Source organism: Nonomuraea sp. NPDC049655, from assembly GCF_044465465.1.
GTDB lineage: Bacteria > Actinomycetota > Actinomycetes > Streptosporangiales > Streptosporangiaceae > Nonomuraea.
On record NZ_JBITLS010000006.1, the window covers coordinates 165,666 to 220,176 of the forward strand.

Sequence of the window (54,511 nt, forward strand, 5' to 3'; positions counted from 1 at the left end):
CAGCACGAGGATCTCCCGCTCGCGCTCGGTCAGCGCGTCCAGCACGGGCGGCGCGGGCGCGGCCGGCGGCCTCGACGCGCGGACGAACGTGCCGATCAGCCGGGTCAGCAGCCGCGGCGCGACCGCCGACTCGCCCCGGTGCACCACGCGCACGCCCTCGATCAGCTCCTCCGGGGAGACGTCCTTGGGCAGGAAGCCGCCGGCGCCCGCCCGCAGCGCCGCGAGCACGTTCTCGTCCAGGTCGAAGGTGCTCAGCGCGAGCACCCGCACGCCCGGCAGCTCCGAGGTGATCAGCTCGGTGGCCCGCACGCCGTCGAGCCCCGGCATGTGCAGGTCCATCAGCACCACGTCGGGACGCAGCCGCCGGCTCAGCTCGACGGCCCGCTCGCCGTCGCCGGCCTCGCCCACCACGGACAGGTCGGGCTGCGCGTCGAGCATCAGCCGGAACCCCTTGCGGACCAGCTCGTGGTCGTCGACCAGCAGCACCGTGATCATGTTGCCTCCAAGGGGATGCGGGCGTGCACCCGGAATCCTCCCCCGGGACGCGGGCCGGTCGAAAGCCGGCCGCCGCACAACGCGACCCGCTCGGCCATGCCGCCCAGCCCGAACCCCGGCGCGCCGCCCTGCTGCGGCACGCCGTCGTCGAGCACCTCGACCTCCACCGCCTCGGACCCGTAGGCCAGGCGCACGCTGGCCCTGGCGCCGGCCGCGTGCTTGCGGGTGTTGGTCAGCGCCTCCTGCACGATCCGGTAGACGGCGTGGTCCACGGCCGAGGGCAGCGCCACCGGCTCGCCCGTGACGGTCAGGCTGGCGGGCAGCCCGGCGCTCCTGGCCTCGCCGATGAGCGCGGGCAGGCGGTCGGCCCCCACGCCGGTCGCGGCGTCCGGGCCGTCGTTGCCGTCGGCCCGCAGCACGTGCAGCAGCCGGCGCATCTCCGACATCGCCTGGCGGGCGGTCTGCTGGGCGCTCTCCAGCGCCTCGCGGGTGACCTCCTGCTCGGGCGCGAGCGTCGCCCGCGCGCCGCCGACCAGGGCGTTGATCACTGTGATGTGGTGCGCGACGACGTCGTGCAGTTCCCTGGCGATCCGCCGCCGCTCGGCCTGTACGGCGGCGTCGGCGGCCTCCAGCCTGCTGCGCTCGTTCAACTCGGCCCTGGCCTTGACCAGCGCGCCGATGCCGGCCGGGATCGCGACGACGAAGGCGCCGGCCAGGAACTGCCCGAGGCCCGGCCCCTTGATCTCCATCACCGTGCCGTAGACCACGATCCCCACGACCGTCATGACCAGCGGCGGACGGCCGGAGGAGTGCCGCACCAGGCTGTAGAAGGCGATGCCCTCCGGGATGGTGGCCGACGTCACGAGTCCGGCCGCGATGCCGACCACGTCGAACGCCGTGACGGCCCCGGCCACCAGCACCGGCCTGCTCCGGCGGACCAGCAGCAGCACGCTGGTCAGCAGGAAGTGCGCCGACCCCAGCGCCCCGTCGGCCCCCGTCTGGACGGACGACACGATCACCCCGAGGCTCGCGAACAGGGCGAGCACGACCACGATCGTGGTGTCGAAAACCCGGGGACGTCGGAAGAAATGGAAGATTCTGCGGAAAGGTCGCGCCCAGCGCACCATAAAACACTAAGTCACGAAATTTCTGATGCGACCGAGACCGTCCCCGACGATCACCCGGGCTACAACCGGAACAGGGCGCTGCGGTAACGTCGGCGCAAGGTGAGGGACGCGCGGAGGGCGGGGCATGAGCCGAACGGCACGAGTCATCTGGGACGACGCTCTCACCTCCTACAACTTCGGCCCGAGCCACCCGCTGGCGCCCATCAGGGTCGAGCTGACGATCGCGCTCGCCCGCGCGCTCGGCGTCCTCGACAAGGTCGAGATGGCCGGCTGCGCGCCCGCCGGCGACGACGAGCTGGCCATGGTGCACGACCGCGGCTACATCGAGGCGGTCAAGGGCGTCTCCGTGGCTGGCGTGCCCGACCTGCGGGCGGGGCTCGGCACCACCGACAATCCGGCCTTCAAGGGCGTGCACGAGGCGTCCGCGCTGATCGCGGGGGCGTCCCTGGCGGCGGCGCGCGCGGTCTGGGAGGGCGCGGCCGAGCACGCGGTCAACGTCGCGGGCGGGCTCCACCACGCCATGCCGGCCGCGGCCAGCGGCTTCTGCGTCTACAACGACCCGGCCCTGGCCATCGCCTGGCTGCTGGAGCAGGGGGACACGCGGGTGGCCTACGTCGACGTCGACGTGCACCACGGCGACGGCGTGCAGGCCGTCTTCTACGACGACCCCCGGGTGCTGACGATCAGCCTGCACGAGAGCCCGCGCACGCTGTTCCCGGGCACCGGCTTCCCGCACGAGACCGGCGCGGAGGGCACGGCCGTCAACGTGGCGCTCCCGGCCGGCTGCGGCGACTCCGGCTGGCTGCGCGCCTTCCACGCGGTCGTGCCGCCGCTGCTGCGCGAGTTCGGCCCGGAGATCCTGGTCACCCAGCACGGTTGCGACAGCCACGCGCTCGACCCCCTCGCCAACCTCATGCTCAGCATCGACGGCCAGCGCGCCGCCTACGCGGCCCTGCACGACCTGGCGCACGAGACGGCGGGCGGCCGGTGGATCGCGGTGGGCGGCGGCGGTTACGAGCTCGTCCAGGTCGTGCCGCGCATCTGGACGCACCTCATCGCCGAGGCCGCCGGCCATCCCGTCGATCCGGCCACGCCCACCCCCGACGCCTGGCGCCAGTACGTCAGGGAGCGCACCGGCGAGGCGCCCCCGCTGACCATGACCGACGGACGCAACCCGGAATTTCGCGACATCTCCGGCGGTTATGACCCAGCGGACCCCATCGACCGTGCGGTCATGGCGACCCGGCAGGCGGTGTTCCCTCTGCACGGCCTCGACCCGATGCCCTGACGACCGCCCCGACGACGCTCGACGTCCTCGATGCCCCTGATGAGGAAGACCTGTGCTGAGCCGCGACGAACTCCGCCGACACCTGATCCACAGCCGTATCGCCGGTGACGTCGCGACGTCGCGCGAGAACAACCTCGACCACTACAGCTCGCTGGCCAACCGCGACCCGTACTACATGCTCGGCCTGACGTTCGAGCAGCCGTGGACCTTCCGGGACGTCCTCGACCTGATGGCCAAGTCGGCCGGCGTGGTCGCCGATCCCGGCCACCGCCGCGGCCAGGACACCATCGACCCCGACCTGACGATCGACGCGATCGACGCCATGGCGGCGCGCATCGCGTCGGTGCTGTCGCGGCCGGCCCCGCGGGTGCTGTTCGCCACCGGCCACCCGACCGGGCTGCTCGCCGTCCACCTGCCGCTGGCCAGGTTCGCCGTCGAGCGCGGCGCGACCCTGCTCACCCCGGCCGAGGGCTGGACGTACGCCGGCTCCGGCTTCGGCCGTCCGCGCCGCATCCGCTACCTCCAGGACGTCGCCATGCTCGACGACCGCGGCGGCTTCGTGCACACCCACGACTCGGCCCCGATGCGGCACATGCTCGACGAGCTCGAAGGCGGGCTGCCCGACCTGGTGATCGCCGACCACGGCTGGGCGGGGGCGGCGGGCGAGGCGGGCGTGCCGACGGTGGCCTTCGCCGACAGCAACGACCCCGGCCTGTTCCTCGGCGAGGCCGAGGGAAAGATCGACGTCGTCGTGCCACTCGACGACAATGTGCTACCCCGCTATTACGCTCCGCTGACCGAGCGATTGGTCACTCTGGTCTCACGAGCCCTTTGAGTCGAAAACGGCCCTCCCCATACCGTCTTTTCGCGCCTGCATTCCAAGAGGCTCGCTGTCCCTTTGCCAACTTTTGATGGGGCTTGGGCGACTCTTATGTGTGGCAACTTGGACAGTTCCAAGGTCCAGGCGAGGTGCTCGGCCTGGCTGCTAACCAGCGACTTTACTGGTCCGGCTGACAGGTGGCTCCGCGGACTGAGAAAATAGGGGGTTTGCGCACCCGGAGTCCCGACTTACGCTGACGGCAGTACACGTGCGTGAGCAATGGCACCAGTGGGGATAACCCGGAAACACGTGCGGAAGAGGCGTCCGATGGGTGCAGGCGAAAGACCTCTCAGCGAGGTGAAGTTCCTGACCGTGGCTGAAGTCGCGACGGTCATGAGGGTGTCCAAGATGACGGTGTACCGGCTCGTCCACTCAGGGGAGCTGCCGGCCATCCGAGTTGGCCGGTCGTTCAGAGTGCCCGAGCAGGCGGTCCACGACTATCTGCGGGAGGCCTACATCGAGGCAGGTTGAAGTAGCGGCGCGCCCGAACGCGCCGTGAATTCGGTCGCGGGAGAAGCCCGGCCTGCGCACCACGAGGCCGGGCTTTCACCCCCCAAGGGGCGATCCACCCCCGATCGCCGGTAGTCTGTCACCCGGTGTGCGCTCGCACATCGATTCAGACTTGCTATCAGTACCTGGGGGTCCCGTGGGCTCTGTGATCAAGAAGCGCCGCAAGCGGATGGCCAAGAAGAAGCACCGCAAGCTGCTCAAGAAGACGCGCATCCAGCGGCGTAACAAGAAGTAACCGACGCAGCTGCGAGGCGCTGATGACCCACACCGTGCTTGTCACCGGGGTCTCGCGCCACATAGGCGCCCGGGTGGCGAGCGTTCTCGCGGCTGACCCGGAGATCAGCCGCGTCATCGGAGTGGACACCGTGCCGCCCCTCTCGCTGACGCGGGACGGCGGCATCACTCTGGGCCGGACGGAATTCGTCCGGGTCGATCTGCGCAGCCCCGACATCGCCGAGGTGATCGCGGCCGCGGACATCGACACCGTTGTGCACATGAGCCTGGTCAGCGCCCCGTCCAAGGGCGATGGCAGGGCCGCCATGAAGGAGCACAACGTCATCGGCACCATGCAACTGCTCGGTGCCTGCCAGCGGTCGTCGACCGTGCGGCGCGTGGTGGTGCGCTCCACCACCGCCGTCTACGGCTCGTCCCCGCGCGATCCCGCGGTGTTCACCGAGGACCTGGAGCCGCACGTCGGCCCGGTCCACGGCTACGCCAAGGACGCGGCGGAGGTCGAGGGCTACGTGCGCGGTTTCGCGCGCCGCCGCCCCGACGTGACGGTGTCGCTGCTGCGCTTCGCCAACTTCATGGGTCCGGGCGTCGACTCGCCGCTCACGCGGTACTTCACCCAGCCCGTCCTGCCGACGGTGTTCGGCTTCGACCCGCGGTTGCAGTTCGTCCACGAGGACGACGCGGTCGAGGTGCTGCGCAGGATGGCGAACGAAGACCACCCCGGCACGTTCAACGTGGCCGGGGCAGGCGTGTTGCTGCTGTCGCAGTGCGCGCGCCGGGCCGGGCGGGCGTCGCTGCCGCTGCTCGCGCCCGTCTTCCGCACGCTCGGCAACACCGTGCGCAGGCTCGGCCTCGTCGAGTACTCGCCCGAGCAGCTGCGGCTGATGAGCTACGGCCGGGCGGTCGACACCGCCAGGCTGGAGGCCGAGCTGGGCTGGCGGCCCAAGTACACCACCGCGGCGGCCTTCGACGACTTCGTGCGTTCACGGGGTATGCATCCGTTCGGAGGTGTGCGTCCGTGAGCGTGCCGCACGAGGAGGAAGGCCGGGTGATCCCGATCAGCGCCGCGCCGTCCTACGAGGAGCCCGATCCGCTGGCCCGGCTGCTGGCGTTCGTCCGCCGGCGCATCACCGGCGAGTACGAGGTCGACGAGTTCGGCTACGACCCCGAGCTGACCGACAAGGTGCTCCTTGAGCTGATCAGGCCGCTCTACCACCGCTGGTTCAGGGTCGAGACGGCCGAGCTGAAGAACGTGCCCGCCGAGGGCGGCGCGCTGGTGGTGGCCAACCACTCCGGCACGCTGCCGATCGACGCGCTCATGATGCAGGTCGCCCTGCACGACGAGGCGGGCCGGGCCGTCCGCCTGCTCGGGGCCGACCTGGTCTACCAGCTCCCGCTGCTCGGCCACCTGTCCCGCAAGACCGGCCACACGCTGGCCTGCCCCGAGGACGCCGACCGGCTGCTGCGCAAGGGCGAGCTGGTCGGCGTGTTCCCCGAGGGCTTCAAGGGCGTGGGCAAGCCGTTCTCCGAGCGCTACAAGCTGCAGCGGTTCGGCCGGGGCGGGTTCGTGGCCTCGGCGATCCGCGCGGGCGTGCCGATCGTGCCCACGGCCATCGTGGGGGCTGAGGAGATCTATCCGAAGATCGGCGACCTGAAGTTCCTGGCCCGCATCCTCGGCGTCCCCTACCTGCCGATCACGCCGTTCTTCCCGTTGCTCGGGCCGCTCGGGCTGGTGCCGCTGCCGTCCAAGTGGATGATCGAGTTCGGCGAGCCGATCCGCACCGACGAGTACGAGCCCGCCGCGGCCGACGACCCGATGCTGGTGTTCAACCTGACCGACCACGTGCGCGAGGTCGTCCAGCAGATGCTCAACGAGTTGCGGCTGCGCAGGGGGCCGGCCTTCCCGCCGTTCCTGTGAAGGGTGCAACCGGTCGCGTCCGGCCGGTGTTCCTGCGGGTGCAGTCATTGACACCCGAGAGGAACCTCTTCGATGGATCTCCAGCTTTCCGGCCGTGTGGCCGTCGTCACCGGCGCGTCCAAGGGCATCGGCCTGGCCGTCGCGCGCACCCTGGCGGAGGAGGGCGTGCACGTCGTGGCGGCCTCGCGGACCGCGCCCGACGCCAAGGTGACGCACGTCGCGGTGGACCTGATGGACCCGCAGGCGCCCGCCCGGGTGATCGCCCGAGCCGTCGAGGAGTTCGGCGGGGTGGACATCCTGGTCAACAACGCCGGCGGGCCGCCCCCCGGCGTGACGCTGCCCCGGATCGGGTTCATGGCGCCGGGCGACGACGACTGGCAGGCCATGTTCGAGTTCAACCTGTTCGCGGCCGTACGCATGATCCGCGCGGCCGTGCCCCTCATGGTGGAGCGCGGCGGCGGCTCGATCGTGAACATCTCCTCCGGCTCGGCCCGCCAGCCCGGGGCCATGAACGTGGACTACGGCGCGGCCAAGGCCGCCATGAACCACGTGAGCAAGGCCGTCTCGGAGGAGTACGGCCCGCAGGGCGTCCGGGTGAACACGATCTCGCCCGGCCCGGTGCTGACCGACTGGTGGACCAAGGACGGCGGCGCCGCCGACGTCATCGCCGGGATGGCCGGGGCCTCGAAGGAGGACGTCATCGCCCAGGTCGCCCCCGGCATGATGAAGCTGGCCACCGGACGCCTGGTGAGCCCGCAGGAGATCGCCGACATGGTGGCCCTGCTGGTCTCGCCGCGCTCGGGCAGCACGACCGGCGCCGACATCGCCGTGGACGGCGGGTTCCTGAAGGAGATCTGAACCCTCTTGGCGGGTTGTGGCAAGACATCCGTGACCGATTCTCCACAGAAGGGCGGAGATGATCACGCAACCCGCCACCAGGGGGGCGGACTCGGAGCTCGTGAGCGCCTCCCTGACCGAGCCGGAGGCGTTCGCCGAGCTGTTCGACCGCTACTCCGCCATGCTCTACCGGTACGTCTCCAAACGCCTCGGCCCTGAGCCCGCCGAGGACCTCGTCGGCGAGACGTTCCTCGTCGCGTTCTCCCGCCGCAAGAGCTACGACCTGTCCTGCCCCGACGCCAGGCCGTGGCTCTTCGGCATCCTCACCAAGCTCATCTCCCGCCACCACCGCAAGGAGGCGGCGCGGTACCGGGCGTTCCTGCGGTCCCCCCTCGACCAGGACGTGGAGTCGCCCGCCGACCGCGTCGCCGCGGGGGTCACGGCGCAGGCCGCCCGTCCCCGCCTGGCGGGCGCGCTGGCCGCGCTGCCCGCCAAGGACCGGGACGTCCTGCTGCTGATCGCCTGGGGCGACCTCACCTACGAAGAGGTCGCCCGGGCCCTCGGCATCCCCATCGGAACCGTGCGCTCCCGCCTCAACAGGGGCAGGCGGAAGGTGCGGGCCGCGCTCGGCGACACCAACCCCATGCTGGCGGAGGAGTGACCATGGACGACCTGCGGATGCTCCGCGACCTCGGCGGGGAACTGGAGCACGAGCCGCCCCCGACGCTCGCCCGCCAGCGCGACCGCCTGCTGCGGGAGCGCCCGCGCCGCCGATGGAACGCCTACTGGACGGCCGGCCTGGTCGCCGTGGGCACGGCCGCGGCCGTCGCGGTGCCGACCATGCTGGTCAACGGCAACATCGTGGCCGCTCCGTCGACGGGCGTGCGGCCGGTCGACATCACCGGCGCCCGTAACATCCTGGTGATCGGCTCCGACACGCGCGGCGGGCCGGGCAACGCCAAGTACGGGCCCCACCTGGCCAGGACGCCCGACAAGGGCGGCAGGCGCTCCGACACCATCCTGCTCGTGCACGTGCCCGCCGACCGCGGCCAGGCCGTCGGGGTCAGCGTGCCGCGCGACTCGATCGTGCAGATCCCGTCGTGCGGGTCCGACCCGGCGCGGAAGGACATGATCAACTCGGCGTACAACACCGGGGGAGCGGGCTGTCTGGTCAAGACGCTGGAGAAGCTCACCGACGTCCGCATCGACCACACCGTCGAGGTCGACTTCGCCGGCTTCAAGGGCATGGTGGACGCGCTCGGCGGCGTGCAGATCACGCTCAGGACGCCCGTGGACGACAAGGCGTCGAAGCTGAAACTGCCCGCGGGCAAGGTCATGCTCAACGGCGAGAGCGCCCTCGGCTACGCCCGCCTGCGCCGCTACGGCGACGGCTCGGACGTCCAGCGGATCAAGCGGCAGCAGATCCTGCTGCTGGCGATGCTGAAGAAGGCGAGGAGCACGGCCGCCGACCCGGGCCGGCTGCGCGACTTCGTCGGCGAGGTGCGCAAGTCGGTCAAGACGGACCTGAGCCTGGAGGCCATGGTCGAGCTGGCCAGGGCCACGTCCGCGACGCAGGTGGCGTTCGTCACCGTGCCCTGGAAACCGGCCCAGGACGACCCCAACCGGATCGAGTGGCGGCAGCCGGACGCCCAGAAGCTGTTCGAACGCCTGCGATGACCGGCGCCGGCGCGCGCCCGGCCGTGGACGTCAAGGAGCCGTCCACGCCGCCGGGCCGCGCCGGCGGCCTCGTCCGCGGGCGGTCAGTGGGAGCGGTAGTGCCTGCGCAGGGCGATGCCGGCCGCCACGCCGCCCGCGATCGCGCCGACCCCGGCCGCGATCGGCAGGGCGGTCATGGTGGCCTTGCGGCCGGTGCGGAAGTCTTTGACCGGCCAGTCGTGCTTCCTGGCGTGCTCGCGCAGCTCGCTGTCGGGGTTGATCGCCACCGCGCTGCCGACCAGCGACAACATCGGCAGGTCGTTGGCCGAGTCGCTGTAGGCCGTGCAGCGGGTCAGGTCGAGCCCTTCGCGGCGGGCCAGCGCGCGCACCGCCTCCGCCTTGGCCGGGCCGTGCAGCAGGTCGCCCACCAGGTGGCCGGTGTAGACGCCGCCGGCGGTCTCGGCGACCGTGCCGAGCGCGCCGGTGAGGCCGAGCCGCTGGGCGATGACCCGGGCCAGCTCGACGGGCGTGGCGGTGACGAGCCAGACGCGCTGGCCGGCGTCGAGGTGGCTCTGCGCGAGCGCGCGGGTGCCGCCCCAGATGCGGTCGGCCATGACCTCGTCGTAGATCTCCTCGCCGAGGCGGACGACGTCGTCGACCTTGGCGCCCGCGACGAAGGCGAGCGCGGTCTCCCGGGCGACCGCGATGTGCTCCGGGTTCTCGTTGCCGCGCAGCCGGAACACGGCCTGGCCGACGGCGAACTTCAGCAGATCGGATGTGGTGAACATGCCGCGCGTGGCCAGCCCGCGGGCGAAGTGGTAGATGGACGCGCCGCGCATCATGGTGTTGTCGACGTCGAAGAAGGCCGCCGCCTCCAGGTCCGGCTCGACCGGCTCGGTAGGCGCGACGGTGACCGCCGCCCGCGCCGCGGCCTCGCCGGCGGCCTCGGCCCCAACCTCGTGTCGTCGTCGCATTAGCCGCCACATGCGGTTCAGCTTACCTAGCCGGTGCCACGAGCCCCTCGATGTAGTCGAGGTAGCCGGCGGCCTGTCCCTTCTGTGCCTCGTTGAGGTGGTCCAGCATCGGCTCGACCGTCTCCCGCTGCTTCTGGGCGAACTTCTTGATCTTGGACGAGCGGGGCTGCGTACGCGTCAGCCGGCTGATCCCGGAGCGGGTGGAGTCCTCCATGTCCTTGAGCGTCTGGCCGACCAGCGGGCTGTCGGTGGACGAGCCGAGCAGGCTCGCGACCTCCTTGGCGCGGGTCTCGGCCGAGGCCAGCTCGCGCTCGCCGCGTTGGGCGTCGTCGGTGCTCAGGTGCACGAGGGTGCTCTCCGCGGCCCTCTTGAGCGGGTAGAGCGTGTCGCCCGGGACCGCCTGGTACGTGGCGAAGGACGCCACCATCATGGCCCCCGCCAGGCCGAGCGTGGCGACCTGGGACAGCAGCGGACGGCGTCGGCGGCGTACGGACGGGACGGCCGGGCCCGGCGCGCGCTCCTCGTCGGGGGTCGTCAGCAGCAGGCGGCCGGAGACCAGGTCCGCGCGCAGGCGCTCGCGGAACGCCGGCTCGGGCCCGCCGCCCAGAGACGGGCCGTGCAGCTCCGTGAGACGCTCGATGACGAGCTCCCGCCGCCTGCGCGCCCTACTCATGACAGCTCCCTGAGGGATCCAGCCGTGCCAACTGGCCTAACGAGGTGCGGGTGGGAGAGGTTACGCCAGGTCGTGCTTGAGTGCCCTGGCGAGCGTTCGAATGGCCCGAAACTGCAGCGCTTTGATCGCTCCACTCTTCTTCCCCATGATCAACGCGGTTTCCGCGAGCGAGAGGCCGTGCAGGAAGCGCAGCACCACGCATTCCTGCTGGTCGGGATTGAGATCGCGGACGGCGCGCAGCACCCGGTCGTTCATGATGGCCGTGACCACCGCGTTCTCCGGGATGTGCGCGCCTTCGAGCGGCACGTCGATCAGCTCTCCCGTCGGGATCTCCAGTCGGTAGCGGCCGGACTTGAAGTGGTCGGCCACCAGGTTCCTGGCGATGGTGACGAGCCAGGCGCCGAAGTCGCGGCCCTGCCAGGTGAAGTCGCCGATCCTGCGCAGCGCGCGCAGGAAGGTCTCGCTGGTCAGGTCCTCGGCGAGCTGGTGGGAGCCGACCCGGAAGTAGATGTAGCGGTAGACGAGGTCCACGTAGCGGTCGTAGAGCGTGCCAAAGGAGTCCGTGCATCCGTTCTTGGCGTGCAGCACCAGCGTGCGGATGTCGTCGGGCACTTCTTCGCGCACGCCAAGCTCGCCCGTCCGGGCAGGTCCAGCGACCGCTGGAGCAAGCAGCCCGGCGAACGGCCACGAATCAGGCATCCGGTATCCCTAGGGGTAAGGGGTGCGGCGTGCTCGAATACTCTAGAAATCAACTGGAAATTCCACAATCCGCGCCTGCTGGCCTGGCTACGAGTAATCGCCCTATACCGTATAGGCGCATACCCCACAGCCTGCGGCGAAGCCCCTCATGGAGCGCCTGTTTCCTCTTCGGCTACCGGCCGGGAGGCATCGTCCGGCAGCATTGGAGTCACCATGGAGATCCTCGTTGCTGTCATAGCCCTTGCCGGTGCGCTCCTCGCCGCGGTCGCGACCGGAGCCCTGATCCGCCGGCTGCGCGACGAGCCCGAGGGGTGGTTGATCGCCTGGACCGTTGCAGCTGGAGCCCTGTGCCTGTCGCTGGCCGCGATCGGCGTCGGTTACGTCCTGGGGTTCGGGCCGGTCACGTTCCGCCTCTACCAGGTGACCGGGTCGCTGCTCGCGCCGCTCTGGCTGGCCGTGGGCCTGATCCAGTTGCTGTCCGACAAGGTGCCGCCGAGGTTCCTGGCCTGGCTGTTCGGCATCGCGCTCACCGTCGTCTCCGTCGCGATCCTGACCTTCGACCCGCTCAGGTCCACCGACCTGGGCAAGTCGCTGCCGTCCGGCTCGGCCATGTGGGGGCTCATCCCGGACAAGCTGCTCATCGGCGTGCACACGATCGACGTGCTCGTCCTGCTGGCGTGCGTTGTGGTGGCCGGGCTCAAGTGGCGCGGCGGCGACGAGTACGACACCGACAACCTCCACGCGGTCCTGGTCATCGCGCCGTCGAGCATCGCCCTGGTGGGGGCCATGCGGTTCTCGGTGCCGCCGCTGTTCACCACCGCGCTGCTCGCGGTGGGCGCGGCGGCGATCTGGTACACCGTGCTGCGCCCGCTGGCGCCGTACGAGGACGACGAGGACGACCTGGAGACGCCGCACGACGACGTGGAGCGCCGGCCGGGCCGCAGGGTCGCGCCCGAGCCCGTGCCGGTGCCGGTGCCGGCCGCCGAGCCGCCTCCCGTGGCGCCCCCGCGCCGCTCGCCCGGCCTGGGCGACCTGGTGGCCGAATACCGGGCAGGCGACCAGCAGGTCGACTACGCCGCCCGGATGGGGGCCGCGCCCGACTCGGGCCCCGCGACCGGCTACATCATGAACGGCTCCCCGCCCCCGCGCATGGACACCTCCCCGCGCATGGACGCCCAGCCCTCCCGGCCCGACTACTCGATGCCCGGCACCGGCGTGGCCTACCCGGGCGCCGAGCTGTTCACCCCGTCGCAGCCCCAGCAGGCGGGCGGCAGGCCCTCGCCCAGCATCTACGGCCTGCTCACCGTCTTCACGATCATGGACGGCGCCGGCGACGCGTTCGACCGCCTGGCCGAGGCCACCGTCGAGGCCGTGCGCCGCGGCGAGCCTGACACGCTCGTCTACGCCTGCCACGCCGTCAAGTCGGCGCCCCTGCAGCGCATCGTCTACGAGCTCTACCGCGACGAGGTCGCCTACCGCGACCACCAGCGCCAGCCGCACGTCGAGCGGTTCCTCAACGAGCGTCAGGCGATGGTGCTGGCCACGAACGTCATCGAGCTCAACGTCAACGCCGCGAAGGTGGTGCCGCTGCCCACCGTCATGTTCTGACCGTCGTGTCCTAGGCGAGGGCGGCGCGCAGGCGGGCCTCGTCGACCCGCCAGAAGTCGTGCTGCACGCCGTCGATCAGCGTCACCGGGATCATCTCCCAGTACTTCTCCCTGAGCTCCTCGGAGGAGTCGATGCTGACCTCCTCCCACGGCACGCCCAGCTCTCCGGCCACCCTGGCGATGACCGCGCGGGCGTCGTCACAGAGGTGGCAGCCGGGTTTGCCGAGCAAGGTGATGCGATGCATGTCCCCAACCGTAGCGCCCCTACTTTGTGCATCGGTTCACAAAGGGATTAACCTGAAAGACGGTTCTAATCCGTTCAGCGGTCCCCACCGCCCGTTCCCTGGAGCTCCGGCACGTGAAGAGCACGTCCCAGTCCCGTGACCGCGGCATCCCCGAGGCGACGGTCGCCAGGCTTCCGTTGTACCTGCGGGCGCTGCACGGGATGGCGGAGCGCGGCGTCGCGACCGTGAGCTCGGAGGATCTGGCCGTGGCCGCGGGCGTGAACTCGGCCAAGCTCCGCAAGGATCTTTCGCACCTCGGCTCGTACGGCACCCGCGGCGTAGGCTACGAGGTGGAGTACCTCGTCTACCAGATCTCCCGCGAACTCGGCCTGACCCAGGACTGGGCGGTCGCGATCGTCGGGGTCGGCAACCTCGGCCGCGCCCTGGCGAACTACGGCGGCTTCGTCTCCAGGGGCTTCCGCGTGGCCGCGCTCTTCGACGCCGACCCCGAAGTCGTGGGCGACACCATCGCGGGGTTGAATGTGGAGCACATCGACGAACTGGAAGCCGTCATCAAGCGGCGTGGAGTCTCGATCGTGGTACTGGCGACACCGGCGGCAGCGGCGCAGGAAGTGTGCGATCGTGTTGTCGCCGTGGGCGTGACCAGCATCCTGAACTTCGCCCCAGTCGTTCTCGCCGTTCCGGACACCGTCGACGTCCGGAAGGTCGACCTGTCAATCGAACTGCAGATTCTCGCGTTCCACGAGCAACGCAAGGCTGGGGGGCCACTCATGGCGGTGGACGGTCAATGAGTGTTCTGGCGATCGGACTCAGCCACCGGACCGCTCCGGTGGCGCTTCTCGAACGCGTCTCGGTGACCGGGGACGCGCTGGTCAAGCTGCTGCACGACGTGCAGCAGGACACCAGCGTCGCGGAGGCCATGGTGATCTCGACCTGCAACAGGGTCGAGATCTACGTCACGGTCGACCGCTTCCACGCCGCGGTCACCTCGATCAGCGGGCTGCTGGCCGTCCACTCCGGCGTGCCGGCCGACGAGCTGACCCCGCATCTCTACGTGCACTACGAGGAGCGGGCCGTCGAGCACCTGTTCTCGATGGTGTGCGGCCTCGACTCCATGGCCGTCGGCGAGGGCCAGATCCTGGGCCAGGTCCGCCAGGCGCTCAAGCTCGCCCAGAAGCACGGCACGGTCGGCGCGACCCTCAACGAGCTGACGCAGCAGGCGCTGCGCGTCGGCAAGCGCGCCCACACCGACACCGGCATCGACCAGGCGGGTCCCTCGCTGGTCACGGCGGGCCTCGCGCTCGCCGGCGACCTGGCCGGGCGGCGGGCGCTGGTGGTGGGCGCGGGCTCGATGAGCTCGCTGGCCGCCGTCACGCTGCAGCGCGCCGGGGTCACCGACATCGTCGTGGCCAACCGCACGTACGAGCGGGGCGCGCGGCTGGCCGAGTCGGTCGGCGGCCGGGCCGTCGCGTTCGCCGCCGTGCGCGAGGAACTGGCGGACGCCGACATCGTGATCACCTGTACCGGCGCCGGGCGGCACGTCATCACCCCCGACATGCTGACCGGGGGCGTGTTCCTGCTCGACCTGGCGCTGCCGCACGACATCGACCCGGCCGTGCGCGAGGTGCCCGGCGTCACGCTGGTCGACCTGGAGACGATCCAGGAGTCCGGCGTCGGCTCGCGCGGCGGCGACGCCGTCGAGTCCGTGCGCGCGCTCGTGGCCGAGGAGCTGAACGCCTACCTCGACGCCGCCCGCGCCGCCCGCGTCACCCCGACCGTGGTGGCGCTGCGCAGCAAGGCGGCGGGCGTGGTGGAGTCCGAGCTGGGCCGACTGATGATGCGCATGCCCGATCTCGACGACAAGGCCAGGGACGAAATCGCCATGACCGTGCAGAGGGTCGTTGACAAACTGCTTCACGAGCCGACTGTGCGTGTCAAGCAGCTCGCCGCCGGTCCAGGGGGCGATCATTATGCGGAAGCCCTGCGTGAGTTGTTCAATCTCGATCCGAAGATGCCCGCGGCCGTGAGGGAGGTGGAGCTGTGAACCTGCGGTTGGGCACCCGCCGCAGCATGCTGGCGACCACGCAGTCCCAGATGGTGGCCGACGCCCTCACCGCGCGCACCGGGCACCCGGTCGAGCTGGTGGGCGTGACGACCTTCGGCGACGTGACCAAGGCGCACCTGGCGCAGCTCGGCGGCACCGGCGTGTTCGTCAGCGCGCTGCGCGACAAGCTGGTCGAGGGCGAGATCGACTTCGCCGTCCACTCGCTGAAGGACCTGCCGACCAAGCAGGACCCGCGCTTCACGCTGGCCGCGCTCCCCGAGCGCCACGACCACCGCGACGCGCTGATCGGCTCGCACAAGTTCGCCGACCTGCCCGCCGGGGCCAGGGTCGGCACGGGCTCGCCGCGCCGCGTCGCCATGCTGAGCGCGCTCCGCCCCGACCTGGAGTACGTCCCGATCCGCGGCAACGCCGACACGCGCATCGGCAAGATCGCCGCGGGCGAGCTCGACGCCGTCGTGCTGGCCAGCGCCGGGCTCACCAGGCTCGGCCGCGGCGGCGAGATCGCGCAGATCTTCGAGGTCGAGGAGCTGCTGCCGGCCCCCGGCCAGGGCGCGCTCGCCGTGGAGTGCCTGGCCGCGCGCACCGACCTGATCGAGACCCTGTCCGTGCTCGACGACCCGCGCACGCGCAGCGCGGTGACCGCCGAACGCGCCGTGCTGTCCGCCCTGGAAGCAGGCTGCGCCGCACCCGTGGGTGCTTTCGCGGCCGATCACGGGCACACTCTGAACCTGACCGCAGTGGTCGTCTCCATCGACGGCCGCGAAGCGGTCCGCAAGTCCGCCGCCGGTTCTCCTTCGGAGGCTGCACAGCTGGGCCGCCTCCTGGCGGCCGAGATGATCGCCGAAGGGGCCGACAGATTGATGGGGGAGCAATCCCATTGAGCTCCGATAGTCCAACCTCCGGTTTCGTCGCCTTCGTGGGGGCGGGTCCCGGTGACCCCAACCTGCTGACGCTCCGCGCCGCCGAACTTCTCGGCAAGGCGGACGCCGTCGTGCTCGACGACGAGCAGTCCGGCCCGCTGCTCAAGCACTGCCGCGAGGGCGTCGAGGTCGCCGAGGGCGACTACGTCCAGCGGGCCAAGGCCGGGCAGCTCGTGGTGCGCCTGTGCGCGGGCGACCCCATGTTGTTCTCCTCGATCGATGACGAGGTCGCGGCCTGCGTGGCGGCGGAGGTGGACTTCGAGATCGTGCCCGGCGTGCCGCCCGCGACCGCGGTGCTCACCTACGCCGGCATCCCGGCGGCCACGGCCGTGCCCGAGTTCCGCGTCGTCGACGCCGCTCAGGAGCAGGACTGGTCGTCCCACGCCGCCACCCGCGGCACGCTGGTGATCTACAACGGCATCACCGAGGCCGTCGCCATCGGCAAGGCGCTGATCGCCGGCGGCAAGCCCGACACCACGCCGGTCGCCGTCAGCAGCGGCGGCACCACCACCGAGCAGTACACCGTCGTGTCCTCGCTCGGCCGGCTGCAGGCCGACCTCAAGCACGCCGGGTTCACCGAGCCCGCGCTGATCGTGGTCGGCGAGGCCGTGGGGCAGCGCGAGCGGCTGTCGTGGTTCGAGACCAAGCCGCTGTTCGGCTGGCGGGTGCTGGTGCCGCGGACGAAGGAGCAGTCCCGCAGCCTGTCCGAGCAGCTCGTGGCCTACGGCGCGGTGCCCGAGGAGGTGCCGACCATCTCGGTCGAGCCGCCGCGCACGCCGCAGCAGATGGACCGCGCCATCAAGGGCCTGGTCACCGGCCGCTACGAGTGGGTGGCCTTCACCAGCGCCAACGCCGTCAAGGCGGTGCGCGAGAAGTTCGAGGAGTACGGGCTCGACGCGCGGGCCTTCGCCGGGCTCAAGGTGGCCGCCGTGGGCGAGGCCACCTCGCGGGCCCTGGTCGAGTTCGGCGTCAAGCCCGACCTGCTGCCCTCGGGCGAGCAGTCCTCCGAAGGGCTCGTGGCCGAGTGGCCGCCCTACGACTCGATGCTCGACCCGATCAACCGGGTGCTGCTGCCCCGGGCCGACATCTCGACCGACACGCTGGTGGCCGGGCTCACCGAGCTGGGCTGGGAGTGCGACGACGTGACGGCGTACCGGACGGTGCGCGCCGCGCCGCCGCCCGCGCCCATCCGCGAGGCGATCAAGGGCGGCGGCTTCGACGCCGTGCTGTTCACCTCGTCCTCCACCGTGCGCAACCTGGTCGGCATCGCGGGCAAGCCGCACAACGTCACCGTGATCGCGGTGATCGGGCCGCAGACGGCCAAGACGGCCGAGGAGTTCGGGCTCCGGGTCGACGTCATGTCCGACAAGCCATCCGCATCAGCCCTGGCCGCAGCGCTGGCCGAGTTCGGTGCCAAGCAGCGCCAGGCGGCCGTGGCCGCGGGTGACAGCCCGCGCAGGCCCTCCCAGAACCGCCGTGGCGCCAGGAGGAGAGCCAAGTGAGCGCCCAGTACCCCGTCGCACGTCCCCGGCGCCTGCGTCGCAGCCAGGCGCTGCGCCGGATGGTGTCGGGCACGCGGCTGCACGCCGCGGACCTGATCCTGCCGCTGTTCGTCAAGGAGGGCATCGACGCGCCGCAGCCGGTGTCGTCCATGCCGGGCGTGTTCCAGCACACCCGCGACTCGCTGCGCAAGGCGGCGCACGACGCGGCCGAGGCGGGCGTGGGCGGCCTGATCCTGTTCGGCATCCCCGCGGTCAAGGACGCGACCGGGTCGGCGGCCGACGACCCCGACGGCATCCTCCAGGTCGCGCTGCGCGAGGTGAGCGCCGAGGTCGGCGACGCCCTCGTGGTCATGGCAGACACCTGCCTCGACGAGTTCACCGACCACGGCCACTGCGGGATCCTGACCGCGTCCGGCGAGGTGGACAACGACGCCACGCTGGAGCGTTACGCCTCCATCGCGCTGGCCCAGGCCGCCGCCGGCTCCCAGATGATCGCGCCGAGCGGCATGATGGACGGCCAGGTCGGCGCCATCCGCGCCGCGCTCGACGGGGCCGGCCACGCCGACGTCCCGATCCTGTCCTACTCCGTCAAGTACGCCTCCGCCTTCTTCGGCCCGTTCCGCGAGGCCGCCGAGTGCGCGCCGCAGTTCGGCGACCGCAGCACCCACCAGCAGGACCCGGCCGGGCCGCTGGAGGAGGCGCTGCGCGAGGTCAGGCTCGACCTGGCGGAGGGCGCCGACGCCGTCATGGTCAAGCCGGCGCTGGCCTACCTCGACGTCATCACCCGGGTGCGCGACGCGGTCGACGTGCCGGTGGCGGCCTACCAGGTGAGCGGCGAGTACGCGATGGTCGAGGCGGCGGCGGCCAACGGCTGGATCGACCGCGACCGGACGATCATGGAGTCACTGGTCGCCATCAAGCGCGCCGGCGCCGACATGATCCTCACGTACTGGGCGACGGAAGTGGCGCGACAGCTCTAACCAAGGGGTTTCCCGTCAACTCCTGAGGCGTGTGCGTTAGAGTGCGATGACAAGTGCTGGTGTGTCCCGGGGTGTGCGAACGGCCCGGAGCCGGGACCTCCTCAGGCGCTGACTCGACGGGAGACACCATGGTGGGGGTACCACTGGCTCGGCGTACCAGAAAGCGGTCGCGGCCGACACGCATCGATTCCGTGCTGGAGTACGCGTCCCTGGGCTGGCCCGTGGTGCCGGGAGCCTTTCCGCTGCGGCACGGCCCGCGCGCGTGTTCGTGCGACCGCGTCGGCTGTCCCGACCCCGGCGCCCATCCGCTCTCGCCCGCCTGGCACATGCAGGCCACGACGGACACGACGCTGCTGACCCGCTGGTGGGAGAGCGAGCCGGAGGCCAACGTGATCCTGCCCACAGGGCGCGTGTTCGACGTGTTCGACGTACCGCTCGCCGCCGGCCTGTCGGCCCTCACCAGGATCGACGCCGCCGGAGCCCACCCAGGCCCGGTCGCCGCTCAAGGCGACCGGGTCTTGTTTTATGTGGCGACCCGCGGCAACCCCGAGGACGAGGACGAGTGGTGGTCCTGCCAGCTCGACTGCGACCCGGCCACCATCGACGACACGCCGGGCCTGCGCTGGCACTGCCGCGACAGCTACGTGCTCGCGCCGCCCTCCATGCTGCCCTCGGGCCAGCCGGTCTCCTGGCTCCGGCCCCCGGACGGCCGTCCGCTGCCCGACCCGCTGCGCATCCTGGAATGGCTCGCCGACTGAGCACGCCCCGCGGCGGGGGCACGGACCTGCGGGACTAACCTGGGTCGGGTGAGCCGTACACAGAACTCCGAAGGTCTTTTCACCCGCGCCAGGGAAGTGGTGCCCGGCGGCGTCAACTCGCCCGTGCGCGCGTTCGGCGCGGTGGGCGGCACGCCGCGTTTCATGGCCTCGGGCCAGGGGCCGTACATCACCGACGTCGACGGCAACCGCTACGTCGACCTGGTCTGCTCCTGGGGCCCGATGATCCTCGGCCACCGGCATCCCGCGGTCGTCGAGGCCGTCTCCGGCGCGGTCGCCCACGGCTTCTCCTACGGCACCGCCACGCCGGGCGAGGTCGAGCTGGCCGAGGAGATCGTCTCCCGGATGGCGCCGGTCGAGAAGGTGCGCCTGGTCAGCTCCGGCACCGAGGCGACGATGAGCGCGGTGCGCCTGGCGCGCGGCTTCACCGGGCGGTCCAAGGTGATCAAGTTCGCCGGCTGCTACCACGGGCACGTCGACGCCCTGCTGGCCTCGGCCGGGTCGGGAGTGGTCACGTTCGGGCTGCCGGACACCCCCGGGGTGACCGGCGCGTCGGCGGCCGACACGATCGTGCTGCCGTACAACGACATCCAGGCGGTGGCGGAGGCGTTCGCGGCCGCCGAGGTGGCCTGCGTGATCACCGAGGCGTGCCCGGCGAACATGGGCGTCGTCCCGCCGCGCGACGGGTTCAACGCCCGGCTGCGCGAGCTGTGCACGGCCAACGGCGCGCTGCTCATCGTGGACGAGGTCCTGACCGGCTTCCGCGTCTCGTCCGCCGGCTGGTACGGCCTCGACCCGGTCGACGCCGACCTGATGACGTTCGGCAAGGTCATGGGCGGCGGCCTGCCCGCGGCGGCGTTCGGCGGCCGGGCCGACGTGATGGCCTTCCTGGCTCCGGAGGGCCCGGTCTACCAGGCGGGCACCCTGTCCGGCAATCCGCTGGCGTGCGCCGCGGGCCTGGCGACCCTGCGCGCCCTCGACGCCGACGCCTACGCGCGCATCGACGCCGCGGCGCTCGCGGTGGGCGACGCGGCGGCCGACGCGCTGGCGAAGGCGGGCGTGCCCCACCGGTTGCAGCGTGCCGGCAGCCTGTTCTCGATCTTCTTCGCCGAGGGCGAGGTGCGCGACTTCGACCAGGCCAGGGCGCAGAACACGGCGGCCTTCACCGCGTTCTTCCACGCGATGCTCGACCAGGGCGTCTACCTGCCGCCGTCGGCGTACGAGGCGTGGTTCCTGTCGGCCTCGCACGACGACGAGGCGCTCAACCGGATCGCCGAGGCCCTGCCGGCAGCGGCGAAGGCGGCCGCGGCGGTTCTGTAGCCCGGCGCGGCCTGGTGCCGGCGTACAGCACGCCGGCGACGATGAGGGCCGCGGCCAGGAGCTCGGTCCAGGAGAGGGGCTCCCCGGCCACCAGCGCGGCCGACGACATGCCGAACACCGGCACCAGCAGCGTGTACGGCGCCACGGTCGAGGCGTCGTACCGGCGCAGCAGCCAGCCCCACACGCCGAACCCGCCGAGCGTCGAGACGAAGGCCACGTAGGCCAGCGACAACCAGCCCTCGGCGGGGGCCGTCAGCACGGGCGGCCCCTCGACCAGCAGCGACAGCAGCAGGAGGGGCGGCGCGGAGAACGCGCTCACCCACACCATGAACCGCAGCGAGTCCGGCGGCGCGGCCCTGCGCTGCACCACGTTGCCGAGCCCCCAGGCCGCGGCGGCGGCCACGCACAGGGCGAAGGCGCCCAGCGGGCCGGACACCCCGAAGTCGAACGCGACCAGGGCCAGGCCGCCGAAGGCGACCGCCAGGCCGAGGACGCGGCGGGCGGTGAGCCGCTCGCCGAGCAGCGTCACCGCGAACAGCACGGTGAACAACGCCTGCATCTGCAGGACGAGAGAGGTCAGTCCGGCCGGCATGCCCGCTCGCATGCCCACCAGCAACAGGCCGAACTGACCCACTCCGAGAGTGGCCGCCACCCCGGCGACCCAGCGCCACGGGACTCCCGGCCGCCCCGCGAGCAGCAGGGCGGGGAACGCCGCCAGGGTGAACCTGATCCCCGCGTACAGCAGGGGCGGGAAGTGCTTCAGGCCGACCTGCATGACGACGAAGTTGAATCCCCACACGGCCGCGAGGCCGACGGCGAGGTGGCGGGGGCTCACGCAGAGCGGGTCTTCTGGTACCGGTTGCGCTGCTCGCGAGCCTGCTCGGCGAGGACCTTCAGGTACGAGGTGGAACGGGTCTCGGGCTTCCTGCTCTTAATGATTCGCATGCATATATTTTCATCTGCTTCAGATACAAGGACAAGCGAGACTTTCTACGCTAAACCCTTTAGTCTGGCTTACATGTTGGACCTGAACCGGCTCAAGGCACTTCACGCCGTGCACGTGTACGGGTCGGTCGGCGCCGCGGCCGACGCGCTCATGGTCACCCCGTCGGCCGTCAGCCAGCAGATCGCCAAGCTGGAGCGGGAGACGGGCGCCCGGCTCATGGAGCGCAGCGGCCGGGGCGTCCGGCTGACCGACGCCGCCGGGCTGCTCGCCGAGCACGCCGAGCGCATCCTGGCCCTGGTCGAGACCGCGGAGGCGGACTTCGAGGCGCTGCGCGGCGAGGTCGTCGGCCGGCTCAGCATCGCCGCCTTCGCCACCGCGACCCGCGGCCTGATGCCCGGCGCGCTCGTCCAGCTCAAGAGGCACCACCCCGACCTGCACGTGCAGCTCTACGAGCGCGAGCCCGAGCGGGTGCTGCGCGAGGTGGCCAGGGGCGAGCTGGACCTGGGCGTGATGCAGGACTGGCTCAACCGGCCCATCGCCATGCCCGAGGGCCTGTCCAGGGCCACGCTGCTCGACGACGTGGCCGACGTCGCCATCCCCGCCGACCATCCGCTGGCCGGGCGCAGGGAGGTGGGGCTGGCCGAGCTGCACGGCGAGCGATGGATCAGCTCGTCGCCCGGCACGGTCTGCCACGACTGGCTGGTCTTCACGTTGCGCAACGCCTCGCTGGAGCCGGAGATCGCCTGTATGGCCGACGAGTACCCCACCCAGCTCGCGCTGGTCGCCGCCGGGCTCGGCTGCGCGATCGTGCCGCGCCTGGGCCGCGACTGCGTGCCCGACGGCGTGCGGCTGGTCCCGATCATGCCGCGGCAGACGCGCCGCATCTACGCGGTGTGGCGCACCGACGCGGCCCGCCGTCCCGCGATCAGGGCCACGGTCGAGGCCCTGATCGGCGTCAGCCGCGAGCAGGAGAACGCCTGGGCGGTCAGCTGAGCACCCGCCCGCGCACCCGGCCGGGCCGCGCTCAGCTGAGCGCGATCGCCACCACGCCGCCGAGGATCACGCCCGCCGCCAGCAGCCGCCGCCGCAGGTCGCCCTCGGCCAGCAGCCGCCCGCCGAGCAGCACCGCGATCAGCACGCTCACCTCGCGCGCCGGCGCCACCACGCTCACCGGCGCCATCGTGAACGCGATCAGGACCAGCAAATACGACAGGAAGATCAGGAACGCCGCCCCCACGATCCGCGACCGGTGCTCCCGCCACACGGACCCGACCAGCCGCCGCCTGGCCCCGGCGACGAACGGCGTGAGCGCCAGCGCCCGCCCGGCCTCCCCGAGGTAGTTGAGCATGATCGGCGCCACCGCGAACGCGCTGACCACCTGCGAGTCCCACACCGTGTACCCGGCGATGAACAGCCCCACGACCAGCCCCGACACCAGCCCCCGCAGGTCGCCCCGCCCGGCCGCGCCGCCGCTCATCATGAACACCCCGACCCCGACGAGCACGATCCCGGCCACGCCGGCCGGCGCCGGGTGCTCGGCCAGGAACAACACGGCGACCAGGCTGGCCAGCATCGGCCCCGTCCCGCGGGCGACGGGGTAGACCAGCGACAGGTCGCCCGCGCCGTAGCCGCGCTGGAGCAGCACGAAGTACCCCAGGTGCAGGGCCGTGCTGCCGCAGATCACCGCCAGGTCGCCCCACGACAGCCGGGCGCCCGTGACCAGCAGGAACCCGGCGAACAGCGGGCTCCACACCACCGTGGCCACGACCCCGACCAGCCAGAGGAAGACGATGCCGTCCGCCTGGGACGCCTTCTTGCTCAGCAGGTTCCAGGTGGCGTGCGCGACGGCGGCGACGAGAATGAGGACCAGCGCCCAAGGGCTCATCCGGGCGACTCCTTCCAGGGGTGACGGAGAGGAGCCTCCAGGCTTTTGTCCCGTCAGCTGTACGGCCCGGCGGGCCGCGGCGCCGCTCGGACCTGTCTTCCGGCCCTGGTTGTGTGACGGGGGAGGCGGACCGGACGCGGAACCCTAGGCGCAGTCGTCCCGACCATACCTCCGCGCGAAATGCCGGACCAGGCAGCCCCTGACTATGACCGGCATCGAAACGGATAGGCTGTGGCACACCATGGCTGAAACCACCGTCGTCCACCTTTTGCGCCACGGTGAGGTGCACAATCCCGGCGGCATCCTGTACGGCAGGCTGCCCGGCTACCACCTGTCCGACACCGGCAGGCTCATGGCCGAGACGGTCGCCAAGGCCGTCGGCGGCCGCGACATCGTCGCCGTCCACAGCTCGCCGCTCGAACGCGCGCTGGAGACCGCGGCCCCGCTCGCCGACAAGCTCGGCCTCGACGTGACCAAGGACGACCGCCTGCTCGAAGCGGCGAACATGCTGCAGGGCCGTCCGGTCGGCCAGGGCCTGGCCATCCTTCGCAACCCGCGCAACTACCGCTATTTCTGGAACCCGCTGCGCCCGTCATGGGGCGAGGCGTACCCGGCGATCGTGGCGCGCATGAAGGCGGCCGTCGACGACGCCAGGGCGGCCGCGCGCGGGCACGAGGCCGTGCTGGTCAGCCACCAGCTCCCGATCTGGACAATCAGGATGGCCGCCGAGGGCCGCCGGCTGTGGCACGACCCGCGCCGCAGGCAGTGCGCGCTGGCCAGCCTCACCACCTTCACCTTCGAGGGCGACCGCCTGGTCAGCGTCGGCTACAGCGAGCCGGCCGGGTCGCTGAGTTCGGGGCCGTCGATACCAGGGGCCTGATGTCCGGGCCATGTCTGCCCGCCGGTAGAGTTGCAAGCTCTACCGGTTGTAGTACAAGGAGATCATCCTCCGTGCGCGCGACGTCCATCTCCCTCGTTCTCCTGGCCGCGCTGGCCGCGGGCTGCGCGGCAAACCAGAGCGGGCAGCCCCAGGTGGGCGACACCCGGTTCGTCGCGGGCGACGGCAAGATGCAGGTCTTCGACGCCGCCGACCGCAAGGCGGCCCCGCCGGTCGAGGGCCCCACGCTCGACGGCGGCACGGCCTCGCTGGCCGCCCACAAGGGCAAGGTCGTGGTGATCAACTTCTGGGCCTCGTGGTGCGGCCCGTGCCGGGCCGAGGCGCCGGTGCTCAAGGAGGTCGCCGCCAAGACCAGGGGCGACGTGCAGTTCCTCGGCATCGACTTCAAGGACCGCCAGGCCGACGCCCTCGCCTTCGAGCGCACCGAGCAGACCGGCTACTCCCACATCTTCGACCAGCCCGGCAAGGTCGCGCTGTCCTTCCAGGGCACCGTGCCGCCCGCGGCGATCCCGTCCACGCTGGTCATCGACAAGCAGGGCCGCATCGCGGCCAGGGCGCTCGGGGCGGTCAAGTACACCGACCTGATGAACACGGTGACCAAGGTGCGCGATGAGTGACGTCGTCGCCTCGGGCTCGTTGCTGCTCGCGGTGCCGATCGCGCTGCTGGCCGGGGTGGTGTCGTTCCTGTCGCCGTGCGTGCTGCCGCTGGTGCCGGGCTATCTGTCGTACGTGACGGGCATGAGCGCCGACCCCAAGCGGGGGCGGCTGGTGCTCGGCACGGTGCTGTTCGTGGCCGGGTTCGCGCTGGTGTTCGTGCTCAGCGGCGCGCTGTTCGGCGGGCTCGGCTCGATCATGCTGGGCAACGCCCAGGTCATCACGCGGGTGCTCGGCGTCCTGACGATCCTGCTCGGGCTGGCCTTCCTCGGCGTGCTGCCCGGCCTGATGCGCGACGTGCGCATCCACAAGCTGCCGGCCGCGGGCCTGGCCGGCGCGCCGCTGCTCGGCGTGGTGTTCGGCCTCGGCTGGACGCCGTGCATCGGCCCCACGCTGGCCGTCGTGCTCACCCTCGGGCTCAACGAGGGCAGCGCCTCGCGCGGCGCGCTGCTGGCCGTGGCCTACGCGCTGGGCCTCGGGCTGCCGTTCGTGGCCGCCGCCCTGGCCTACAGCAAGGCCCTGCGCACGTTCCAGGCCGTGCGCCGGCACACCCGGCTGATCACCAGGATCGGCGGGGGCATGATGGTGGCCGTCGGGCTGCTGCTCGTCACCGGACTGTGGGGTGCGATGATCGCGGCCATGCAGGGGCTCATCGGCGCGTTCGAGCCGGTGATCTGATGAGCGTCGACGAGCTGGTGCGCGAGGAGCGCGAGCCGCGGCAGGCCGGGATGGGGCCGCTCGGCTGGCTCCGGTGGGGCTGGCGCACCCTCACCTCGATGAAGACCGCGCTGATCCTGCTCTTCCTGCTGGCGCTCGGCTCGATCCCGGGCTCGCTGGTGCCCCAGCGCAGCGTCGAACCCGACAAGGTGGCCCAGCTCTACCAGCAGAACCCCACCCTGGCCGAGTGGTACGACCGCTTCCAGCTCTTCGAGGTGTTCACCTCGGTCTGGTTCGCCGCCGTCTACCTGCTGCTGTTCACCTCGCTCGTCGGCTGCATCATCCCGCGCACCGCCACCTACCTGCGCGAGCTGCGCCGCAAGCCGCCCGCCGCGCCCAAGAACCTGTCCCGGCTGCCCCACTCCGACTCCTTCGAGGGCGACCTCACGGTGGAGGAGGCCGCCGGGCGGCTGCGCAAGATGCGCTTCCGCGTCGTCACCGGCGACGGCTGGGTGGCCGCCGAGAAGGGTTACCTGCGCGAGACCGGCAATCTGTTCTTCCACGTCGCGCTGATCGGCATCCTGCTCGCGGTCGGCTTCGGCTCCCTGTACGGCTACCGCGGCAACGTCCTGGTCGTCGAGGGCGACGGCTTCGCCAACACCGTGGCCGCCTACGACAGGTTCATCCCCGGCAGCCGGGTCTCGGCCGAGTCGCTCCAGCCGTTCTCGTTCGAGCTGACCGACTTCAAGGCCACCTACCAGGTCGAGGGCGACAAGAAGGGCCAGGAGCTCGACTACTCCGCCTACCTGAAGGTGCACGACGAGCCCGGCGCGCCCGCCCGCGACTACGAGCTCAAGGTCAACGACCCGCTGGAGGTCGACGGGACGCAGACGTACCTGATCGGCCACGGCTACGCGCCCGTCTTCAAGGTCACCGACGGCAAGGGCCAGGTCGCCTACGAAGGGCCCGTGGCCTGCCTGATCGACCAGAAGGCCACGCTGACCTCGTCGTGCGTCGTCAAGGCGCCCGACGCGCAGCCGTCCCAGCTCGGGTTCCTGCTGCGTTTCCTGCCCACCAGCGTGCCGCTGACCGACGGCAACTACGCCTCGGCCTTCCCCGGCGAGCTCCAGCCGCAGGTGCAGCTCCTCGGCGGTTACGTGGGCGACCTCGGCATGCGGTCGGGCAAGCCGCAGTCGGTCTACAAGATCCTGCCGGACGAGCTCGACGGCAAGGTCGTGCCCGTCGTGCGGGGATCGTTCGCGACCAAGCCGCTGTCGGTGGGGGAGTCCACCGAGCTGCCCGGCGGGGCGGGGAAGCTGGAGTTCACCGGCGTCAAGGAGTGGATCACGCTCCAGACCGCCTACGACCCCGGGCGCGTGCCCGCGCTGATCGCCGCGGCCGTCGCGGTGGTCGCCATCGCGCTGTCGTTGATGATCCGCCGCCGGCGGGTCTGGGTGCGGGTCAGGGAAGGGCGGGTCGACGTGGGCGGCCTGACCCGTACCGAGGGCTCCGCGGCGGGCTTCGCCGAGGAGTTCGCCGAGATCGTCAAGGCTCTATCAGCAGGAGAACAGCATGTCCGCTGAGCAATTGGCCGGGCTGAGCGACAATTTCGTCGTCGGCGCCGTCCTGCTCTACATCATCGCCATGGTGGGCTTCGCGATGGAGCTGGCCTTCGGAAGGGCCGTCCTGGGCAAGGCGGCCGTGAAGCGGGCCGCCCGGCAGCCCGTCACGGTCGGCGCCCCCTCCGAAGGCGACGCCGCGCCCGAGGCCGAGGCGCCCGTCGCCGATCCCGTGCCCGTCATGGCGGGCGGGGCCAGGGCCGGGCGGGTCGCGCTCGTGCTGGCCTGGATCGGGTGGGCCGCCAACCTCGGCGCCATCATCACCCGCGGCCTGGCGGTCGGCCGGTGGCCGTGGGGCAACATGTACGAGTTCGTGGTGGCCATCTGCTTCGCCGCCGTGACCGCGTTCCTGTTCACCCAGGTCCGCCAGAACGTGCGGTTCCTGGGCGCGTTCGTCATGATCGCCGCCACGCTCGGGCTCGGGTTCGCGGTCAAGGTGCTCTACACGGCGGCCGGGCCCGTGGTGCCGGCGCTGAACTCGTACTGGATCGCGATCCACGTCACCGCGGCGATCCTGGCCAGCGGGCTGTTCACGCTGGCCGGCGTGTCGGGCGTGCTGTTCCTGGTGCGCGGCGAGGGGCTGTCGCGCCTGCCCAGCCGCGACGACCTGGAGCGGGTGGCCCACCGCGCGATCGTGCTGGCCTTCCCGCTGTGGACGTTCGCCGTCATCGCCGGCGCGCTCTGGGCCGACCGCGCCTGGGGCCGCTACTGGGGCTGGGACCCCAAGGAGGTCTGGTCGTTCATCACCTGGGTGGCGTACGCGGCCTACCTGCACGCCAGGGTGACGGCCGGCTGGCGGGGCAGGGCCGCCATGATCGTGCAGCTGCTGGCGTTCGGGTGCCTGATCTTCAACCTGGTCGGCGTCAACATCTTCATCTCCGGCCTGCACAGCTACGCCGACGTCAGCGGTTAGTCCTCGCCGCGCATCCGCCGGTCGAGATCTCTCAGGAAGTCGGGGTCGTCGTCCGGGCCCTTCGGCGCGCCCGGGCCCGGCGGCACCGGCCACGGGTCGCGCTCGGCCCTGGGCCGCCCGCGCAGCATCCAGATCACGCCGCCGAGCAGCGGGACCAGCACGACGATGAGCACCCACAGCGCCTTTGGTACGTTCCTGACCTCTTCCTCGGGTGCGGTGATGACGTCGAAGAGCGAGAAGAGCCAGAAGGCCAGCAACGCCAGGCCGATCAGAACACCTGCCATGCCCGAACTGTAAGCCATCCGCGACGTGATCGTGTCGGACGATGTCCCGTTTCGGATGACTCGGGAAGATCGGCGTCGTACCGTGGAACCCGGTTCGCCATGGACGCGGCGTGAAGGGGTGCGATGGCCTTTTCTCACGACAAGGGCCGACATCGGCGCGGCCGTTGGTGGCGCCGCGGGTCGTACCTGTTCTCGCGGCGTGACGAGGCTCCTCCGGACGCGGACCGTTCCTTCTGGTCCCGGCGGAAGGAGAGCCGCCCGGAGGCCCCGAGAGAGCAGCTCAAGGGCGCCGAGCGGCGCAGGGAGCAGCAGCCGGAGCGGTTCGCCCGTCCCGGCGGCCCCCAGCGGCGCGAGGTCACCTGGGACGGCCTCTCGCTGCGCGAGCGCGCGCCACGCCTGCCCGCCGCCGTCGCCGAACGCCCCCGCTACACCTGGTACGACTTCGAGCTCGACGACACGCCGCCGAGGGCCCAGCCCAACAGGCCGGAGGCCCCCTCCATCGGCGACGGACTGCGCCACTGCGGCAAGCTGGAGAAGATCCTCCACCGCCAGTGGGACGCCCGGCACGGCCCGCCCTCCAGGGACGCCGTACGCGCGGTGGAGAGCCTGGCCCGGCTGCCCGACCGGCTGAAGGAGCTGCTGGCCGCCGGCCTCGAAGGCATCTACGTCGGCCCCGGCGGCGTCCCCGACCTCGACGACATGGGCTACTTACGCGGCGCGCCGCTCCCGTCCGGCCGGGCCACCTGGGACATCTGCGCCGGCGCGTACGGCGACCGCAAGATCGTGGTGGGCGACCGCCCCTCACCCACGCCGGACGTGATGATGCACGAGGTCGGCCACGCCATCGACGACCTGGACTCGTTCCACGGCGAATGGGTGTCGGACTCGCCGGAGTTCGTCCGGCTCTACGAGAACGCCTTCCCCAAGCTGGCCTCGACCTTCCACCGCCAGGGCAACGGCCTGGGCCGCAAGGAGTTCTTCGCCGACGCCTTCGCCGCCATCGCCGCCCGCCAGCGCCCGGCCCTGGTCGACATGCTCGGCGGCGACACACGGATGGCGCTCGACGTCATGCTCTTCTTCAACCGGCGCTACGGAATCTAGGTGATCAGCCATGTACGTCATCCGGCTCGCTGACGGGACCCTGCGCGTGCCGCAGAGCCTGACCAGCGAAGACGGGCGTCTGATCGGCAACGCGTACGTGGACGTGCAGCCCGGCGATCCCGACTACGACAAGTGGCTGCCCGAGTCGCTGACCGAGGAGGAGGCGGCCGAGCGCCGCAGTCGCTGGGAAGAGGAGAACGACGACCTCGAACGCGAGTTCCTGGCCTTCAAGGCCAGCCAGGAGGACGCCTGAGAAGGATCGGCGCCAGCCACGGTCGGCGGTTGGCGCCGCCCCGTGCCTGCCGTCGGGAAGTGTGGCCCGCAGGCACGCTCGACCACGGCCTCACGACGTGAGGCGGATTGAGGTCCCGCCAGCGGTGATCCTGGCGGATCTCAGGATCACCGACTAGACGGAACGTCAGACGCGCGGGGACTCACCTGCTGGCCTGTCGGCCGTGAGAACGTCCTCGCCTCGAAGAAGGGCGTGCACTTCCGACTCGCGGAAGCGCCGGTGCCCTCCGGGGGTGCGGATACTGCTGATGCGGCCTGCCGCAGCCCAGCGCGTAACCGTCTTTGGGTCTACCCGGAAGAGGGCGGCAACCTCTCCTGGGGTCAGCAGACGCTCGCTGCTACTCTCCACCAATCTCTCCCCCTCGCATCCCGCTTCCTGCCAGCGGGCGGACAGGTAACCAGTGTGTCGAGCGAAGCCTGATTTATCCGTGGTTTTCGACAAAGATCACGGGTTGTTATCAGCTGACTGCCCGATTGTTATATGATAGAGCCTCTTTGGGGCTCTCGTGGGTGTTTCTTTACGAAACACCCTTACTGGGAACAGTAGCAGCGCTCGCGTCCGATGCGAAGAGCGACCGCTACGCAGGGACGAGTAACCTCGAACCCGTGCATCCCGTTCTCGTTTACACCGCGTCGCGGATCGGCCTGTTTGTCGTGACCCTGGGTGTTCTGTACCTCGTCGGCCTGCAAAACCCGCTGTTCCTGCTCGCAGCCGCTTTCGTGATCAGCGGCATAGCCAGCTACGTGCTGCTGTCGAGGCAGCGTGACGCCGTCAGCGCACGCCTCAGCGGCCGGATCGACCGGCCGGAGCCGCAGGACGACTAGGGCAGGGGGAACATGCCAATCCGGGCATGGTACTCCCGTCCGAGTCGCGTTGTGTCACTACCGACTAGTAGGCCGCTCTTGTGCGCCAGAAATGCCTTCACGCCGATGCCCCGCTCCCGGCCGGGATTCCAGGCGAGCGCCTTTCCCGTACGCGGATGAATGGCGCCGATGCCCTCGCGGGGCACCGCTCCCGGGCCGGCCGAGTCGCGGCCCTGCGGGTTGTCCAGCCAGCGCTGGTGGCCGCCGACATACACGGCTGAGCCGGTGACCGCCACCGCGTAGAGCGAGTCGCCGCCGGTGGCGTTGGTCCAGGTCGGCCTGACGTCCGAGCCTGCGGCGTACGTCTCGAACCGGGCGGCCGTGTCGCACATGCGGCCCTTCGGGCCCCCGGTCGTGACCACCACGAAGGAGCGGCCGTCGGGTGCGAAGTCCAGGCCGCGCACGTAGGAGGGGAACGCCTCCGCGCAGCGCTGGGCGTAGACCTCGGTGCGCCAGTCGGCGACCCTGGCCACGGGCCCGCTGACGTCGATCAGCCCGAGCTGCGGCCGGGACCGCCCGCCCAGCGTGGTGAACGAGCCGTCGACCGCCAGCCGGCCGCCCGACAGGGCGAGGGCCTGGACCTTCACCCTGGGCGTGAGCGGCTCGCCCGGCGTGACGGCGAAGCCGGGGTCGGCCACGCCCGTCGCGGCGTCGAGCCCGGCCAGGGCGACGCGCGGCCGGACGAAGTCGCCGCCGACATAGAGCCTGGAGCCGTTCCTGACCACGGTGGTGACCATGCCCCCGTCGATCCGGGGCATGAAGCCGTCGACGAGCTGCCCGTCGGCGACGTTGATCCGGGCGAGCGCGCGGGCGCCCACGTTGTTGACGCCGGGGAAGGCGCCGCCCACGTAGACCGTGCCGTGGTCGCCGGCGGCCAGCCCGTAGACCGGCCCGGCGACGGACGGCGCGAAGCCGCGCAGGATGCGGCCGGTCGCCAGGTCGTAGGCGAACAGGTTGGCCCGGCGCAGCGTGTACGTGCGCCCGGCGTCGCTGACCTCGCTGAACGAGCCGCCGACGACGACGGTGCCACCGACCAGCGCGATGGCGTTGACGATGCCGTCGAGGACGTGGGGGGTGTTGTCGACCGGGTCGGCCGAGACCACGCGGGAGTGCGCGACGGGGGCCGAGGCGATGATCGCCGCAAGGGCGACACGGGCAAGCATTCACCAACAACTAGCAGACGTTCGGTAGCGGTGCCGCTACTTTGCGTCAATTGCCGTAAGGGCCGGGCTCGCCGGCGGCCCGGTGGTGGCTGGTCAAAGGCCGTAACGCCCGGCGAATACCGCACGGGCCGCCTGAGTACTCTTGTCCGCATGACGCGCGCTCAGTTGGACAAGCAGCCGGACGAGGTCGCCGCGATGTTCGATCGCACCGCCCGGCGCTACGACCTGGTCAACGACGTGGCCTCGCTGTGGCAGGTCAGGCTCTGGCGCAAGGCCGTGGCCGCCGCCGTCGACGCGGGGCCCGGCGAGGTCGTGCTCGACCTGGGGGCCGGCACCGGCACCTCCACCGACAGCTTCACCGGCCTCGGCGCCCGCGCGGTGGCCTCCGACTTCTCCCTCGGCATGTTGCGCACGGGCGTGCAGCGGCACGGCGGCAACGCGCTGAGCGGGCCCGGCATCCCGTTCGTGGCCGGCGACGCGATGCGGCTGCCGTTCGCCGACGACGTCTTCGACGCGGTGACGATCTCGGTGGCGCTGCGCAACGTGCACGACACCTCGCAGGCGCTGCGCGAGATGCTCCGCGTGACCAGGCCGGGCGGCCGGCTGGTGATCCTGGAGTTCTCGCACGTCACGTTCGGGCCGTTCGACCTGGTCTACCGCGAATACCTGATGAGGGCCCTGCCCAAGGTGGCCAAGGTGTTCGGCTCCAACGACGACTCCTACGACTACCTGGCCGAGTCCATCAGGGACTGGCCCGACCAGCGGGCGCTGGCCCGGACGATCAGCGACGCCGGCTGGGAGCGGGTCGCCTGGCGCAACCTGACGATGGGCATCGTCGCCGTCCACCGGGCGTTCAAGCCCGCCTGAGCCGCGGGCGGGCGGCCATGGCGGGAGTTCCTGAAATCGTTTTCCGGCTTTCCGCCCGTTCTCGGTTATGCGGGCCACTCTGCGGATGTGCCGGAGGGAATTCCCGCCGGGATGACGACAGGGCCTCTTTCCGGGACGAAACCAGGGGCGAGGATTGTCATCGCACTTTGTGGGCATATCTCTCGATTTCTCGGAAGGAGCCCCGCCGGCTGCTGACGGAGGAGCCGCCGCTGCGCTGCTCGACCGCGCTCGACGAGGCCGTGCCGCGCCGGCGCTTCGGGACACCGCCATGGACCGCTTCGGGAAACCGCCATGGACGAGGAGGAATCGCGCGAATTCATCGCGTCGTCGGCAGATCAATCGTAACGACATGGTTATCGCGGCGTGTCTTGCAGGTCCGGCCGATCTTCTGTTGGCTACCGTCATTGGTCCAGACCAATGAGACTCGGGAGGTAGTCCGTCCGATGAGCGGCCCCACTGTCTCGCCGGGCGGTCGGCGCAGGAGCAGTCTCGGCGCGGCCGCCGGCGAGTGCGTCGAGTTCGCCCGGAGCGCGACCGGCGACGTGCTGTCGCGTGACTCGAAAGACCCCTCGGGCGGAGTGCGCAACGCCGAGTTCGAAGTCTGACGTTCCCGTGCCCGGCCCTTCGTTGACGACGGAGGGCCTTCTTGTGTCCAGGATCCGTACCCCGACTGCCACTATGTACAGGAAAAGCAGTAGACTGCGGGCCGACAAGTTTGTGAAGGGGTTCACAAAGGAACGAAGGCGCAAGACCCCGAGGCCTTCGAGCGTGTAGGACAGGACAGTCCAGTGACCGTGCCACCAGCCATACAGGCTGACGCCGACGTCATCGTCGTCGGCGCCGGTCCCGCCGGTTCCGCAACCGCCTTTTACCTCGCTCAGGCCGGTCTCGACGTGCTGCTCCTGGAGAAGACCAGGTTCCCCCGCGAGAAGGTCTGCGGCGACGGCCTGACGCCACGTGCCGTCAAGCAGTTGCTCAACATGGGCGTCGACATCGACGCGCCCGGCTGGATCAGGAACAAGGGCCTGCGCGTCGTCGGCGGCGGCCTCCGCTTCGAGCTCGACTGGCCGCAGTTGGAGCGCTTCCCCGACTTCGGCCTGGTCCGCACCCGCAAGGACTTCGACCAGATCGTCGCGGCCAACGCGGTCAAGAACGGCGTGCGCCTCATGGAGGGCGTCACCGTGACCGGGCCGGTGCTCGACGACCGCAGCGGGCACATCGTCGGCGTGCGCACCAAGGACGGCGCGACGTACCGCAGCCGGGTGGTCGTGGCGGCCGACGGCAACAGCACCCGCCTGGCGATCGGCATGGGCCTGCACAAGCGGGAGGACCGGCCCATGGGCGTGGCCGTCCGCACCTACTTCGAGAGCCCCCGCCACGACGACGACTATCTGGAGACCTGGCTGGAGCTGTGGGACGGCGACACCCTGCTGCCCGGCTACGGCTGGGTGTTCGGGGTCGGCGACGGCACCGCCAACGTCGGGCTCGGGCTGCTCAACACCAGCGCCCAGTTCGGCAACATCGACTACCGCGACCTGTTGAAGCGCTGGTGCAGGGCCATGCCGGCCGACTGGGGCTTCACCGAGGAGAACATGACGGCCCCCATCCGCGGCGCCGCTCTCCCGATGGCCTTCAACAGGCAGCCGCACTACACCCGGGGTCTTATCCTCGTGGGTGACTCCGGCGGGTCCATCAACCCGTTCAACGGCGAGGGCATCGCCTACGCCATGGAGACCGGCGAGATCGCCGCCGAGATCATCGCGAAGGCACTCAAGGACACCACTCCCGCACAGCGCGAGCGGATCCTGAGGACCTACCCCCAGGTGATGAAGGACGCCTACGGCGGCTACTTCACACTAGGGAGGTTGTTCGTCGAGGCGATTGGGAAGCCGGGTGTGATGAGCTTCGGGACCAGGCACGGCCTGCCACACCCGAGGCTGATGCGCTTCGCGCTCAAGCTCCTTGGTAATCTCACCGACCGGCGAGGCGATGCGTCCGACATGATCATCAACGCTCTCTCGAAGGTCGCCCCACCAGCATGATTCCCACGACAGACACATCAAGCTGCGCGCCCGCGCGCGCGGCGACTCCAGAGGAGGCGTAGCGATGGACCTTTACGTGCCCATCCTGGTGCTCGCCGTTCTCGCGGGGGGCTTCGCGATCTTCTCGGTCGCCATCGCTCCCTTCACCGGACCCAAGCGCTGGAACCGCGCCAAGCTTGACGCCTATGAATGCGGCATCGAGCCGACGCCCCAGCCGGTCGGTGGCGGACGGTTCCCGCTCAAATACATGATCACCGCGATGCTCTTCATCGTGTTCGACATCGAGATCATCTTCCTCTACCCGTGGGCGGTCTCCTTCGCGCCGCTGAAGAACGACGCGGGCACCGTCATCGCGTCCGGCCTCGGGCTGTTCGCGCTGGTCGAGATGCTGCTGTTCATCGTCACCGTGCTCGTCGCATACGCGTACGTGTGGCGCCGCAAGGGTCTGGACTGGGACTGAAAATGGGACTTGAAGAGAAACTCCCCAGCGGGTTCATCCTCAGCACGGTCGAAGCCGCCGCAGGATGGGCGCGGAAGAGCTCGGTGTGGCCGGCCACGTTCGGCCTCGCATGTTGCGCCATCGAGCTGATGGCCACCGGTGGCCCCCACTACGACCTGGCGCGCTTCGGCATGGAGCGCGCTTCGGCGTCTCCCCGCCAGGCCGACCTCATGATCGTCGCCGGGCGCGTGTCGCAGAAGATGGCGCCCGTCCTGCGGCAGATCTACGACCAGATGGCCGAGCCCAAGTGGGTCATCGCCATGGGCGTGTGCGCCTCCAGCGGCGGCATGTTCAACAACTACGCCATCGTGCAGGGCGTCGACCACGTCGTGCCGGTCGACATCTACCTGCCCGGCTGCCCGCCGCGGCCCGAGATGCTGATCGACGCGATCGTGAAGCTGCACGACAAGATCCAGAACATGAAGTTCGGCGCTCACCGCGCCAAGCAGATCGAGGACCTCGAACTGCGGGCGCTGCGCACGCTGCCGCTGATCGACCAGGGGGCCGGAAAGTGACCTCGCCCGACCACCTTCCCGGGAGCCCGGAGAGCGGGGAGGCCCCCGAGGCCGCCTCGGTCCCGGCCGTCCCCGAGGCGCCCGTCGCCCGGCACGGCATGTTCGGCGCGCACGACTCCGGCGACACCTCCGGCTACGGCGGCCTCGTCGTCCGCCGGGCGCCGCAGATCTCCACGCCCCGCCCGTACGGCGGCTACTTCGACGAGCTGGTCGACGCCCTCGCCCTCGACGACGCCATCGAGCGCGTCGTGGTCGACCGCGGCGAGCTGACCCTGCACGTCCGCCGCGAGCGTCTGGTGGAGGTCGCCCAGAAGCTGCGCGACGATCCGGCCCTGCGTTTCGAGCTGTCGCTCGGCGTCTCCGGGGTGCACTACCCGCACCTGAAGGGCGAGGAGCTGCACGCCGTCTACCACCTGTGCTCGATCACCCACAACAGGCGCGTGCGCCTGGAGGTCAGCGCACCGGACACCGACCCGCACATTCCATCCACCGTGGGCGTTTACCCTGGTCATGACTGGCATGAGCGGGAGACGTACGACTTCTTCGGAATCGTCTTCGACGGCCATCCGTCGCTCACCCGGATCATGATGCCGGATGACTGGGACGGTCACCCGCAGCGCAAGGACTACCCGCTCGGCGGCATCCCGGTCGAGTACCGGGGCGCCACCATCCCCTCGCCGGACCAGAGGAGGTCTTACTCATGAGCACCGCTTATGACGAGGCGACAGAGGGCAAGGTCTACTCGGTCACCGGCGGAGACTGGGACGAGGTCGTCGGCGGCGCGCGCGACACCGAGGAAGAGCGCCTGGTCGTCAACATGGGCCCGCAGCACCCGTCCACGCACGGCGTGCTCCGCCTGGTCCTGACGCTCGACGGTGAGACGGTCACCGAGGCGCGCAGCGTCATCGGCTACCTGCACACCGGCATCGAGAAGAACATGGAGTACCGGACGTGGACCCAGGGGACCACGTTCGTGACCCGCATGGACTACCTCTCGCCGATCTTCAACGAGACCGCGTACTGCATGGGCGTGGAGAAGCTGCTCGGCATCACCGACCGCGTGCCCGAGCGGGCGCAGGCCATCCGCGTGATGATGATGGAGCTCAACCGCATCGCCTCGCACCTGGTCGCGATGGGCACGTTCGGCATGGAGCTGGGCGCGACCACGCCGTTCCTGTTCGGCTACCGCGACCGTGAAATGATCATGGACCTGTTCGAGTACATCACGGGTCTGCGCATGAACCACGCCTACGTCAGGCCGGGCGGCGTCAGCGTCGACCTGCCCGCGGGCGCGGTGGACAAGGTGGGCGAGTTCCTCAAGGAGATGCCCAAGCGGATCAAGGACATCCGCAAGCTCCTCGACGAGAACCCCGTCTACGTGCGCCGCACCAAGGACGTGGGCTACCTCGACCTGACCGGCTGCATGGCGCTGGGCATCACCGGCCCGATCCTGCGCGCCGCCGGGCTGCCCTGGGACCTGCGCAAGTCGCAGCCCTACTCCGGCTACGAGACGTACGAGTTCGAGGTCGCCACCGAGCGCGGCTGCGACGTCTACTCGCGCTACCTCGTGCGCATGCGGGAGATGGAGGAGTCGCTCAAGATCATCGAGCAGGCTCTCGACCGCATCGCGGGCCCGCTCAAGGGCGACCCGGTCATGATCGAGGACAAGAAGATCGGCTGGCCCGCGCAGCTCGCGCTCGGCCCCGACGGCTTCGGCAACTCGCCCGACCACATCGCGCACATCATGGGCAGCTCGATGGAGGCCCTGATCCACCACTTCAAGCTGGTGACCGAGGGCTTCCGGGTCCCGGCCGGCCAGGCGTACGCGAGCATCGAGTCGCCCAAGGGCGAGCTCGGGGCGCACGTCGTCAGCGACGGCGGCACCCGCCCGTACCGCGTGCACTTCCGCGAGCCTTCCTTCTGCAACCTGCAGGGCTTCCCCGCCATGGCGGAGGGCGGCCAGGTCGCCGACGTGATCGCCGCGGTGGCTTCTATCGACCCCGTCATGGGAGGTGTGGACCGGTGACTTATTCACCGGAAGTCCGCGAGCGTCTCGAACAGGACGCCAAGGAGATCATCGGCCGCTACCCCAAGACGCGGTCCGCCCTGCTGCCGCTGCTCCACCTCGTGCAGTCGGCCGACGGCTACGTCTCCGACGACGGCAAGGAGTTCTGCGCCGAGATGCTGGGCCTGAGCAAGGCCGAGGTCACCGGCGTGGCCACCTTCTACACGATGTACAAGCGCAAGCCGGCCGGCGACTACCACGTCGGCGTCTGCATCAACGCGCTGTGCGCCGTCATGGGCGGCGACGAGATCTGGGACGAGCTGTCCGAGCACGTCGGCGTCGGCCACGAGGAGACCACCGGCGACGGCAAGATCTCGCTGGAGCGCCTGGAGTGCAACGCGGCCTGCGACTTCGCCCCGGTCATGATGGTCAACTGGGAGTTCTTCGACAACCAGACCCCCGACTCGGCCAAGCAGCTCGTCGACGACCTGCGTGACGGCAAGGACGTGCGGCCGACCCGCGGACCGAAGAAGCTCTGCACCTTCAAGGAGGCCTCGCGCGTGCTCGCGGGCCTGCCCGACGACCTGGCGGGCGACGGCCCGTCGGCCGCCGGCCCCTCGCTGGAGGGCCTGAAGGTGGCCAAGGCCAACGGATGGAAGGCCCCCGAGGCATGAGCACCACACTGACCCCGGTCCTGACCGCCAACTGGGACCAGGCCGACTCCTTCACCCTCGACGGCTACGGCGGTGACTACAAGGCGGCCAAGAAGGCGCTGGGCATGGACCCCGACGCCGTCATCCAGGCGGTCAAGGACTCCGGCCTGCGCGGCCGCGGCGGCGCGGGCTTCCCCACCGGCATGAAGTGGGGATTCATCCCGCAGGGCGACGGCAAGCCCCACTACCTCGTCGTCAACGCCGACGAGTCGGAGCCGGGCACCTGCAAGGACATCCCGCTGATGATGGCCAACCCGCACTCGCTGGTCGAGGGCGTCATCATCACCGCGTTCGCGATCAGGGCCAACTACGCCTTCATCTACGTGCGCGGCGAGGTGCTGCACGTCATCCGCCGGCTGCACGCGGCCGTGCGCGAGGCGTACGAGAAGGGCTTCCTGGGCGAGGACATCTTCGGCTCCGGGTACAACCTGGAACTCGTCGTGCACAGCGGCGCCGGCGCGTACATCTGCGGCGAGGAGACGGCGCTGCTCGACTCGCTGGAGGGCTTCAGAGGTCAACCGCGACTCAAGCCCCCGTTCCCGGCCGTGGCGGGCCTGTACGCCTCGCCGACTGTCGTGAACAACGTCGAGTCGATCGCCAGTGTTCCCTCGATCATCAGCAACGGCGCCGACTGGTTCGCCTCGATGGGCACCGAGAAGTCCAAGGGCTTCGGCATCTTCTCCCTCAGCGGCCACGTCACCAGGCCCGGCCAGTACGAGGCCCCGCTCGGCATCACGCTGCGCGAGCTGCTCGACATGGCCGGCGGCATCCGCGAGGGGCACCAGATCAAGTTCTGGACCCCGGGCGGCTCGTCCACGCCGATCTTCACCGACGAGCACCTCGACGTGCCGCTCGACTTCGAGGCCGTCGGCGCCAAGGGCTCGATGCTCGGCACCCGCGCGCTGCAGATCTTCGACGAGACCACCTGCGTGGTCCGCACGGTGCTGCGCTGGACCGAGTTCTACGCCCACGAGTCCTGCGGCAAGTGCACGCCGTGCCGCGAGGGCACGTACTGGCTCAAGCAGGTGCTCAAGCGCCTGGAGAAGGGCCAGGGCACCGAGGAGGACCTGTCCACGATCACCGACATCGCGGACAACATCCTCGGCCGCTCGTTCTGCGCCCTCGGCGACGGCGCGACCAGCCCGATCCACTCCTCGGTGAAGTACTTCCGCGAGGAGTACCTCAAGCACTTCGAGATCGGCGGCTGCCCGTTCGACCCGAAGAAGTCCACTCTCTGGGGTGAGCAGTGACCGTCGTAGAAACAGAAACCACCCTGGTGACCCTCACCATCGACGGGTTCCAGGTCAGTGTCCCCAAGGGCACCCTGATCATCAGGGCCGCCGAGCTGCTGGGCATCCAGATCCCCCGGTTCTGCGACCACCCGCTGCTCGACCCGGCGGCCAACTGCCGCCAGTGCCTCGTCGACATCCCCGACGCGGGCAACGGCCGCGGCTTCCCCAAGCCGCAGCCGTCCTGCGCGATCGAGGTCGCCGAGGGCATGGTCGTGCAGACCCAGCTCACCTCGCCGGTCGCCGAGAAGGCGCAGCGCGGGGCCATGGAGCTGCTGCTGATGAACCACCCGCTCGACTGCCCGGTCTGCGACAAGGGCGGCGAGTGCCCCCTGCAGAACCAGGCCATGTCGAACGGCCAGGGCGAGTCGCGGTTCCAGGAGCAGAAGCGCACGTTCCCCAAGCCGCTGCCGCTGTCCACGCAGGTGCTGCTCGACCGTGAGCGCTGCGTCCAGTGCGCCCGCTGCATCCGCTTCTCCGACCAGATCGCCGGCGACCCGCTCATCGAGTTCTTCGAGCGCGGCGCCAAGGAGCAGGTCCGGGTCGCCGACGGCAAGCCGTTCAACTCCTACTTCTCCGGCAACACGGTGCAGATCTGCCCGGTCGGCGCGCTCACCGGCGCGGCCTACCGGTTCCGGGCGCGCCCGTTCGACCTGGTCTCCACGCCGAGCGCGTGCGAGCACTGCGCGTCGGGCTGCTCCCTGCGCACCGACCACCGGCGCGGCCGGGTGACCCGCCGCCTGGCGGGCAACGACCCGCAGGTGAACGAGGAGTGGAACTGCGACAAGGGCCGCTGGGCCTTCTCCTACGCCACCCAGCCCGACCGGCTCAAGACGCCTCTGGTGCGCAACGAGGAAGGCGTGCTCGTGCCCGCCTCGTGGCCGGAGGCGCTGGCGGTCGCCGCCGAGGGGCTGGCCGCCGCCCGCGGCAGGGCCGGCGTGCTGGTCGGCGGCCGGGTCACGGTCGAGGACGCCTACGCCTACAGCAAGTTCGCCCGGGTCGCGCTGGGCAGCAACGACATCGACTTCCGCGCCCGTCCGCACTCCGCCGAGGAGGCGCAGTTCCTTGCGCACGCGGTCGCCGGCAAGGGCATCGAGATCAGCTACACCGACCTTGAGAAGGCTCCGGCCGTGCTGCTCGTCGGGTTCGAGCCCGAGGAGGAGTCGCCGATCGTCTTCCTGCGCCTGCGCAAGGCGTGGCAGAAGAAGGGCCTGAAGGTCACCGCGATCGCGCCGTTCGCCTCCGCCGGGCTGGCCAAGATGGGCGGCACGCTCATCGCCACCGCCCCGGGCGCCGAGGCCGACGCGATCGGCGACCTGGTGGGCACGCTGGCCGAGGGCACGATCGTGCTGGCCGGCGAGCGGCTGGCCACCGTGCCGGGCGCACTGTCGGCCCTGGTCCGCCTCGGCGCCGGCTCCGGCGTCCGGCTGGCCTGGGTGCCGCGCAGGGCCGGTGAGCGCGGCGCGCTCGAAGCCGGCGCGCTGCCCAACCTGCTGCCGATCGGCCGTCCCGTGGACGACGAGGCCGCCAGGACCGAGGTCGCCAGGGTCTGGAACGTGGGCTCGCTGCCCGCCCTGCCCGGCCGCGACACCGACGGCATCATCGCCGCCGCCCGCGCCGGCGAGATCGACGCGCTGGTCGTGGCCGGCGTCGACCCGCACGACCTGGCCGACCCGGCCGCCGCGCTGGAGGCGCTGGAGAACACGCCGTTCATCGTCAGCCTGGAGATCCGCGCCAGCCCCGTCACCGACCGCGCCGACGTGGTGCTGCCGGTCGCGGCGGTGCAGGAGAAGAGCGGCACGTTCGTCAACTGGGAGGGCAGGGGCCGCTCGTTCGAGGCGCCGCTGCGCGTGCCCGGCCTCCAGAGCGACCTGGCCGTCATCGGCAACCTCGCCGACCGCATGGACGTGCACCTCGGCCTGCCGGACGCCAAGGCCGTCCGGCGCGAGCTGGCCAGCCTCGGCGCCTGGCGCGGGGTCCGCGTCGCCGCGCCGAGCACCGCCACCCGCGCCCAGGCCGCCCCGGCGGCCGGCGAGGCGCTGCTGGCGACCTGGCACCTGCTGCTCGACGAGGGCAGGCTCCAGGACGGCGAGCCGTACCTGGCCGGCACCGCCCGCGCCACCGAGGCGCTGGTGTCGGCGGCCACGGCGGCCGAGATCGGCGTCATCGACGGCGACAAGCTCGTCGTCGGCGGCCCCGGCCCCAACGCGGTCACGCTGCCGGTCCGCGTCGCCGACCTGCCCGACCGGGTGGTCTGGGTGCCGGCGAACTCCGGCGGCTGCTCGGTCACGCGCGACCTGCGCGCGCTGGCCGGCGACATCGTCACGATCGGGAGCGCATCATGACCCACGTTCTCGCGGCCGATCCCACCCTCGCCGACTTCGGCAAGGACCCGCTGTGGATCACCATCATCAAGGCCGTGATGCTGTTCGCCTTCCTGATGCTGGGCATCCTGTTCGGCGTCTGGTACGAGCGCAAGCTGATCTCGCGGATGCAGCACCGCTACGGCCCCAACCGGGCCGGCAAGTTCGGTCTGCTCCAGTCGGTGGCCGACGGCATCAAGATGGGTCTGAAGGAGGACATCTTCCCGCGGACCGTGGACAAGGTGCTCTACCTGCTGGCCCCCGTGATCATGGTCGTGCCGGCGTTCCTGGCCTTCTCGATCGTGCCGTTCGCGCCGATGGTCAACCTGTTCGGCGTCCAGACGCCGCTGCAGCTCGTCGACCTGCCGGTGGCGGTGCTGTTCATGCTGGCCATGGGCGCCATCTCGGTCTACGGCGTGGTGCTGGCCGGCTGGTCGTCGCGCTCGCCGTACGCGCTGCTGGGCGGTCTGCGGTCGGCGGCGCAGGTGGTCTCGTACGAGATCGCGATGGGCCTGTCGTTCGTGGCGATCTTCCTGTTCGCCGGGACGCTGTCCACCTCCGAGATCGTCAAGGCGCAGGGCGAGCAGGGCTGGTTCGTCTTCCTGCTGATCCCGTCGTTCGTGATCTACGTGATCTGCATGTTCGGCGAGGCCGCCCGAATCCCGTTCGACCTCCCCGAGGGCGAGGGTGAGCTGGTCGGCGGCTTCCAGACCGAGTACTCCTCGTCCCTGAAGTTCGCCCTCATCATGATGGGCGAGTACCTGCACACCTTCACCGCCTCGGGCATCGCGGTCACCCTGTTCCTGGGCGGCTGGCGGGCCCCGTGGCCGATCTCCCTGTGGGACGGCGCCAACACGGGCTGGTGGCCGGTGCTGTGGTTCTTCATCAAGTTCGTGCTGACCTTCAGCTTCATCGTGTGGGTGCGTGCCTCGCTGCCGCGCGTGCGCTACGACCAGCTCATGTCCCTGGGCTGGAAGGTGCTGATCCCGGTGAACCTGGCCTGGATCCTGCTCGTCGCCGCGGCTCGCAACGTGGTCGTCAACGAGGGCAACAAGACGGTCGGCATCGTGATCGGCGCGGTCATCGTGGTCGGCGCGCTGGCCATCTGGATGCGGTTCGACACCGTCAACCAGCGGCGCAAGGAGGCGCGCAAGGCCGAGGTGGAGGCCGAGTTCGAGCAACTGTCCGACGAGCCGACGGCCGGCGGCTTCCCTGTGCCGCCGCTCGATCTGCCGCACTACCACGGGGTGCAGCACAAGGAGATTCCCAGTGGGACTAACTGATTGGCTGAACCCCGTCAAGGGCTTCGGGGTCACCTTCCACACGATGTTCAAGAAGCCCGTCACGACCAACTACCCGGAGGTCAAGAAGCCGACGGCTCCTCGCTTCCACGGTCGTCACCAGCTCAACCGCTGGCCGGACGGGCTGGAGAAGTGCGTCGGGTGCGAGCTGTGCGCGTGGGCGTGTCCGGCGGACGCGATCTACGTCGAGGGCGCGGACAACACCGACGAGGAGCGCTTCTCGCCGGGTGAGCGTTACGGGCGCACGTACCAGATCAACTATCTGCGGTGCATCCTGTGCGGCCTGTGCATCGAGGCCTGCCCGACCCGCGCGCTCACCATGACCAACGAGTACGAGCTCGCCGACAGCAGCCGCGAGAGCCTCATCTACACCAAGGAGATGCTCCTCGCGGACCTGACGCCGGGCATGGAGCAGCCGCCCCACCCGATGCGTCTCGGCGAGACCGAAGAGGACTACTACCGGCTGGGACGAACCAATGGGTGAGACCATCACATTCTGGGTTCTCGCCGTCGTATCCGTCGGCGCGGCGCTCGGCATGGTCTTCAACAGGAAGGCCGTCTACTCAGCGCTGATGCTCGGCACCGTGATGCTCTGCCTCGCGGTGCTCTACGCCGTCCAGGACGCGCCCTTCCTCGCCGCGGTGCAGATCATCGTCTACACCGGCGCCATCATGATGCTGTTCCTGTTCGTGCTCATGCTGGTGGGCGTGGACTCCTCCGACTCCTTCGTGGAGACGCTGAGGGGCCAGCGCTTCTGGGGCGCCCTCGCGGCCCTCGGCTTCGCCGTCCTGATCATCCTGGCGGTGGGCAACGCGATCTTCTCCGGTGAGGCGGGCCTGGCGCAGGCCACGGCGCAGGGCGGCTACGTCCGCTCGATCGCGCTGCTGCTGTTCACCAAGTACGTCTTCGCGTTCGAGGTCACCTCGGCCCTGCTGATCACCGCCGCCCTGGGCGCGATGGTCCTGGCGCACCGGGAGAAGTTCACCGAGAAGGTCACGCAGAAGGACCTCTCGCGCGCCCGGTTCCTCGGCGAGCGTCCCTCGCCGCTGCCCGGCCCCGGCACCTACGCCAGGAACAACGCCATCGACATGCCGGCGCTGCTGCCCGACGGCTCGGTCGCCGAGTCGTCGGTCAACCGCTACATCGCCCGCTACGACGTCGAGCACGGCCACCTCCCCGAGGACCCGAAGCTCGCCGAGGCCATCAAGCACACGGCCGAGGATGACGCCGAGGAGACGACCAACGAGGTGACCAAGTGACGACCCACTACCTGATCCTGTCGGGTGTGCTGTTCGCGATCGGCGCGCTCGGCGTGCTGATCAGGCGCAACGCGATCGTGGTGTTCATGTGCGTCGAGCTCATGCTCAACGCCTGCAACCTCGCGTTCGTCACCTTCGCCAGGCAGAACGGCAACCTGGAGGGCCAGATCATCGCGTTCTTCGTGATGGTGGTGGCCGCGGCCGAGGTCGTCGTCGGCCTGGCCATCATCGTGACGATCTTCCGAACCCGCAGGTCCGCGTCCGTCGACGACGCCAACCTGCTGAAGTACTAAGAGGTGACTGGTGGAATCTCCTGCTGAGATCGTCCAGCACACCGCCGGTGGCGCGATCGGGGTCTCCTGGTTGATGATCGCTCTCCCCTTGTTGGGGGCGTTCATCCTCCTGGTGTTCAACCGGTTCACCAACCGGTGGGGCCACCTGCTGGGCGTGGCCATGTCCCTCGCCTCGTTCGTCGTGGCTGTGCTGGCGTTCTTCGAAATCCTCGGACTCGGGGACGATCAGCGTCGCCAGGCCGTGCATCTGTACGAGTTCATCCCCGGCATGGTCGACATGGGGCTGCTCATCGACCCGCTGTCGATCAGCTTCGCCCTTCTGATCACCGGTGTCGGATCGCTGATCCACATCTACTCGATCGGCTACATGTCGCACGACGAGCACCGGCGCAGGTTCTTCGCGTACCTGAACCTGTTCGTCGCCGCGATGCTCCTGCTGGTGCTGTCCGACAACTACGTCGGGTTGTTCATCGGCTGGGAGGGCGTGGGTCTCGCGTCCTATCTGCTGATCGGGTTCTGGCAGTTCAAGCCCTCGGCGGCGGTCGCGGCGAAGAAGGCGTTCGTCGTCAACCGCGTCGGTGACTTCGGCCTGCTGGTCGGCATGTTCATCATCTGGACCACGTTCGGCACGCTGAGCTTCGGCAAGCTGACGCACGCGGTCGTCTCAGGTCAGGGCGACGGCACGCTCACGGCGATCGGACTGCTGCTGCTCCTCGGCGCGTGCGGCAAGTCGGCGCAGCTCCCGCTGCAGTCCTGGCTCCTCGACGCCATGGAGGGCCCGACCCCGGTCTCGGCCCTGATCCACGCGGCGACCATGGTCACCGCCGGCGTCTACCTGGTCGTGCGATCCGGCGCGTTCTTCGAGGCGTCCGACGTCGCCTCGCTGGTCGTGACGATCGTCGGTGTGGCCACGCTGCTCGCCGGTGCGATCATCGGTTGCGCGAAGGACGACATCAAGAAGGGCCTGGCCGGCTCGACGATGTCGCAGATCGGCTACATGATGCTCGGCGCGGGCCTCGGCCCGGCGGGCTACGCCTTCGCCATCGCGCACCTCATCGCCCACGGCTTCTTCAAGGCCGACATGTTCCTCGGCGCCGGATCGGTCATGCACGGCATGAACGACGAGGTGAACATGAGGAAGTACGGCGGCCTGCGCAAGTTCATGCCGATCACGTTCGTCACGTTCATGGTGGGCTACCTCGCCATCATCGGCTTCCCGTTCCTGTCCGGCTTCTACACCAAGGACGGGATCATCGAGACGGCCATGGAGCACGGCGCCTGGATGGGCTGGCTGGCCGTCCTGGGCGCGGGCATCACCGGCTTCTACATGTCGCGCATGATCTTCATGACGTTCTTCGGCGAGAAGCGCTGGGACAAGGAAGCACACCCGCACGAGTCGCCCGCGGTGATGACCCTGCCGCTGATCCTGCTGTCGGTCGGCTCGGTCGTCCTCGGCTACTTCCTCATCAACGACAACCGCCTGATGAAGTTCCTCTCGCCGGCCGTCGGCCTGCCCGAGGAGCTGCCGTCGTTCCACGTGTTCAGCACCACGACGGTGGGTCTGGCCACGCTCGTGCTCGTGGCCGTCGGCGCGGCCTACGCGTGGATGCGCTACGGCCGCGCGCAGGTGCCGGTGGTGCAGCCGCGCGGCTCCTTCCTCACCACGTTCGCCCGCCGTGACCTGTACGGCGACGCCCTCAACGAGTCCCTGTTCATGCGTCCCGGCCAGTGGCTGACCCGCATCGCGGTGTTCTTCGACAACCGCGGCGTCGACGGGCTGGTCAACGGTCTGGCGGCAGGCATCGGCGGGAGCTCGGGTCGCCTGCGCAGGCTCCAGACGGGCTTCGCGCGAACGTACGCGCTGTCCATCCTGATCGGTGCCGCCCTGCTGACCGGCGCCCTGCTCCTCGTTGGGAACATCTGATGTCACCCTGGCTCCCGATACTCATGGCGGTGCCCGTTGTGGGCGCCATCGTGGTGGCCCTGCTTCCCAAGGGCGGCGACAAGCTGGCCAAGCAGGTCACGCTGGCGGTCTCGCTGCTGACGATGGTGCTGACGGGCGTCATGGCCGCCGGGTTCAAGCCCGGTGGCGAGCGCTTCCAGTTCAAGGCGGAGTACGACTGGATCCCGAGCTTCGGCGTGAAGTTCGGGGTCGGCGTCGACGGCGTCGCCCTGGTGCTGATCGCCCTGTCGGTCGTGCTGGTGCCGATCGTCGTCCTGGCCTCCTGGCACGACGCCGACGGCGTCAGGACCTCGGACGGCACGCTGATCACGCCCAAGCGGTCGGTCAAGACGTACTTCTCGCTGCTGCTCGTCCTTGAGACGATGATGATCGGCGTCTTCGCGGCGACCGACGTCTTCCTCTTCTACGTGTTCTTCGAAGCCATGCTGATCCCGATGTACTTCATGATCGGGTCGTACGGCGGCGCCCAGCGGTCGTACGCGGCCGTCAAGTTCCTGCTGTACTCGCTCTTCGGCGGCCTGCTCATGCTGGTCGCGGTCATCGGCCTGTACGTGCTGGCGAACAAGGGCACGTTCATGTTCGAGCCGCTCGTCGGGGCCATCAAGGACCCGACGACGCAGAAGTGGCTGTTCGGCGGCTTCTTCATCGCCTTCGCCATCAAGGCGCCGCTCTGGCCGGTGCACACCTGGCTGCCCGACGCGGCCGCCCAGGCCCCGGCCGGCGCCGCCGTGCTGCTCGTGGGCGTGCTCGACAAGGTCGGCACGTTCGGCATGCTCCGCTTCTGCCTGGAGCTGTTCCCCGACGCGGCCAAGGCGTTCACGATGCCGATCGTCGTCCTGGCGGTCATCAGCATCATCTACGGCGCGATCGTGGCCATCGGCCAGACCGACATGAAGCGGCTCATCGCCTACACGTCGATCTCGCACTTCGGCTTCATCGTGCTCGGCGTCTTCGCCATGTCGTCGGTCGCCCAGTCCGGCGCGGCCCTCTACATGGTCAACCACGGCTTCGCCACGGGCGCGCTGTTCCTCGCCGCCGGGTTCCTCATCGCCCGGCGCGGCTCGCCGTTCATCGCCGACTACGGCGGCGTCCAGAAGGTCGCCCCGGTGCTCGCCGGCTTCTTCCTGGTCGCCGGTCTGGCCGGTCTCTCGCTGCCCGGACTGTCGTCCTTCGTCAGCGAGTTCATGGTGATGATCGGCACGTACTCCAGCGAGGCGCACGGCTCCGGCGCGCTGACGGTAGCCGCGATCATCTCCGCGGTGGCCGTGATCCTGGCCGCCGTCTACATCCTGTGGATGGTCCAGCGCACCCTGAACGGTCCGACCGCCGAGCCGGTCAAGGCGTTCAAGGACCTCAACGCCCGGGAGATCTGGGTGCTGGCGCCGCTGGTCGCGCTGATCATCGGGTTCGGCTTCTTCCCCAAGCCGCTGCTCGACGTGATCAACCCGTCCGTGCAGCAGACGCTGACCAACGTGCACGTGCCCACTGCCACCATCGCTGAGAAGGGGACAGGTCAGTGAACGACGTCATCCCAGCGCCGACGATCGAGTACGGCACGCTGGCGCCGTTGCTGATCATCTTCGGCGCTGCCTGCATCGGCGTGCTCGTCGAGGCGTTCGCGCCCCGCTACCTGCGCAAGTCCATCCACGTCCCGCTCACGCTGCTCAGCCTGATCGGCGCGTTCGCGCTGGTCATCCTGCAGGTCATGCGCGGCGTGCCCACCCAGGCCGCCGCCATGGGCGCGGTCGCGGTGGACGGTCCCGCCCTGTTCATCTGGGGCGTGATCATCGTCCTGTCGTTCGTGTCGGTGCTGCTGATCAACGACGAGGGCCACTTCGTGGCCTCGGCGGCGGCCGTGCCGGGCAGCGCGGACGAGGAGGAGGCCGAGGCGGCCGACAACGGCGCCGGGCAGACCGAGGTCTACCCGCTGGTGCTGTTCGCGGTCGGCGGCATGCTGCTCTTCCCGGCCTCGCACGACCTGCTGACGATGTTCGTGGCCCTTGAGGTCATGTCGCTGCCGCTGTACCTGCTGTGCGGCCTGGCCCGCCGGCGCCGCCTGCTGTCGCAGGAGGCTTCGATGAAGTACTTCCTGCTCGGCGCGTTCTCCTCGGCGTTCTTCCTGTACGGCACCGCCATGATCTACGGCTACGCGGGCACCGTCTCGCTGCCCGGGATCAACGCCGCCCTGGCCAAGGGCGCGCTGCTCGACCCGCTGCTCATGGCCGGGCTCGCGCTGCTCGGCGTCGGCCTGCTGTTCAAGATCGGCGCCGCGCCCTTCCAGGCGTGGAAGCCCGACGTCTACCAGGGCGCCCCGACCCCCATCACCGCTCTCATGGCCTCCGGCACGCTCGTCGCGGCCGTCGGCGCCCTGCTGCGGGTGTTCTGGGTCGGTCTGGGCAACCTGGACTGGAACTGGCGGCCGGTCATGTGGGCCGTCGCGGCCCTGACGATGATCGTCGGCTCGATCCTGGCGATCACGCAGACCGACATCAAGCGCATGCTGGCCTACTCCTCCATCGCGCACGCGGGCTTCCTGCTCGTCGGCGTGATGGCGACGTTCGGCTCGGCCGGGCAGAACGCCCAGTCGCTCAAGTCGATCCTGTTCTACCTGGCGGTCTACGGCATCACCACGGTCGGCGCGTTCGCGGTGGTCACGCTGGTGCGCGACCCCGGCGGCGAGGCGGGACACCTGTCGCGCTGGGCCGGGCTCGGCAAGCGGTCGCCGGTGCTCGCCGGGGTGTTCGCCTTCTTCCTGCTCGCCTTCGCCGGAATCCCGCTGACCAGCGGCTTCTTCGGCAAGTACGCCGTGTTCGCGGCCGCGCTGAACAGCGGCACGCAGCCCGGCGACTCGATGGGCGGCTGGATGGCCGGCCTGGTCGTGGTGGGCGTGGTGGCCTCGGCCATCGCCGCCTTCTTCTACGTCCGGGTCATCGTGCTGATGTTCTTCAGCGAGCCCGCGGCCGACGGCCCGGCGATCTCGGTGCCCAGTATGGGGACCGTGGCCGTCATCGCCGTTTCCCTGCTGGTTACCGTAGGAGTGGGGCTCTACCCGGAGACCCTCCTCGGTGTCGCCAACGACGCCGCTTCGGCTCTGTTCATTAGATAAGGGGATCTCGTATGTCTGCGCCGCCCGTGGTTGACCTTCCCATCGAGGACGAACGGTTGGCGCAGGACGTGGCCACCGGACTGGCCGCGGTCGAGAAGCTCCTGCGCTCGTCGGTGGAGAGCGAGGACGCCTTCGTCACGGAGGCGTCCAAGCACCTCATCGAGGCGGGCGGCAAGCGGTTCCGCACACTGATGGTGCTGCTCGCGGCCCAGTTCGGCGACCCGTCCGCGCCGGGTGTCGTGCCCGGCGCGGTGGTCATCGAACTGACCCACCTGGGCTCGCTCTACCACGACGACGTCATGGACGAGGCCCCGGTGCGCCGGGGCTCGCCCTCGGCAAACGCCCGGTGGGACAACACCGTGGCGATCCTCACCGGCGACTACCTGTTCGCCCAGGCCTCGGACCTCCTGGCCGACCTCGGCCCCGAGCTCATCCGCATCCAGGCCCAGACGTTCTCCCGCCTCGTCCAGGGGCAGATCCGCGAGACGATCGGCCCGCGCGACGGCGAGGACCCCGTCGGCCACTACCTGAGCGTCCTGGCCGACAAGACGGGCTCCCTCATCGCCGCCTCCGGCCGGTTCGGCGCGCTGCTGTCCGGCGCCCCCGCCGACGTCGAGGAGCGGCTGAGCCGCGCCTGCGAGGCCGTCGGGGTGGCCTGGCAGCTCGGCGACGACCTGCTCGACGTGGCCTCCTCGGGCGCCCAGTCGGGCAAGACCCCCGGCACCGACCTGCGCGAGGGCGTCCATACCCTGCCGGTCCTCTACGCGCTCACCAGCGGCGAGCAGTCGCGGCTGACCGAGCTGCTGTCCGGCCCGGTGCCGGAGGAGCACGTGGAGGAGGCGCTCACCCTGCTGCGGGCCCACCCGGCCATGGAGCGGGCCCGCGCCGAGCTGACCGCGTGGGTCGACCGGGCCCGCGTCGACCTCTCCGCCCTGCCCGACATCCCGGCCAGGGCGGCGTTCCTAGCTCTCTGCGACTACGTGGTCGAGCGTTCGGGCTGACCGCCTGACCCGGGCGGCCGTCCGTGCCGCCCGGAGGCTGTCGTAGGTGAAGATGGCCAGGGCCAGCCACACGATCGAGAACCCGATCCACCGGCTGGGCGGCATGACCTCGCCGGCGATCGTCACCCCCACGATGAACTGCAGGATCGGCGCGATGTACTGCAGCACTCCGACGGTGCTCAGCGGCACCCGGATCGCCGCCGCGCCGAAGAAGATCAGCGGCACGGCCGTGATGATCCCGGCCCCCACCAGCAGCAGCGCGTGCCCGAGGCCCTGCTGCCCGAACGTGGCCTGCCCCGCGAACTCCAGATAGATCAGGTACCCGAGCGCCGGCAGCAGCAGCACCAGCGTCTCGACGGCCAGGCTCTCGGTGGCGGCCACGTTCGCCTGCTTCTTGGCCAGCCCGTACACGCCGAAGCTGACGGCGAGCGTGAGCGCGATCCAGGGGAGCCTGCCGTAGTCCAGGGTCAGCACGACCACCGCCAGCGCCGCGAAGCCGACCGCCGTCCACTGCAGCGGACGCAGCCGCTCCCGCAGCACCAGCACCCCGAACAGCACGCTGACCAGCGGGTTGATGAAGTAGCCGAGGGCGCTCTCGACCACGTGGCCGGTGTTGACCGCGTAGATGTAGGTGCCCCAGTTGACGGTGATGACGATGGCGGCGATCGTCAGCAGGACGAGCTTGCGCGGTTGCCGGGCCAGCTCCCTGAACCAGCTCCAATGCCGGCGCACGGCCAGCACGACGGCGACGGCGACCAGGGACCAGACCATCCGATGAGCCAGGATCTCCACGGCTCCGGACGGTTTGAGCAGCGGCCAGTACAGGGGGAACAGCCCCCACATGGTGTAGGCGGCGATCCCGAACAGCACACCGCGCCGAAGGTCAGGCATGTAACCCATTTTCGGGCCTTACCAGCTTAAATACAAATGTGTGTCACTATACGGGAATGTTTAGGCATCCTTAACTGTTCGGGCGTTGTGTAGGCGCAATCCCGCCACCCACGTCACGCCGCCGCCCGCGGCGCTGCGTAGGGTGGAGACACCTGATGGAGGTGGCACGATGGGCTGGCTGTTCGGCGGCAACAAGACATCGATGGTCCGTCCCGAGGACGCTCTGCCGGGCCGCTCGGAGGCGATGCCCGTGCCCGCGCGGCACGCGGTCCTCGACGCTCCGCTCGCCCCGCCGTACCCCTCGGGCCTGGAGGTGGCCGACTTCGGGCTGGGCTGCTTCTGGGGGGCCGAGCGCAAGTTCTGGCAGACGCCCGGGGTGGTGACGACCGCCGTCGGCTACCAGGGCGGCTACACCCCCAACCCGACGTACGAGGAGGTCTGCAGCGGCCTCACCGGGCACACCGAGGCCGTCCGGGTGGTGTTCGACCCGGCCCAGGTGTCGTACGAGGAGCTGCTGAAGGTCTTCTGGGAGAACCACGACCCGACGCAGGGCATGCGCCAGGGCAACGACACCGGCACCCAGTACCGGTCGGCGATCTACTACCACTCGCCGGAGCAGGAGAAGGCGGCGGAGACGTCCCGCGCCGCCTACCAGCAGGTCCTCACCCAGGCCGGCTACGGCACCATAACCACCGAAATAGCCCAGGCCAAGCCTTTCTACTACGCCGAGGACTATCACCAGCAGTACCTGTACAAGGTCCCCAACGGCTACTGCGGCATCGGCGGCACGGGTGTGGCCTGCCCCGTCGGTCTGACCTCCGGCGAAGCCTGACCTGCCGAACGCGGGCCGTGCCGCCAGAGCGGCCCGCCTTCGGGGACACATGAGCCCGTCCATCAGGACGTGGAAGACGCGGTCCACAATGCGGATAGTGGAAGAGCGCGCATGCGGTCCCCGAATGGGAGCGTTTCCTGGCCCGCGTACAGGACGTACCCGGCCATGAGCCGGTCGCCCAGTTTGCGGGCCAGATGCTGCAAGCCTCTGAAGTCATCGGCACGTACGGTTTCGGTCGCCTTGACTTCGATGCCGATGATCTCGCCAGAGGCTCGTTCGAGTATGCCGTCGACTTCGACCCCATCTCTATCTCGGTAGTGATAGAGCTGTACAGGCTCCTCGGACCACGTGAGCTGGCGGGCCAGCTCGCCGACCGCCGCCGATGAGCCGGGTGGGCCGGGCCTGCGCCAGCCACGTCCGAGCCGTCCGCGGAGCTGTCCGCGTGTCCAGCATGAAGTCGCGGTGGCGCACCTGGTCCAGGACGTACTTGTTGTAGTCGGGGCCCGCGGCGGGGGCCCAGCCCTTGTACGTACCCGGCCGTTCGGCGGGCTTGACGCCGTCGGGGCAGGCGCCGTCGGAGCTGAGGAAGTTGTAGCCGCCCTGGTTGAAGCTGGTGCCGACGGTGACGAAGCGGTCGCCGAGCCGCTCGCGCAGCTCGCCGCCTATCGGGGCCGGCACGTACGTGGTGTCGATCGGGGTGTAGCTCAGGTGCGCGTTCAGCCCGGACACCTGGATCTTGGCGTCCGTCACACGGTTCCACCAGGCGACGTTGTCGGCCAGCACCTGGTTCCGGTAGATCGCCGCCTGGCGGCGGCCGTCCGCGCTGGCCTGGTCGGAGGCGAAGTCGGTGAAGGTCTGCGACAGCGCGCGGGCGTGCTGGAGCGTCCATCGGTCGGCGCCCTCCCTCTGGAGGAGCTTCAGGGCCTGGGTGGCCCGCTCGGCGTTGTCCTGCCGAGTCTCCAGGGGTACGGCCAGCGCCAGCCTCATGTACTCGCCGGCGTTTTTCGTGGTGGGGCGCAGCCCGTCGTACAGCCGGGTGAGCTCGGGCAGCAGGGCGGGTCGGTGCTGTTTGGCGTACGCCAGCACCTTGTCGAAGAGGATGTCGTCGGGGTAGAGCAGCCGCACCGCCGAACGACTGCACGTCACCCCGGCCCGGATCACGAAGGCGATCCAGAAACAGGAACGCCAGATCGGCGCCCCGCTCGTCGAACGGACCCCAGGTCGGTACGGCTGACGCCGCTCGGTCGGCAGCTCCGCGACGATCTCTGGCCGATGTACAGCGGCCTCCAGGAGAGCATGCGCCGAGCCAGGCTGGCCGCCGAGGGCATCACCGGCGTGCTGCGCGTCGGCGTGATCCCGCACAATTCGCACGACCTGCGGCGCTACTGGGACACGTTCCGCAGCAACCACCCCCAGTGGAAGCTGCAGATCCGCATCTCCCCCTTCGCCGATCCGTTCGCCGGGTTGCGGCGCGGCGACATCGACGTCCTCGTCGCGTGGCTGCCCGTTGAAGAACCCGACCTGACCACGGGGCCGGTCCTGTTCACGGACCCGCGCCTGCTGGCCGTGTCCG

At 70.2% G+C, this 54,511-nt stretch carries 59 protein-coding genes and 2 pseudogenes (2 of these 61 only partly in view); 47 read left to right on the forward strand and 14 right to left on the reverse strand.

What is annotated here, in order from left to right; genetic code table 11:
* Nucleotides 1-495: the 5' portion of a response regulator gene (locus ACIBQ6_RS20615; RefSeq protein WP_397213641.1), read on the reverse strand. The gene continues 165 nt to the left of window position 1, outside the view; 495 of the gene's 660 nt are visible here — the first part of the coding sequence; its start codon is at nt 493-495; its stop codon lies off the left edge, out of view.
* Entirely contained in the window at nt 492-1,541 is a 1,050-nt protein-coding gene (locus ACIBQ6_RS20620; RefSeq protein WP_397213643.1) for a sensor histidine kinase, read from the reverse strand. Before ACIBQ6_RS20620 ends, ACIBQ6_RS20615 begins: the two co-directional genes overlap by 4 nt.
* Nucleotides 1,542-1,746: 205 nt before the next feature.
* Between ACIBQ6_RS20620 and ACIBQ6_RS20625 the strand changes: the two genes are divergently transcribed.
* The 9 genes from ACIBQ6_RS20625 to ACIBQ6_RS20665 all read left to right on the forward strand — a co-directional run bounded on the left by ACIBQ6_RS20625 (nt 1,747) and on the right by ACIBQ6_RS20665 (nt 8,963).
* Nucleotides 1,747-2,910, forward strand: a complete 1,164-nt coding sequence (locus ACIBQ6_RS20625) for an acetoin utilization protein AcuC (protein ID WP_397213645.1) — start codon at nt 1,747-1,749, stop codon at nt 2,908-2,910.
* Between the two features lie 52 nt (nt 2,911-2,962).
* Nucleotides 2,963-3,745 (forward strand): phosphatase, encoded by a 783-nt coding sequence (locus ACIBQ6_RS20630; RefSeq protein WP_358290319.1) that lies wholly within the window; start codon nt 2,963-2,965, stop codon nt 3,743-3,745.
* Nucleotides 3,746-4,057: 312 nt separating this feature from the next.
* Nucleotides 4,058-4,261 carry a helix-turn-helix domain-containing protein gene (locus ACIBQ6_RS20635; RefSeq protein WP_026214222.1) on the forward strand — a complete coding sequence of 68 codons (204 nt, stop codon included), beginning with the start codon at nt 4,058-4,060 and terminating at the stop codon, nt 4,259-4,261.
* 175 nt (nt 4,262-4,436) lie between these two features.
* Entirely contained in the window at nt 4,437-4,535 is a 99-nt protein-coding gene (locus tag ACIBQ6_RS20640) for a 30S ribosomal protein bS22 (protein ID WP_018654693.1), read from the forward strand.
* A gap of 22 nt (nt 4,536-4,557) precedes the next feature.
* Nucleotides 4,558-5,553 carry an NAD-dependent epimerase/dehydratase family protein gene (locus tag ACIBQ6_RS20645; RefSeq protein WP_397213647.1) on the forward strand — a complete coding sequence of 332 codons (996 nt, stop codon included), beginning with the start codon at nt 4,558-4,560 and terminating at the stop codon, nt 5,551-5,553.
* Nucleotides 5,550-6,449, forward strand: a complete 900-nt coding sequence (locus ACIBQ6_RS20650) for a lysophospholipid acyltransferase family protein (RefSeq protein ID WP_387678017.1) — start codon at nt 5,550-5,552, stop codon at nt 6,447-6,449. The genes ACIBQ6_RS20645 and ACIBQ6_RS20650 overlap by 4 nt, the downstream gene beginning before the upstream one ends.
* Before the next feature lie 72 nt (nt 6,450-6,521).
* Nucleotides 6,522-7,307, forward strand: coding sequence for an SDR family NAD(P)-dependent oxidoreductase (locus ACIBQ6_RS20655; RefSeq protein ID WP_397213650.1), 786 nt, complete (start codon nt 6,522-6,524; stop codon nt 7,305-7,307).
* 58 nt (nt 7,308-7,365) lie between these two features.
* Complete coding sequence (locus ACIBQ6_RS20660) at nt 7,366-7,947, forward strand: sigma-70 family RNA polymerase sigma factor (protein WP_358290310.1); 582 nt, start codon at nt 7,366-7,368, stop codon at nt 7,945-7,947.
* Between the two features lie 2 nt (nt 7,948-7,949).
* Nucleotides 7,950-8,963: an LCP family protein gene (locus ACIBQ6_RS20665; protein ID WP_397213652.1), complete on the forward strand. Its 1,014-nt coding sequence runs from the start codon at nt 7,950-7,952 to the stop codon at nt 8,961-8,963.
* Between the two features lie 83 nt (nt 8,964-9,046).
* On the opposite strand, the gene ACIBQ6_RS20670 is transcribed toward ACIBQ6_RS20665, so the two are convergent.
* The 3 genes from ACIBQ6_RS20670 to ACIBQ6_RS20680 are packed head-to-tail and all read right to left on the reverse strand — an operon-like array spanning nt 9,047 to nt 11,213.
* Entirely contained in the window at nt 9,047-9,916 is an 870-nt protein-coding gene (locus ACIBQ6_RS20670; protein ID WP_358290304.1) for an HAD-IB family hydrolase, read from the reverse strand.
* A gap of 22 nt (nt 9,917-9,938) precedes the next feature.
* Nucleotides 9,939-10,589, reverse strand: a complete 651-nt coding sequence (locus tag ACIBQ6_RS20675; protein ID WP_397213654.1) for a DUF5667 domain-containing protein — start codon at nt 10,587-10,589, stop codon at nt 9,939-9,941.
* Between the two features lie 60 nt (nt 10,590-10,649).
* The gene (locus tag ACIBQ6_RS20680; RefSeq protein WP_357966288.1) at nt 10,650-11,213 is read right to left on the reverse strand and encodes a sigma-70 family RNA polymerase sigma factor; all 564 of its coding nucleotides are present in this window, start codon (nt 11,211-11,213) and stop codon (nt 10,650-10,652) included.
* Between the two features lie 288 nt (nt 11,214-11,501).
* Here ACIBQ6_RS20680 and ACIBQ6_RS20685 point away from each other — a divergent pair, with 288 nt between their 5' ends.
* A complete protein-coding gene (locus ACIBQ6_RS20685; protein WP_358290298.1) occupies nt 11,502-12,896 on the forward strand; it encodes an antibiotic biosynthesis monooxygenase in 1,395 nt (464 codons plus the stop codon).
* 10 nt (nt 12,897-12,906) lie between these two features.
* Here ACIBQ6_RS20685 and ACIBQ6_RS20690 read toward each other — a convergent pair whose 3' ends face one another.
* Nucleotides 12,907-13,140, reverse strand: a complete 234-nt coding sequence (locus ACIBQ6_RS20690; RefSeq protein ID WP_352322537.1) for a glutaredoxin family protein — start codon at nt 13,138-13,140, stop codon at nt 12,907-12,909.
* 113 nt (nt 13,141-13,253) lie between these two features.
* On the opposite strand from ACIBQ6_RS20690, the gene ACIBQ6_RS20695 reads away from it, so the two are divergent.
* From ACIBQ6_RS20695 to hemL, 7 genes are all read left to right on the forward strand, one after another.
* On the forward strand, nt 13,254-13,931 hold the full coding sequence (locus ACIBQ6_RS20695; protein ID WP_397213656.1) for a redox-sensing transcriptional repressor Rex: 678 nt from the start codon (nt 13,254-13,256) through the stop codon (nt 13,929-13,931).
* Complete coding sequence (locus ACIBQ6_RS20700) at nt 13,928-15,184, forward strand: glutamyl-tRNA reductase (RefSeq protein WP_358290294.1); 1,257 nt, start codon at nt 13,928-13,930, stop codon at nt 15,182-15,184. Before ACIBQ6_RS20695 ends, ACIBQ6_RS20700 begins: the two co-directional genes overlap by 4 nt.
* Nucleotides 15,181-16,086 (forward strand): hydroxymethylbilane synthase, encoded by a 906-nt coding sequence (hemC, locus tag ACIBQ6_RS20705; RefSeq protein ID WP_358290291.1) that lies wholly within the window; start codon nt 15,181-15,183, stop codon nt 16,084-16,086. The genes ACIBQ6_RS20700 and hemC overlap by 4 nt, the downstream gene beginning before the upstream one ends.
* Nucleotides 16,087-16,121: 35 nt before the next feature.
* Entirely contained in the window at nt 16,122-17,627 is a 1,506-nt protein-coding gene (locus tag ACIBQ6_RS20710; protein WP_358290288.1) for a bifunctional uroporphyrinogen-III C-methyltransferase/uroporphyrinogen-III synthase, read from the forward strand.
* On the forward strand, nt 17,624-18,607 hold the full coding sequence (gene hemB, locus ACIBQ6_RS20715) for a porphobilinogen synthase (protein WP_397213659.1): 984 nt from the start codon (nt 17,624-17,626) through the stop codon (nt 18,605-18,607). Before ACIBQ6_RS20710 ends, hemB begins: the two co-directional genes overlap by 4 nt.
* A gap of 128 nt (nt 18,608-18,735) precedes the next feature.
* Nucleotides 18,736-19,365: a bifunctional DNA primase/polymerase gene (locus ACIBQ6_RS20720; protein ID WP_352357287.1), complete on the forward strand. Its 630-nt coding sequence runs from the start codon at nt 18,736-18,738 to the stop codon at nt 19,363-19,365.
* A 48-nt stretch (nt 19,366-19,413) separates the two neighbouring features.
* Entirely contained in the window at nt 19,414-20,703 is a 1,290-nt protein-coding gene (gene hemL / locus ACIBQ6_RS20725; RefSeq protein WP_397213660.1) for a glutamate-1-semialdehyde 2,1-aminomutase, read from the forward strand.
* Here hemL and ACIBQ6_RS20730 read toward each other — a convergent pair.
* On the reverse strand, nt 20,645-21,538 hold the full coding sequence (locus ACIBQ6_RS20730; RefSeq protein WP_397213663.1) for an EamA family transporter: 894 nt from the start codon (nt 21,536-21,538) through the stop codon (nt 20,645-20,647). The two genes, hemL and ACIBQ6_RS20730, sit on opposite strands and share 59 nt — an antisense overlap.
* Nucleotides 21,539-21,721: 183 nt before the next feature.
* Here ACIBQ6_RS20730 and ACIBQ6_RS20735 point away from each other — a divergent pair, with 183 nt between their 5' ends.
* Nucleotides 21,722-22,642 (forward strand): LysR family transcriptional regulator, encoded by a 921-nt coding sequence (locus ACIBQ6_RS20735; protein ID WP_352357281.1) that lies wholly within the window; start codon nt 21,722-21,724, stop codon nt 22,640-22,642.
* A 31-nt stretch (nt 22,643-22,673) separates the two neighbouring features.
* Here ACIBQ6_RS20735 and ACIBQ6_RS20740 read toward each other — a convergent pair whose 3' ends face one another.
* Nucleotides 22,674-23,534 (reverse strand): EamA family transporter, encoded by an 861-nt coding sequence (locus tag ACIBQ6_RS20740; protein ID WP_397213665.1) that lies wholly within the window; start codon nt 23,532-23,534, stop codon nt 22,674-22,676.
* A gap of 241 nt (nt 23,535-23,775) precedes the next feature.
* Between ACIBQ6_RS20740 and ACIBQ6_RS20745 the strand changes: the two genes are divergently transcribed.
* The 5 genes from ACIBQ6_RS20745 to ccsA all read left to right on the forward strand — a co-directional run bounded on the left by ACIBQ6_RS20745 (nt 23,776) and on the right by ccsA (nt 28,275).
* Nucleotides 23,776-24,414, forward strand: coding sequence for a histidine phosphatase family protein (locus tag ACIBQ6_RS20745; protein ID WP_358290273.1), 639 nt, complete (start codon nt 23,776-23,778; stop codon nt 24,412-24,414).
* Nucleotides 24,415-24,485: 71 nt separating this feature from the next.
* Nucleotides 24,486-25,049: a TlpA family protein disulfide reductase gene (locus ACIBQ6_RS20750; RefSeq protein WP_397213667.1), complete on the forward strand. Its 564-nt coding sequence runs from the start codon at nt 24,486-24,488 to the stop codon at nt 25,047-25,049.
* Nucleotides 25,042-25,764: a cytochrome c biogenesis protein CcdA gene (locus ACIBQ6_RS20755; protein WP_352322524.1), complete on the forward strand. Its 723-nt coding sequence runs from the start codon at nt 25,042-25,044 to the stop codon at nt 25,762-25,764. Before ACIBQ6_RS20750 ends, ACIBQ6_RS20755 begins: the two co-directional genes overlap by 8 nt.
* Nucleotides 25,764-27,326 (forward strand): cytochrome c biogenesis protein ResB, encoded by a 1,563-nt coding sequence (locus tag ACIBQ6_RS20760; protein ID WP_358290270.1) that lies wholly within the window; start codon nt 25,764-25,766, stop codon nt 27,324-27,326. Before ACIBQ6_RS20755 ends, ACIBQ6_RS20760 begins: the two co-directional genes overlap by 1 nt.
* Entirely contained in the window at nt 27,316-28,275 is a 960-nt protein-coding gene (gene ccsA, locus ACIBQ6_RS20765) for a cytochrome c biogenesis protein CcsA (RefSeq protein WP_358290267.1), read from the forward strand. The genes ACIBQ6_RS20760 and ccsA overlap by 11 nt, the downstream gene beginning before the upstream one ends.
* Here the strand turns inward: ccsA and ACIBQ6_RS20770 are convergent.
* On the reverse strand, nt 28,272-28,559 hold the full coding sequence (locus tag ACIBQ6_RS20770; protein WP_352322521.1) for a PLDc N-terminal domain-containing protein: 288 nt from the start codon (nt 28,557-28,559) through the stop codon (nt 28,272-28,274). The genes ccsA and ACIBQ6_RS20770 overlap by 4 nt on opposite strands.
* A 123-nt stretch (nt 28,560-28,682) precedes the next feature.
* Here ACIBQ6_RS20770 and ACIBQ6_RS20775 point away from each other — a divergent pair, with 123 nt between their 5' ends.
* Together ACIBQ6_RS20775 and ACIBQ6_RS20780 are read left to right on the forward strand one after the other, a co-directional pair.
* Complete coding sequence (locus ACIBQ6_RS20775) at nt 28,683-29,660, forward strand: hypothetical protein (RefSeq protein WP_358290264.1); 978 nt, start codon at nt 28,683-28,685, stop codon at nt 29,658-29,660.
* Between the two features lie 10 nt (nt 29,661-29,670).
* Complete coding sequence (locus tag ACIBQ6_RS20780; protein ID WP_357966334.1) at nt 29,671-29,913, forward strand: hypothetical protein; 243 nt, start codon at nt 29,671-29,673, stop codon at nt 29,911-29,913.
* Between the two features lie 165 nt (nt 29,914-30,078).
* Here ACIBQ6_RS20780 and ACIBQ6_RS20785 read toward each other — a convergent pair whose 3' ends face one another.
* Complete coding sequence (locus ACIBQ6_RS20785) at nt 30,079-30,300, reverse strand: BldC family transcriptional regulator (RefSeq protein WP_026214226.1); 222 nt, start codon at nt 30,298-30,300, stop codon at nt 30,079-30,081.
* A gap of 257 nt (nt 30,301-30,557) precedes the next feature.
* Between ACIBQ6_RS20785 and ACIBQ6_RS20790 the strand changes: the two genes are divergently transcribed.
* The gene (locus tag ACIBQ6_RS20790) at nt 30,558-30,776 is read left to right on the forward strand and encodes a DUF4229 domain-containing protein (RefSeq protein WP_352357263.1); all 219 of its coding nucleotides are present in this window, start codon (nt 30,558-30,560) and stop codon (nt 30,774-30,776) included.
* On the opposite strand, the gene ACIBQ6_RS20795 is transcribed toward ACIBQ6_RS20790, so the two are convergent.
* Entirely contained in the window at nt 30,773-31,978 is a 1,206-nt protein-coding gene (locus ACIBQ6_RS20795) for a hypothetical protein (RefSeq protein WP_358290260.1), read from the reverse strand. The genes ACIBQ6_RS20790 and ACIBQ6_RS20795 overlap by 4 nt on opposite strands.
* A gap of 150 nt (nt 31,979-32,128) precedes the next feature.
* Here ACIBQ6_RS20795 and ACIBQ6_RS20800 point away from each other — a divergent pair, with 150 nt between their 5' ends.
* The 18 genes from ACIBQ6_RS20800 (at nt 32,129) to ACIBQ6_RS20885 (ending at nt 51,215) form a co-directional block, all read left to right on the forward strand.
* Nucleotides 32,129-32,845 (forward strand): demethylmenaquinone methyltransferase, encoded by a 717-nt coding sequence (locus ACIBQ6_RS20800; RefSeq protein WP_358290257.1) that lies wholly within the window; start codon nt 32,129-32,131, stop codon nt 32,843-32,845.
* A 464-nt stretch (nt 32,846-33,309) separates the two neighbouring features.
* Complete coding sequence (locus ACIBQ6_RS20805) at nt 33,310-33,471, forward strand: DUF397 domain-containing protein (protein ID WP_358290254.1); 162 nt, start codon at nt 33,310-33,312, stop codon at nt 33,469-33,471.
* 183 nt (nt 33,472-33,654) lie between these two features.
* On the forward strand, nt 33,655-34,908 hold the full coding sequence (locus ACIBQ6_RS20810; protein ID WP_352322514.1) for a geranylgeranyl reductase family protein: 1,254 nt from the start codon (nt 33,655-33,657) through the stop codon (nt 34,906-34,908).
* A 64-nt stretch (nt 34,909-34,972) separates the two neighbouring features.
* Nucleotides 34,973-35,368 (forward strand): NADH-quinone oxidoreductase subunit A, encoded by a 396-nt coding sequence (locus ACIBQ6_RS20815; RefSeq protein ID WP_358290251.1) that lies wholly within the window; start codon nt 34,973-34,975, stop codon nt 35,366-35,368.
* Nucleotides 35,369-35,370: 2 nt separating this feature from the next.
* Nucleotides 35,371-35,922 carry an NADH-quinone oxidoreductase subunit B family protein gene (locus ACIBQ6_RS20820; protein ID WP_352322512.1) on the forward strand — a complete coding sequence of 184 codons (552 nt, stop codon included), beginning with the start codon at nt 35,371-35,373 and terminating at the stop codon, nt 35,920-35,922.
* A 98-nt stretch (nt 35,923-36,020) separates the two neighbouring features.
* Complete coding sequence (locus ACIBQ6_RS20825; protein ID WP_358290768.1) at nt 36,021-36,626, forward strand: NADH-quinone oxidoreductase subunit C; 606 nt, start codon at nt 36,021-36,023, stop codon at nt 36,624-36,626.
* A complete protein-coding gene (locus ACIBQ6_RS20830) occupies nt 36,623-37,948 on the forward strand; it encodes an NADH-quinone oxidoreductase subunit D (protein WP_358290248.1) in 1,326 nt (441 codons plus the stop codon). The genes ACIBQ6_RS20825 and ACIBQ6_RS20830 overlap by 4 nt, the downstream gene beginning before the upstream one ends.
* Nucleotides 37,945-38,601 carry an NADH-quinone oxidoreductase subunit NuoE gene (nuoE, locus tag ACIBQ6_RS20835; protein WP_387678071.1) on the forward strand — a complete coding sequence of 219 codons (657 nt, stop codon included), beginning with the start codon at nt 37,945-37,947 and terminating at the stop codon, nt 38,599-38,601. The genes ACIBQ6_RS20830 and nuoE overlap by 4 nt, the downstream gene beginning before the upstream one ends.
* A complete protein-coding gene (gene nuoF / locus ACIBQ6_RS20840; protein WP_352322509.1) occupies nt 38,598-39,890 on the forward strand; it encodes an NADH-quinone oxidoreductase subunit NuoF in 1,293 nt (430 codons plus the stop codon). The genes nuoE and nuoF overlap by 4 nt, the downstream gene beginning before the upstream one ends.
* Entirely contained in the window at nt 39,887-42,274 is a 2,388-nt protein-coding gene (locus tag ACIBQ6_RS20845; protein ID WP_397213671.1) for an NADH-quinone oxidoreductase subunit G, read from the forward strand. The genes nuoF and ACIBQ6_RS20845 overlap by 4 nt, the downstream gene beginning before the upstream one ends.
* Nucleotides 42,271-43,575: an NADH-quinone oxidoreductase subunit NuoH gene (gene nuoH, locus ACIBQ6_RS20850; protein WP_352322507.1), complete on the forward strand. Its 1,305-nt coding sequence runs from the start codon at nt 42,271-42,273 to the stop codon at nt 43,573-43,575. Before ACIBQ6_RS20845 ends, nuoH begins: the two co-directional genes overlap by 4 nt.
* The gene (gene nuoI / locus ACIBQ6_RS20855; protein ID WP_352357245.1) at nt 43,562-44,077 is read left to right on the forward strand and encodes an NADH-quinone oxidoreductase subunit NuoI; all 516 of its coding nucleotides are present in this window, start codon (nt 43,562-43,564) and stop codon (nt 44,075-44,077) included. The genes nuoH and nuoI overlap by 14 nt, the downstream gene beginning before the upstream one ends.
* On the forward strand, nt 44,070-44,852 hold the full coding sequence (locus ACIBQ6_RS20860) for an NADH-quinone oxidoreductase subunit J (RefSeq protein WP_397213673.1): 783 nt from the start codon (nt 44,070-44,072) through the stop codon (nt 44,850-44,852). The genes nuoI and ACIBQ6_RS20860 overlap by 8 nt, the downstream gene beginning before the upstream one ends.
* Nucleotides 44,849-45,145: an NADH-quinone oxidoreductase subunit NuoK gene (gene nuoK / locus ACIBQ6_RS20865; RefSeq protein ID WP_352322504.1), complete on the forward strand. Its 297-nt coding sequence runs from the start codon at nt 44,849-44,851 to the stop codon at nt 45,143-45,145. The genes ACIBQ6_RS20860 and nuoK overlap by 4 nt, the downstream gene beginning before the upstream one ends.
* Before the next feature lie 73 nt (nt 45,146-45,218).
* Complete coding sequence (gene nuoL, locus ACIBQ6_RS20870) at nt 45,219-47,069, forward strand: NADH-quinone oxidoreductase subunit L (protein ID WP_358290765.1); 1,851 nt, start codon at nt 45,219-45,221, stop codon at nt 47,067-47,069.
* Entirely contained in the window at nt 47,069-48,628 is a 1,560-nt protein-coding gene (locus ACIBQ6_RS20875; RefSeq protein WP_364082555.1) for an NADH-quinone oxidoreductase subunit M, read from the forward strand. Before nuoL ends, ACIBQ6_RS20875 begins: the two co-directional genes overlap by 1 nt.
* Nucleotides 48,625-50,214 (forward strand): NADH-quinone oxidoreductase subunit NuoN, encoded by a 1,590-nt coding sequence (gene nuoN / locus ACIBQ6_RS20880; RefSeq protein WP_397213675.1) that lies wholly within the window; start codon nt 48,625-48,627, stop codon nt 50,212-50,214. Before ACIBQ6_RS20875 ends, nuoN begins: the two co-directional genes overlap by 4 nt.
* 11 nt (nt 50,215-50,225) lie before the next feature.
* Complete coding sequence (locus ACIBQ6_RS20885; RefSeq protein ID WP_358290236.1) at nt 50,226-51,215, forward strand: polyprenyl synthetase family protein; 990 nt, start codon at nt 50,226-50,228, stop codon at nt 51,213-51,215.
* On the opposite strand, the gene rarD is transcribed toward ACIBQ6_RS20885, so the two are convergent.
* Nucleotides 51,177-52,106 carry an EamA family transporter RarD gene (rarD, locus tag ACIBQ6_RS20890; RefSeq protein ID WP_364327278.1) on the reverse strand — a complete coding sequence of 310 codons (930 nt, stop codon included), beginning with the start codon at nt 52,104-52,106 and terminating at the stop codon, nt 51,177-51,179. The genes ACIBQ6_RS20885 and rarD overlap by 39 nt on opposite strands.
* A 169-nt stretch (nt 52,107-52,275) precedes the next feature.
* Here rarD and msrA point away from each other — a divergent pair, with 169 nt between their 5' ends.
* Nucleotides 52,276-52,938: a peptide-methionine (S)-S-oxide reductase MsrA gene (gene msrA / locus ACIBQ6_RS20895; protein WP_387678086.1), complete on the forward strand. Its 663-nt coding sequence runs from the start codon at nt 52,276-52,278 to the stop codon at nt 52,936-52,938.
* A 296-nt stretch (nt 52,939-53,234) separates the two neighbouring features.
* Here msrA and ACIBQ6_RS20900 read toward each other — a convergent pair.
* Nucleotides 53,235-53,303, reverse strand: a pseudogene (locus ACIBQ6_RS20900) (hypothetical protein); the annotation flags it as partial.
* Nucleotides 53,304-53,325: 22 nt separating this feature from the next.
* Nucleotides 53,326-54,099 (reverse strand): annotated as a pseudogene (locus ACIBQ6_RS20905) (erythromycin esterase family protein); the annotation flags it as partial.
* A 7-nt stretch (nt 54,100-54,106) separates the two neighbouring features.
* Here ACIBQ6_RS20905 and ACIBQ6_RS20910 point away from each other — a divergent pair.
* Nucleotides 54,107-54,172 carry a hypothetical protein gene (locus ACIBQ6_RS20910; RefSeq protein ID WP_364415979.1) on the forward strand — a complete coding sequence of 22 codons (66 nt, stop codon included), beginning with the start codon at nt 54,107-54,109 and terminating at the stop codon, nt 54,170-54,172.
* A gap of 62 nt (nt 54,173-54,234) precedes the next feature.
* On the forward strand, nt 54,235-54,511 hold the 5' portion of the coding sequence (locus ACIBQ6_RS20915; RefSeq protein WP_397213679.1) for a LysR substrate-binding domain-containing protein. 386 nt of this gene lie beyond the right edge of the window; 277 of the gene's 663 nt are visible here — the first part of the coding sequence; its start codon is at nt 54,235-54,237; the stop codon falls past the right edge of the window.

Excerpts from the sequence above, each read along its gene's own strand:
- ACIBQ6_RS20625 (WP_397213645.1), top strand. The coding sequence starts at position 1,747 with ATGAGCCGAACGGCACGAGTCATCTGGGACGACGCTCTCACCTCCTAC.
- ACIBQ6_RS20635 (WP_026214222.1), top strand. The coding sequence starts at position 4,058 with ATGGGTGCAGGCGAAAGACCTCTCAGCGAGGTGAAGTTCCTGACCGTG.
- ACIBQ6_RS20645 (WP_397213647.1), top strand. The coding sequence starts at position 4,558 with ATGACCCACACCGTGCTTGTCACCGGGGTCTCGCGCCACATAGGCGCC.
- ACIBQ6_RS20655 (WP_397213650.1), top strand. The coding sequence starts at position 6,522 with ATGGATCTCCAGCTTTCCGGCCGTGTGGCCGTCGTCACCGGCGCGTCC.
- ACIBQ6_RS20660 (WP_358290310.1), top strand. The coding sequence starts at position 7,366 with ATGATCACGCAACCCGCCACCAGGGGGGCGGACTCGGAGCTCGTGAGC.
- ACIBQ6_RS20665 (WP_397213652.1), top strand. The coding sequence starts at position 7,950 with ATGGACGACCTGCGGATGCTCCGCGACCTCGGCGGGGAACTGGAGCAC.
- ACIBQ6_RS20670 (WP_358290304.1), bottom strand. The coding sequence starts at position 9,916 with ATGCGACGACGACACGAGGTTGGGGCCGAGGCCGCCGGCGAGGCCGCG.
- ACIBQ6_RS20675 (WP_397213654.1), bottom strand. The coding sequence starts at position 10,589 with ATGAGTAGGGCGCGCAGGCGGCGGGAGCTCGTCATCGAGCGTCTCACG.
- ACIBQ6_RS20685 (WP_358290298.1), top strand. The coding sequence starts at position 11,502 with ATGGAGATCCTCGTTGCTGTCATAGCCCTTGCCGGTGCGCTCCTCGCC.
- ACIBQ6_RS20690 (WP_352322537.1), bottom strand. The coding sequence starts at position 13,140 with ATGCATCGCATCACCTTGCTCGGCAAACCCGGCTGCCACCTCTGTGAC.
- ACIBQ6_RS20700 (WP_358290294.1), top strand. The coding sequence starts at position 13,928 with ATGAGTGTTCTGGCGATCGGACTCAGCCACCGGACCGCTCCGGTGGCG.
- ACIBQ6_RS20720 (WP_352357287.1), top strand. The coding sequence starts at position 18,736 with ATGGTGGGGGTACCACTGGCTCGGCGTACCAGAAAGCGGTCGCGGCCG.
- ACIBQ6_RS20735 (WP_352357281.1), top strand. The coding sequence starts at position 21,722 with ATGTTGGACCTGAACCGGCTCAAGGCACTTCACGCCGTGCACGTGTAC.
- ACIBQ6_RS20740 (WP_397213665.1), bottom strand. The coding sequence starts at position 23,534 with ATGAGCCCTTGGGCGCTGGTCCTCATTCTCGTCGCCGCCGTCGCGCAC.
- ACIBQ6_RS20745 (WP_358290273.1), top strand. The coding sequence starts at position 23,776 with ATGGCTGAAACCACCGTCGTCCACCTTTTGCGCCACGGTGAGGTGCAC.
- ACIBQ6_RS20755 (WP_352322524.1), top strand. The coding sequence starts at position 25,042 with ATGAGTGACGTCGTCGCCTCGGGCTCGTTGCTGCTCGCGGTGCCGATC.
- ACIBQ6_RS20760 (WP_358290270.1), top strand. The coding sequence starts at position 25,764 with ATGAGCGTCGACGAGCTGGTGCGCGAGGAGCGCGAGCCGCGGCAGGCC.
- ccsA (WP_358290267.1), top strand. The coding sequence starts at position 27,316 with ATGTCCGCTGAGCAATTGGCCGGGCTGAGCGACAATTTCGTCGTCGGC.
- ACIBQ6_RS20770 (WP_352322521.1), bottom strand. The coding sequence starts at position 28,559 with ATGGCAGGTGTTCTGATCGGCCTGGCGTTGCTGGCCTTCTGGCTCTTC.
- ACIBQ6_RS20775 (WP_358290264.1), top strand. The coding sequence starts at position 28,683 with ATGGCCTTTTCTCACGACAAGGGCCGACATCGGCGCGGCCGTTGGTGG.
- ACIBQ6_RS20780 (WP_357966334.1), top strand. The coding sequence starts at position 29,671 with ATGTACGTCATCCGGCTCGCTGACGGGACCCTGCGCGTGCCGCAGAGC.
- ACIBQ6_RS20795 (WP_358290260.1), bottom strand. The coding sequence starts at position 31,978 with ATGCTTGCCCGTGTCGCCCTTGCGGCGATCATCGCCTCGGCCCCCGTC.
- ACIBQ6_RS20800 (WP_358290257.1), top strand. The coding sequence starts at position 32,129 with ATGACGCGCGCTCAGTTGGACAAGCAGCCGGACGAGGTCGCCGCGATG.
- ACIBQ6_RS20805 (WP_358290254.1), top strand. The coding sequence starts at position 33,310 with ATGAGCGGCCCCACTGTCTCGCCGGGCGGTCGGCGCAGGAGCAGTCTC.
- ACIBQ6_RS20815 (WP_358290251.1), top strand. The coding sequence starts at position 34,973 with ATGGACCTTTACGTGCCCATCCTGGTGCTCGCCGTTCTCGCGGGGGGC.
- ACIBQ6_RS20820 (WP_352322512.1), top strand. The coding sequence starts at position 35,371 with ATGGGACTTGAAGAGAAACTCCCCAGCGGGTTCATCCTCAGCACGGTC.
- ACIBQ6_RS20825 (WP_358290768.1), top strand. The coding sequence starts at position 36,021 with ATGTTCGGCGCGCACGACTCCGGCGACACCTCCGGCTACGGCGGCCTC.
- ACIBQ6_RS20830 (WP_358290248.1), top strand. The coding sequence starts at position 36,623 with ATGAGCACCGCTTATGACGAGGCGACAGAGGGCAAGGTCTACTCGGTC.
- nuoF (WP_352322509.1), top strand. The coding sequence starts at position 38,598 with ATGAGCACCACACTGACCCCGGTCCTGACCGCCAACTGGGACCAGGCC.
- nuoH (WP_352322507.1), top strand. The coding sequence starts at position 42,271 with ATGACCCACGTTCTCGCGGCCGATCCCACCCTCGCCGACTTCGGCAAG.
- ACIBQ6_RS20860 (WP_397213673.1), top strand. The coding sequence starts at position 44,070 with ATGGGTGAGACCATCACATTCTGGGTTCTCGCCGTCGTATCCGTCGGC.
- nuoL (WP_358290765.1), top strand. The coding sequence starts at position 45,219 with ATGATCGCTCTCCCCTTGTTGGGGGCGTTCATCCTCCTGGTGTTCAAC.
- ACIBQ6_RS20875 (WP_364082555.1), top strand. The coding sequence starts at position 47,069 with ATGTCACCCTGGCTCCCGATACTCATGGCGGTGCCCGTTGTGGGCGCC.
- ACIBQ6_RS20885 (WP_358290236.1), top strand. The coding sequence starts at position 50,226 with ATGTCTGCGCCGCCCGTGGTTGACCTTCCCATCGAGGACGAACGGTTG.
- rarD (WP_364327278.1), bottom strand. The coding sequence starts at position 52,106 with ATGCCTGACCTTCGGCGCGGTGTGCTGTTCGGGATCGCCGCCTACACC.
- msrA (WP_387678086.1), top strand. The coding sequence starts at position 52,276 with ATGGGCTGGCTGTTCGGCGGCAACAAGACATCGATGGTCCGTCCCGAG.